The organism is Rahnella bonaserana, assembly GCF_019049675.1.
GTDB classification, from domain to species: Bacteria; Pseudomonadota; Gammaproteobacteria; order Enterobacterales; family Enterobacteriaceae; genus Rahnella; species Rahnella bonaserana.
Genome location: NZ_JAFMOW010000044.1, coordinates 1 through 53,750 on the forward strand (window position 1 = coordinate 1; position 53,750 = coordinate 53,750).

The following is a 53,750-nucleotide window of genomic DNA, read 5'->3' on the forward strand; positions in this document are numbered from 1 at the left end:
TTCGCGGCCTTTTTGATGTTTTCACTTATTCTTTCGGAGTGGCATTCTCTACACGACTCTTCAATTTCTGTCCCGGACGGAAAGTCACCACACGACGCGCCGTGATCGGAATATCTTCGCCGGTTTTCGGGTTACGTCCCGGACGTTGGTTTTTGTCACGCAGATCAAAGTTGCCAAAGCCAGACAGTTTTACTTGCTCGCCATTTTCCAAAGCACGACGGACTTCTTCGAAAAATATCTCAACAAGGTCTTTGGCATCCCGTTTGCTCAGCCCGAGCTTCTCAAACAGGTGTTCTGACATTTCAGCTTTAGTAAGCGCCATAGGTTCAATCCCTCAAGGATGCTTGGAATCGCTGTTTTAGAGCCTCTACACATTTTGCAACGGTAGCGGCGATCTCCTCTTCTTCCAGTGTACGGCCGGTATCCTGCAACACCAGACTGATAGCCAGGCTCTTGTAACCTTCAGCTACGCCCTTGCCACGGTACACATCAAACAAGTTTACGCCAACTACCTGATTTGCGCCAACTTTCTTGCACTCTGCCAAAATATCGTCTGCGGGCACGTTTTCGGCCACTACTACAGCGATGTCACGACGGTTCGCCGGGAAGCGAGAAATCTCTTTCGCATCAGGCAGTACGCGGTCTGCGACCTTGTTCCATAACAATTCGAAGACCACGGTACGACCATTGAGATCGAGTTTACGTTCCAGCTCAGGGTGTACTACACCAATGAAACCAATACGTTCGCCGCGTAAATAAATCGCTGCGCTCTGCCCAGGATGCAGCGCAGGATTTACTTCAACCTTGAACTGTACATCGTTCATTTTGCCGGTAAGCTCAAGAATAGCCTCAAGATCACCTTTCAAATCGTAGTAGTCAACTGCCTGACGCGCCAGATCCCAATGCTCTTCATTTTTAGTACCGGAGATCACACCAGACAGCATGACGTCCTGACGGATACCCAAATCGGCTTTTGTATCAGGGACAAAGCGCAGGCCGCTTTCAAATAAACGCACGCGACTTTGCTGACGATTTTGGTTATTCACCACCGCAGTCAGCAGGCCAGACCACAGGGAAAGACGCATTGCTGACATTTCTACCGAAATCGGGCTTGGCAAAATCAGCGCTTCTTCGCCAGGATGCAGGAGAGCCTGAACTTTGGGATCCACAAAACTATAGGTGATCGCTTCCTGGAAGCCACGGTCAACCAGCAGATTTTTCACACGTTTCAGCGGCAAATTCGCTTCACGGTGTTTAGTCATCACCAGACTGGCTTTCACTGGCACATCAGGAATGTTGTTGTAGCCGTAAACACGGGCCACTTCTTCCACCAGGTCTTCTTCGATTTGCATATCGAAACGCCAGCTTGGCGCGACAGCCACCCAGTGATCGCCGTTGTGCTGAACCTGACAGCCCAGACGGGTCAGAATATCGGTCACCTGCGCGTCTTCTACATGGTGACCAATCAGGCGATCCAGCTTTTCACGACGCAGTGTGATGGTCGCCGCTTTTGGCAAATGCTCCTGGGAAGTGGCATTGATGACCGGACCGGCTTCACCACCACAAATGCTCAGCAGCAGCGCAGTTGCGCGCTCAATAGCTTTGAATTGCAGCTCAGGATCCACACCACGTTCATAGCGATGAGAAGCATCAGTATGCAGCCCCTGACGGCGTGCACGGCCAGTGATGGAAAGCGGAGCAAAGAACGCAGATTCCAGCAGGACATCCTGCGTTTCATCATTCACACCAGAATATTCGCCACCAAAGATACCGGCCATCGCCAGTGCTTTCTCGTGGTCAGCGATCACCAGCGTATCTTCCGCCAGTTTAGCTTCGGTACCATCGAGCAACGTTAATGCTTCGTCTTTTTGCGCCATGCGCACGACGATGCCGCCGGCGATGCGATTCAAATCGAACGCATGCATTGGCTGGCCGAGTTCGAGCAGCACGAAGTTAGTAATATCAACGACAGCATCGATAGAACGGATACCGCAGCGGCGCAGTTTTTCACGCATCCACAGCGGCGTTGCGGCCTTAACGTTGATGCCTTTAACCACACGGCCCACATAGCGCGGACACGCCTGAGGCGCCTGCACGTCAATGGAGATTGTGGCGTCAAGGGTGGCTTTCACCGGATTGATTTCTGGCTCAACCAGCGGCAGTTGATTAATCACCGCCACATCACGCGCTACGCCCAGAATGCCCAGACAGTCTGCACGGTTTGGCGTCACGCTGATTTCGATAATGGAGTCATCAAGCTTCAGGAATTCACGGATATCGGTACCGACCGGTGCATCCAGCGGCAATTCGATGATACCGTCATGATCTTCGGAAATACCCAACTCAGAGAAAGAACACAACATGCCTTCTGAAGGCTCACCACGCAGCTTGGCGGCTTTGATTTTAAAATCACCCGGCAACACGGCGCCCACGGTCGCGACGGCAACTTTAAGGCCCTGACGGCAGTTTGGTGCGCCACAAACGATGTCCAGCAGGCGATCGCCACCGACATTCACTTTAGTCACACGCAGTTTATCTGCGTTAGGGTGCTGACCACATTCGACAACTTCACCGACAACCACGCCATTAAATGCGCCGGAAACCGGGTCCACGCCATCGACTTCAAGGCCAGCCATGGTGATTTGGTCTGATAATGCTTCGCTGCTGATGGCTGGGTTTACCCACTCACGCAACCAGAGTTCACTGAATTTCATGTGATATTCCCGCCTTACTTAAACTGTTTGAGGAAACGCAGATCATTTTCGAAGAATGCACGCAGGTCAGTCACGCCATAACGCAACATAGTCAGACGTTCCATTCCCATGCCGAAAGCAAAACCGGAATACACTTCAGGGTCGATGCCGACGTTACGCAGTACATTCGGGTGCACCATGCCGCAACCCAGCACTTCCAGCCACTTGCCATTTTTGCCCATCACATCCACTTCCGCGGAAGGTTCTGTGAACGGGAAATAAGATGGACGGAAACGAATCTGCAAATCAGCTTCAAAGAAGTTGTTCAGGAAATCGTGCAGTGTGCCTTTCAGGTTGGAGAAGCTGATGTCTTTATCAACGATCAGACCTTCCATCTGATGGAACATCGGGGTGTGAGTCTGGTCGTAATCATTACGATAAACGCGGCCCGGCGCGATGATACGAATCGGCGGCTGCTGATCTTTCATCGTACGGATCTGAACACCGGAAGTCTGTGTGCGCAGCAAACGCTTGGCGTCAAACCAGAATGTATCGTGGTCGGCACGTGCCGGATGGTGGCCTGGAATATTCAGGGCATCGAAGTTGTGATAGTCATCTTCGATTTCCGGGCCGGTTTCCACGGTAAAGCCTAATTCACCGAAGAAGGTTTCAATGCGGTCGATAGTACGGGTCACCGGGTGCAGACCACCGTTTTCGATGCGGCGGCCAGGCAGGGAAACGTCAATCGTTTCTTCAGCCAGACGTGCATTCAGTTCGGCAGACTCAAGCGTATTTTTACGCGCGTTCAGGGCTTCCTGAACCAGCGCTTTCGCTTCATTGATGACCGCGCCCGCTGCCGGACGTTCTTCCGCAGGTAATTCACGGAGTGTTGTCATCTGGAGTGTCAGGTGGCCTTTCTTACCCAGATATTCGACACGCACGTTATCCAGCGCGGCGATATCCTGAGCACTCTCTACGGCTGCCTTGGCATTGGCAACCAGCTCTGCGAGATGTGGCATTGCTTTCCTCTTCTTCTGGCCAATATGGCCCGATGTAAAATAACCGTGATTAATCAGGGGCGCGATTTTGACCCTGAACCTTAGTGTATAAAGCACAGATACAAAAAAGCCTCCACGAGGGAGGCTTAGGCGCTACTTTTCGTTTCTTCTCTTACGCGCGAAAGCCTTCCTGAGTCAGGCGCTAAAGTAAAAAAAGAAACGGAAAATAGCAGCATTCATGCTTGCGTTACCTTATCGGTTGTAAATTTTGTGCCGGGATTGAAACGGGATTCTGCATATCAAACAAAGGGTATTAAACAACGAAACACAATGTTTTTAAACACAAAATATAAAAGAGGGAGCAAGCTCCCTCTTTCACCTGACTTACGCCAGTGCTGCTTTCGCTTTTTCGACCAGTGCAGAGAATGCCACTTTGTCGAATACTGCGATGTCAGCCAAGATCTTACGGTCAATTTCAATAGAAGCTTTTTTCAAGCCGTTAATGAATTTGCTGTAAGACATGTCGTTCTGACGAGCTGCTGCGTTGATACGCGCGATCCACAGCTGACGGAATTGACGTTTCTTTTGACGACGGTCACGGTAAGCGTATTGACCAGCTTTGATAACAGCCTGGAATGCAACACGATATACGCGAGAACGGGCACCGTAGTAGCCTTTCGCCTGTTTTAAGATTTTCTTGTGACGTGCACGTGCAATCACACCACGTTTTACGCGAGCCATATGCTCTCCTGAGTTTTATATTCTAGATTAAAAAAAGTGTATTTATGCGTACGGCAGACATGCAGAGACCAGACCCAAATCGTTCTTGGATACCAGGCCTTTTGGACGCAAGTGACGTTTACGCTTAGTAGCTTTTTTGGTCAGAATATGACGCAGGTTTGCGTGCTTACGCTTAAAACCACCGTTGGCGGTTTTTTTGAAGCGTTTAGCGGCGCCGCGTACTGTTTTGATCTTTGGCATTTTAAATTCCACTTCGCATTGTTATTAACATGAATCAGAAAGGCGAATCCAGCATACGCGGTGCGAACACCGCGCAGCAGGATTACTTGGAAGCCTTACTGTTTCTTCTTAGGTGCGAGCACCATGATCATCTGACGACCTTCGATCTTCGTAGGGAAGGATTCGACAACGGCCAGTTCAGAATCTTCACACAGGTCTTTACGGACGCGGTTAAGCACTTCCATACCGATCTGTTGGTGCGCCATTTCACGCCCGCGGAAACGCAGGGTGATTTTGGCTTTATCGCCATCTTCCAGAAAGCGAATCAGGTTGCGTAGTTTGACCTGATAGTCGCCATCATCGGTACCAGGTCGGAATTTGATTTCCTTAACCTGAATAACTTTTTGTTTCTTCTTCTGCTCTTTGGTCGACTTGCTCTTCTCGTAGAGGAATTTGCCGTAATCCATGATTCGACAAACTGGCGGCTCGGCATTCGGACTGATTTCTACTAAATCGACGCCCGCTTCCTCAGCTTTTTCAAGAGCTTCATTCAGACTGACAATACCAATCTGCTCGCCATCGACGCCTGTGAGGCGAACTTCTTGCGCGCGAATCTCTTTGTTAATGCGATTAGGACGCGCCGGTTGAACTCGTTTTCCGCCTTTAATACTTTATTCCTCCAGTTGATGAAGACTTCTGCTGCGGATTTCCGCCAGCAGTTTGTCAACGACTTCGCTAACATCCATGCTTCCTAAGTCTTTGCCGCGGCGGGTACGAACAGCAACTTTGCCTGCTTCGACCTCTTTATCGCCACAAACTAACATATAAGGAACACGGCGTAGCGTGTGTTCGCGAATTTTAAAGCCAATCTTCTCATTTCTCAAGTCGGCTTTAACGCGAATGCCTGCATCTTGCAGTTTTTTAGTTAATTCTTCGACATAGGTAGCTTGTGTATCAGTGATATTCATGATCACTACCTGAACCGGAGCCATCCATGTTGGGAAGAAGCCAGCGTATTCTTCAGTCAGAATACCGATGAAACGCTCCATTGAACCCAGGATAGCACGGTGAATCATTACCGGGACCTGACGGTCGTTGCTTTCGCCAATATAAGAGGCGTTCAAGCGACCAGGTAATGAAAAGTCGAGCTGCACGGTACCACACTGCCACGCACGATCCAAACAATCATGCAAGGTAAATTCAATTTTCGGACCGTAGAACGCCCCTTCACCTGGCTGATATTCGAACGGAATGTTGTTTTCGGTCAGCGCGGCTGCCAGATCATCCTCAGCACGAGTCCACATTTCGTCAGTACCAATGCGCTTCTCAGGACGGGTGGATAATTTCACCACAATCTTTTCGAAGCCAAAAGTGCTGTACATGTCATAAACCATGCGGATACAGCTGTTCACTTCATCACGTACCTGCTCTTCAGTACAGAAGATGTGGGCATCATCCTGAGTGAAGCCACGAACGCGCATCAGGCCATGCAATGCACCTGACGGCTCATTACGGTGGCAGCTGCCGAACTCGGCCATACGCAGCGGCAGATCACGGTAGGATTTGAGACCCTGGTTGAAGATCTGTACGTGACCCGGGCAGTTCATCGGTTTAATGCAATATTCACGGTTTTCAGAAGAAGTGGTGAACATTGCTTCTTTGTAGTTTTCCCAGTGACCTGTTTTTTCCCAGAGCACACGGTCCATCATGAACGGACCTTTCACTTCCTGATAGTCGTATGACTTCAGTTTCATGCGTACGAAGGCTTCCAGTTCACGGAAAATAGTCCAGCCGTCGTTGTGCCAGAACACCATACCTGGCGCTTCTTCCTGCATGTGATACAGGTCGAGTTGCTTACCAATTTTACGGTGATCGCGTTTACCGGCCTCTTCCAGACGCTGAATATAGGCATTAAGTTGCTTTTTATCTGCCCATGCAGTGCCGTAGATACGTTGCAGCATTTTGTTATCACTGTTGCCACGCCAGTAAGCACCGGAGGTTTTCTGCAGTTTGAAATGATGGCAAAAACGCATGTTCGGTACGTGCGGACCACGGCACATATCGACGTATTCTTCATGGTGGTATAAGCCCGGATGATCATCATGACTGATGTTTTCATCCAGAATGGCCACTTTGTATTCTTCGCCACGGCTTGCAAAGGTATCGCGCGCTTCCTGCCAGCTGACTTTCTTTTTAATAACGTCGTAATTCTTTTCAGCCAGTTCGTGCATACGCTTTTCAAGCAGTTCGATGTCTTCCTGAGTCAACGTACGATCTAAATCGACGTCGTAGTAGAAGCCATTATCGATAACCGGACCGATAGCCATTTTGGTGTCCGGCCACAGTTGCTTGATGGCATGACCCAAAAGGTGCGCACAGGAGTGGCGCAAAATTTCAAGACCGGCTTCGTCTTTAGCGGTGATGATCGCCAGTTGTGCATCGGTTTCAATCAGGTCAGTTGCATCAACCAGTTCGCCGTTAACGCGACCCGCGATACAGGCTTTAGCCAGACCCGGACCGATATCAAGCGCAACATCAAGAGGAGAAACGGGGCGATCAAAAACGCGCTGGCTTCCATCAGGAAGAGTAATGACAGGCATGTTAATTCCTTAATCTACAGTGGTGCCCCACACGACAGAGCACATCTAGAAAAATATTTGAGTGTAATTTCATGTAGTTATTCACGCTATTCAGCTTTACTTTGCCAAATATAGGCACCCTGGAATACATCACGTAATTGTATCGGGATGCGACGTGAAAACAGGCAACGAGTTTAACACCCGTAAAGTGCGAATTTCCAGCAACCTGTGTTGCTTAATGTGGATATTTTTCGTGTAATCCCCACCGGTGAGATAAGGTATTCAGAGAAACATGAGATAAGGGAAGCATATGTCTGAAGTCAGGCTGTTATTTGAAGCAATAGGTTTGGGTTTGGTGGTCCTCCTTCCGCTGGCAAATCCCCTGACTACCGTGGCGCTGTTGCTCGGTCTTTCAGGGAAAATGACTACGCAGGAAAGAAACCAGCAATCGCTGATGGCCTCTGTGTATGTCTTCATCATCATGATGGTGGCGTATTACGCTGGTCAGCTGGTCATGAACACATTTGGGATTTCTATTCCCGGCCTGCGAATTGCAGGGGGTTTAATCGTCACTTTTATCGGATTCAGAATGCTTTTCCCACAACCCCATGTGGAAGAGAGGGTACTGATTGAGAATAAAACCGAGGAAATGAGGAAACAGGAATCGCCAAATATTGCCTTCGTTCCGCTGGCTATGCCAAGCACGGCGGGCCCGGGGACTATAGCGATGATCATCAGCAGCGCGTCTACCGTGCGGGATTCTGATTACCCTCACTGGGTCATCACCGTCGCACCGGTGATTATCTTCTTTTTAGTCGGGCTGATTTTATGGATAACGCTGCGCAGTTCAGGTGCGATTATGCGCCTGGTCGGCAAGAGCGGGATTGAAGCGATTTCGCGACTGATGGGATTTCTGCTGGTGTGTATGGGGGTTCAGTTTGTAATTAACGGGATCCTTGAAATCATCAAGACATTACCGCCAGCAGCCTGAGTTGCTGGCGGTACCTCAACGCTTATCGCATGGCAAGGTAAGCGTTGTTCACCTTCCACAAATAACGCGGTGCCTGAGGCGCAGGATGGTTCTTCTGCACATGCTGGGAAAACTCAGCAGGTGTCATCAGATTAATCTTCGCAATGGCGTAGGTTTTATCTTTCGCAAACGTCCTCAGCAACGCACCTGCCCCGTTCACGTAAGCTAATGTCGTCGCATAACGACGGGTTTCAGGGTTGCTGATGCCTGCCAGTTGCTGTTGCAGGATACTCAGATACGCCGTACCCAGGTCAATATTCACCGCCGGATCTTTTAAATCACGTGGCGTAGGCTGACCGTAACGTCCTTTCATCCGGTAGGCATCGCGTCCTGCCGTTGAGGCCTTTAGCTGCATTAACCCAATCGCATTCGATTTGCTGACAACGGTTGGGTTATATCCAGATTCGACCTGAATGATTGCTTTAACAAGTGTTTCGTCTACGCCGTAAGTATTTGCCGCCTGGTGAATAACATCACCATAAGGCCCCGGATGCATTAATGAAGTATCCCGCTGAGGTGGCGGTGATGGATTCAAAAAACGCGTAGTTTGAACCGGTGTTTCTTTAGCGCAACCCGCCAGTAATAGCGCGGCCATCAAATAAAGAATGTTTGGTTTCACGTTATCTCTCTCGCGACTGGGACGAGATGTAGCATATACATCTTCTTTCCACACCTGAATATATTTTTAGTCTATTATTATTATTGTTTTGTTAAACAAGGGAGTTAGGAACATGTCGATAAGACAATTCCGCATATAAAACCTCTTTCATGTCACATATTCTGAAAATAACCGATTCATTGATTACACTCTCAGTCCGTCCACGTCGTAAATTGCATCAATTAACATCATCATCTGATTAAGCCGTGCGCCGGATCGGGTTTTTAAAGCAGAGAAAACGCTAACTTAATGAATTATCGGGCCAGTCAGAAGGGGTAATACCATGTGGCAAGCCGTCAATCGTTTGTTGAGTGAACACCTAGGCAGTGCAGAAATCCGCGAACGTGTTGAACTGCCGGGAGGTGATATCCATCCGGCATGGCGGTTGAGCTATGGTGACAGGGACGTGTTTGTGAAATGCAATGCGCGCGAGATGCTGCCTATTTTTGCGGCAGAAGCCGATCAACTCGCCCTGCTTGCGCGTAGCCAGACCGTCCGGGTACCGGAAGTTTACGGGGTAGGCAGTGACCGTGATTACAGCTTTCTTATGCTCGAATACATCCCACAAAAACCGCTGGATGCGCACAATGCCTATGTTTTAGGGCAACAACTTGCCGCTTTGCACCAATGGAGTGAACAGCTGCAATTTGGTCTCGATTTCGATAATGAACTGGCGACGCTCCCGCAACCTAATAGCTGGCAACGACGCTGGGCCACGTTTTTCGCTGAACAACGGATTGGCTGGCAGTTACAACTGGCGGCAGAGAAAGGGATGACATTCGGCAATATTGAAGACATTACCGCGCTGGTTCATGCGCGGTTGCAGAATCATCAGCCGCAGCCATCTTTATTACACGGCGATTTATGGCCACATAACTGCGGATTATCTGAAAACGGCCCCGTTATTTTCGACCCGGCGTGTTACTGGGGCGACAGAGAATGTGATCTGGCCATGTTGCCGTTGTATCCCAATGTTCCGTCTCAGTTATATGACGGCTATCAGAGTAAAACGCCGTTGCCGGAGGACTTCATTTCCAGGCAACCTCTCTACCAGTTATATTATCTGCTCAACCGCAGTAACTTATTCGGAGGCCAGCATCTGGTGGTGGCGCAACGTGCGGTGGAGAGACTTTTACACGATGACATCAATTAATGCAGCACTCTTTTAGCGCCAAAAAAAAGGCCTGAATACGTGAATATTCAGGCCTTATTTATATCTTTTACAACGCTCAGCCACATATCAAGTCACAACGAAATGTTATGAATATGTTGTATGAACTATCCGGTGATTAACCCTAATAATTTCAAAATGAAATACCCGATAACTGCAATGATGATCGGCAGAATATACAACGGGAAATACTGCACCAAAATAGTGTGCCGGGGTATCACAATGCGCTCTTCAATCTGAGGACGAGTCCGTCCTTCTGCGCCTTTCGCCTGCTCAAGGATAAGCTGATCCTGGATCCCCTCGCGAATATGTTTCACCTGACGGGACATTCTTGCGCCGGAAGCCTGAAGTGCCAGCCCCACAAAAATCAGCCAGTAGATGATGAAGAACATGATATTCGCACTTGTCACGCCCTGCCCCAGAGACGGAACCGGCGAGTTGTACCAAAAAACGTTCAAAAATGAAGTGTTAAACTTAATCATATCAACCATCACGTGGACAAAGTCCAGCATAACAGCATTGATGCCCTGCTCCGTTTTAGTATGCTGATTGATAAAGGTTAGCAGTGAGATCAGCGTTGAAAGCAGCGCAGGAATAAAAATAATCCATCCTGCAATCCGTTTAATCACTGCCACACGTCCGGCCTGTTGGTACGTCATGAATTCCCCTTATTAGGATACCTTAAGCAACAGCTAAGTTTACCCACAGAAAGGTTTTCCCGCCCAATGTTTTAATCAGTTAGCACCTCTTCAGTGCCAGCGCCGATATCACTTGTCTGTACAACAGATTTCATCCGCGCAGAAGCCAATGATACAGTGAGGGTCTATTCACTGTTAGGGAGTCCGCTTTCATGGCTTATGTCCGCCCTGTTGATGCAGCAATTTTCGATATGGATGGTCTGTTAATTGATTCTGAACGGTTGTGGGTTCAGGCAGAACTGGACGTTTTCAGCAGCCTTGGCGTCGATATTTCTCAGCGACATTTGCTGCCCGACACTCTTGGGTTGCGTATCGATCAGGTCGTCAGAATGTGGTATCAGGTACTGCCGTGGCAGGGACCAGGTCAGGCGGAAGTGGCTTCGATGGTCATTGCCCGTACCATTGAACTGGTAGAACAAACCCGGCCATTGTTGCCTGGCGTTAATCACGCGCTTGAATTGTGCCGTGATCAGGGGCTGAAGATTGGCCTGGCCTCCGCGTCACCTTTATTCATGCTCGATACCGTGCTGGAAATGTTCAATCTGCAATCCTATTTCCAGGTTCGCGTGTCTGCCGAGAAACTGCCTTACAGCAAACCGCATCCTGAAGTTTACCTGCAGGCTGCCGGTGAGTTAGCGGTCGACCCGCTGAACTGCGTCACGCTCGAAGACTCTTTTAATGGCATGATTGCCACGAAAGCCGCGCGTATGCGTTCTGTTGTCGTACCGGACAAAGAATACTTTGCCGATCCGCGTTGGGCGCTGGCTGATATCAAACTCGCTTCTCTCGAAGAATTACGTACAGCCCATATCAGTTGATCTCAATGTCAGTTGAAATAAATGTGCAGCGGCTGCGGTTGCTGCGCACCTTCCCACCGCCCTCATCCCTGGTTCACACACTTCCCCTGCCACAAATTTCGCAGCGAGGTTTTATTTCGCAAACCTTGAACTGACTCATAAAATAAATAAAACGTTATTTCATTTTTATTGAATTCGTATGCCAATGAACCTATTCTTTCTGCAACAAGGACGAGCCGGGAGCTCTCCTGCTTCTGTACGCTGTCACTGCCACGCAACGGTCAGACTCGCCCGGTAAGTCCTCCTTAACCGATATCCAACGAGAGGCACCGACATGCAAGTTCGTCAAAGCATTCACAGCGACCACGCAAAAACGCTTGATACCGCTGAATTACGCCGCGAATTTCTCATCGAGAAAATTTTTGAAAAAAATGCCTACACCATGACCTACAGTCATATCGACCGCATCATTGTCGGTGGCGTTATGCCTGCCGAAAAAACGGTATCTGTGGGCGATGAAGTGGGTAAACAGCTTGGCGTGAGCTATTTCCTTGAACGTCGCGAACTGGGCGTGATCAACATTGGCGGCCCAGGTCTTATTGTGGTTGATGGCACGACCTATGAAATTGGTCATGAAGAAGCGCTGTATGTCGGCAAAGGGGCAAAACTTGTCGAATTCAGTAGCGTTAATGCGGCTACACCTGCCAAGTTTTACTATAACAGCGCCCCTGCCCATACCACTTTCCCGAACAAAAAGATCACGCTGGCGGAAGCTTCACCACAGACTATCGGTGATGCCGCAACCAGTAACCGCCGCACTATCAATAAATTTATCGTGCCTGATGTACTGGAAACCTGCCAGCTGACCATGGGGCTGACCAAGCTCGAAGAAGGCAGCCTGTGGAACACCATGCCTTGCCACACTCACGAACGCCGCATGGAAGTCTATTTCTACTTCAACATGGAAGCGGAAACCGCCGTATTCCACATGATGGGGAAACCGCAGGAAACCCGTCATTTATTAGTGCATAACGAGCAGGCGGTGATTTCGCCAAGCTGGTCGATTCATGCTGGTGTAGGGACAAAAAACTACACCTTCATCTGGGGTATGGTAGGAGAAAATCAGGTATTCGACGATATGGATCACGTCAAGGTCAGCGAACTGCGCTAACTCTCAGGCTCTGTCGCCGCAGGCAGAGCCACTCAATTTTTATGGCGAATGTGCCGTTGCAAAAGAGACTCTGAATATGATCCTCGATTCATTTGAATTAAACGGCAAAGTCGCCATCGTGACCGGCTGTAACACCGGACTTGGCCAGGGCATGGCGCTGGGTCTTGCTCAGGCGGGTTGCGATATTGTAGGTATCAACCAGTCCGCTCCCGAAGAGACAGAACAAAAGATCATCGCTACCGGCCGTCGCTTTCTCGATTTACGCGCCGACCTGAGCAGCATTCATGACATTGCGCAGCTGATCGAAAAAGCTGTCGCTGAATTCGGCCATATCGACATACTGGTGAATAATGCCGGGATTATTCGCCGGGAAGATGCTATCGAGTTCAGCGAAAAAAACTGGGACGACGTAATGAATGTGAACAGCAAGACGCTGTTCTTTATGTCTCAGGCAGCAGCGAAGCAGTTCATTAAACAAGGCAACGGCGGGAAAATTATTAATATTGCGTCGATGTTGTCTTATCAGGGCGGGATCCGCGTTCCTTCATACACCGCCTCGAAAAGCGCAGTCATGGGGATTACCCGGCTGATGGCAAATGAATGGGCGAAGCATAATGTGAATGTGAATGCGATCGCGCCGGGTTACATGGCCACCAACAACACCGAGCAACTTCGCGCAGATGGCGAGCGCAGTAAAGAAATTCTCGACAGGATCCCCGCCGGTCGATGGGGTTTGCCGGAAGATGTCATGGGGCCGGTGGTATTTCTGGCGTCAAAAGCTTCCGATTATGTCAACGGCTACACCATTGCGGTGGATGGCGGCTGGCTGGCCAGGTGACGGCTGCAAACGTGACAATTAAATGGCGTATTTTTATACGCCTTTTTCCTTTTAATCAATCCGTTGACAATTAGTTACAGGGTGTCTCTTCCAAGATTGTGACAGTTTCACTTATACTGGATAAAATAACAGTTATCCAGTTCGGACGCGTCATGACGGCGGAAGGCCATCTCATTTTCTCAATCGCCTGTGCGGTATTTGCCAAAAAGGCGCAGCTCTCTCCGGAGCTGGCGCACGGCGACTGGTGGCATATTATTCCAGGGTCCCTGCTTACCTGTTTATTGCCCGACATCGATCATCCGAAATCAGTGCTAGGCCAGCGTCTGAAGTGGCTTTCCCATCCTATCGCCAGAGCATTTGGTCACCGTGGTTTTACTCACAGTTTACTGGCGGTGGCGGGCGGTATTTTTCTTTTACGCACACATTTCCCGCACGACTGGGTCATTCCGGCAGATGCTTTCCACGCCATGATCATTGGTTATCTGAGCCACATTCTTGCCGATATGCTGACCCCCGCGGGTGTTCCTCTGCTCTGGCCGTGCCGCTGGCGTTTTCGTCTGCCATTAATCAACAGTCAAAAAGGCAATCAGCTTGAACGGACGTTATGTCTGATGCTGGTCGGTTTAACGCTGTTCTGGCCCGACTGGACGCCCATCATTGGTGCAATCAATCCGGATATTTTTAATCACATCCTGAAATTGTTCATCTGACAAGCATAAAATAACGCCAATGTGGCGATATTTAGTACGAATAAAACCGAAAAGTTATAAAGCATTCTTTTTGGATATAAATGTTCAGGTGCTCAAACTGATATTCTGCTCACCATTGCTTTGGGATGGTGCAAACCCTGTCGGGGACACCCGTTTTAAATATCAAAATTATAAGTCTGGAGTTCGGTATGAATCTTCCGCTCGTTCTTAACGTAGTGGTTTTCGTTGTTCTCCTGTTGCTGCTGGCGCAAACCCGCCACAAGCAATGGAGTCTGGCAAAAAAAGTATTACTCGGTCTGGCCATGGGTGTGGTGTTTGGCCTGGTTTTACAGCTGATCTACGGTTCCGATGATCCGGTACTGAAAACCTCTATTACCTGGTTCAATATTGTCGGTAATGGCTATGTTCAGTTGCTGCAAATGATTGTCATGCCGCTGGTCTTCGTTTCGATTCTGAGTGCGGTAGCAAAACTGCATAACGCGTCTTCGCTGGGCAAAATCAGTTTCCTGACCATCGGTACCCTGCTGTTCACCACGTTGATTGCCTCGCTGGTGGGGATCTTTGTTACCGGCCTGTTTGGTCTGACTGCAGAAGGTCTGGTGCAGGGGACGCAGGAAACCGCGCGTCTGACTGCGATTCAGTCAAACTATGTGGGTAAAGTAGCCGACCTGAGCGTGCCTCAGTTGATCCTTTCCTTTATACCTAAGAACCCGTTTGCTGATCTGACAGGCGCAAGCCCGACGTCGATCATCAGCGTCGTTATCTTTGCAGCCTTCGTGGGCGTTGCCGCCCTGCAACTGGTGAAAGATGACGCAGAAAAAGGCCCGCGCGTTCTGGCATTCATCGAAACCCTGCAGGCTTGGGTGATGAAACTGGTACGTCTGGTTATGAAACTGACCCCGTATGGCGTTCTGGCGCTGATGACCAAAGTGGTTGCCGGTTCCAACATTCAGGACATCATTAAACTGGGCAGCTTCGTTGTCGCGTCTTACCTGGGTCTGGGTATTATGTTTGTGGTCCACGCCGTGCTGCTTTCTTTCACTGGCGTGAATCCTGCGAAATTCTTCCGTAAAGTCTGGCCGGTGCTGACTTTCGCGTTCACCAGTCGCTCCAGTGCAGCAACTATTCCGCTGAGCGTTGAAGCACAAACGCGTCGTCTGGGTATTCCGGAATCCATCGCAAGCTTTGCCGCGTCCTTTGGTGCCACAATCGGCCAAAACGGTTGTGCGGGCCTGTACCCGACAATGCTGGCCGTGATGGTTGCGCCAACAGTCGGTATTAACCCGTTTGATCCGGTGTGGATTGCTACGCTGGTCGGCATCGTGACACTAAGCTCTGCCGGTGTGGCGGGTGTTGGTGGTGGTGCGACGTTCGCTGCGCTGATCGTATTGCCAGCGATGGGCCTGCCGGTAACGCTGGTGGCCTTGCTTATCTCCGTCGAGCCATTGATTGACATGGGTCGTACTGCGCTTAACGTCAGCGGTTCAATGACTGCAGGTACAATTACCAGTCAGTTGCTGAAACAGACCGACAAAGAAGTGATGGATTCGGAAGAAACAGCAGAACTGGCACACCGCTAAGTTCAGATTACTGAAAACAAAAACCGAAGCCACTGGCTTCGGTTTTTTTATGCGTTCATTTCCGCAGTGGTTCAGAACGGATAGTCGTGGAATCCGATCTGCTCAGAAATATTACGCGCGGCGGTATGCAGCATTTCCACGTAGTGACTTTTGCTTTCTTCAGAGAAACGAATTGTCGGGAAGGAAATGCTTAATCCGGCAATCACAACGCCGAAGCGGTCGAAGACAGGCACCGCAATACAACGCAGACCTTGTTCCTGTTCTTCGTTATCTTCGCCATAACCTTGCTCACGCACCTGAACCAGCGCAGCCTGCAGATCGGCTGCATTCATGATGGTGTTTTCAGTACTGCGGGTAAATTCAATTTCCTGGAGCAGCATACTGACTTCCGCTTTGTCGCCCCACGCCAGCAGCACTTTACCAATCGCCGTGGTATGCAGGGGATTGCGGCGACCAATGCGTGAATGCATGCGCAGGTTATACATGGAATCAATTTTATGGATGTAGACGATACCGTCTTCATCCAGCGCGCCAAGGTGAATAGTTTCACGGGTCAGCCTGGACAATTCGCGCATCTGAATATCGGCGCTGCGGATAAGATCGACGTTTTGCAGTGCTTTGGCGCCCAGCTCAAACAATTTCAGAGTCAGTGAATATTTCTCTGACTCGCCTTCCTGCGCGACATAACCGAGTGACTTCATAGTCTGAAGGAAACGGTAAACCGTGCTTTTTGACATCATAACGCGTTGAGAAAGTTCAGTAATACCAATCTCACGTTCTTCGCCCAGCGCCTGTAAAATACCAAAAACTTTCAGGACAGAAGAGACGGAATCGGGTTGCTTATCAAGATCTGCGATAGCCATAGGGTGAGTTACCTGCTCGCGTTGGTTTTGTTTCAAAAAAAATAGAACGTGGTTTTTATTATAGTGGTAAGCCTTGTACAGAAGCAATCAACCCATTGATCGAGAATGTAAGAACTGTTAAGCCAGTTTCATTCCCGGCAGAGGGATAAATAATTCATTTCATCATGTGACAATTGTCACTTTAAGTTGATTAGCGTAGTAATATTCCCCTTACTGATGACTACGCACTGACAGAACTCATGACTCCAACACCCACTGATGGCTTACCTGTTCCACAACGATATGGCGCGATTCTGGCGATTGCGCTGGGGATCACCGTATCTGTGCTTGACGGGGCGATCGCAAACGTCGCGCTTCCGACGATTGCCAGTGATTTCCATGCCAGTCCGGCGACGTCAATCTGGGTGGTGAATGCCTACCAGCTGGCGATTACAATTTCGCTGCTTTCTCTGGCATCGCTGGGCGATATTTTCGGCTACCGGCGTATCTATCAGACCGGGCTGTTGGTGTTTAGTATCACCTCACTTTTTTGCGCCCTTTCTGATTCCCTGCTGACACTGACGGTTGCCCGCGTTTTACAAGGTTTTGGCGCCGCCGCGATCATGAGTGTGAACACTGCGCTTATCCGGATTATTTATCCTCAGCGATTCTTAGGGCGAGGCGTAGGCATCAATGCGCTGATTGTGGCTGTTTCTGCCGCTGCCGGTCCGACCATCGCCGCGGGCATCCTTTCTGTCGCGTCCTGGCAATGGCTTTTTGCGATCAACGTGCCGATAGGTATTGTTGCTCTGATTCTGGGGCTTAAATTCCTGCCTGCTAATTCCACACGCAGCCAGGGGCAACGTTTTGATATTACCAGCAGCGTGATGAACGCCCTGACCTTTGGTTTACTGATCAGCGCCATCAGCGGGTTTGCGCAGGGCCTGAATCATATGCTGATCCTCGGCGAAGTCATTGCGCTTCTGGTCATCGGCTGGTTCTTTGTTCGCCGTCAGCTGACGAGACCCTTCCCGCTGCTGCCGGTTGATTTGCTGCGTATTCCGATTTTCAGTATGTCGCTCGGGACTTCCCTGTGTTCTTTCAGCGCACAGATGCTGGCATTTGTTTCCCTGCCCTTCTTCCTGCAAAACACATTGGGTCTGAATTCTGTGGAAACCGGCCTTCTGCTGACGCCATGGCCGCTGGCGACCATGGTCATGGCACCGATTGCAGGCCGCCTGGTGGAGCGTTTCCATCCGGGAATGCTGGGCGGTATCGGTCTGGTAGTCTTTTCATTTGGGCTGTTTTCGCTCTCTTTGCTGCCACCCGAGCCTTCCCATCTGAACATCATCTGGCGCATGTTGCTGTGCGGAGCCGGTTTCGGATTATTCCAGTCACCCAATAACCACACGATTATCAGCTCAGCACCGCGCAATCGCAGCGGAGGAGCCAGTGGCCTGTTGGGTACTGCGCGCCTTCTGGGACAAACTACCGGCGCGGCAATGGTCGCACTGATGTTTAACCTGTTCCCGCAGCACGGTACGCACGCTTCTCTGATCCTCGCCGGCACTCTCGCAGGCACCGGCGCGCTGGTCAGTCTGCTACGAATGACGCAGAAAACCAGCAGCCAGCGTGAAGCAGAAAACGCCAGACAATAAAATTCAGGCATAAAAAAGCCCGGCTATTATTGCCGGGCTTTTTTTTATCAGTCATCGCCAGAGGCTGCTTATTTGCTTCTTATTTAATATAGGCACCGCTGCGCAGCGCTTCAATACGCTTATCCAGCGGCGGGTGAGACATAAACAACTCACTGAATGACTTCGATTTACCGTTGATACAGAACGCCATCATGCTTCCCGCTTCCTGAGGTTCATGACTGGTTTTCAGACGCTGCAATGCAGCAATCATTTTTTCACGGCCTACCAGTTTTGCAGAACCCGCATCGGCATGGAATTCACGGTGACGCGAGAACCACATGGTAATGATGCTGGCCAGAATACCGAATACCAGTTCCAGCACGGTGGCCACGGCAAAATAAATCAACGGGTTGCCGTTACTGCTCTCTTCGCCATCACGGTTACCGGAAAGGAACCCGGAAGCCACCTGCGCGATAATACGTGAAATGAAGATAACGAAGGTGTTCACCACACCCTGGATCAGGGTCATGGTCACCATGTCGCCATTCGCAATGTGGCTGATTTCGTGAGCGATAACCGCTTCGGCTTCATCCTGACTCATGCTTTGCAACAATCCGGTGCTGACAGCCACCAGAGACGCATCGCGGCGCGCGCCTGTCGCGAACGCATTAATATCTGGCGCGTGATAAATCGCGACCTGTGGCATACCGATGCCCGCCTGCTGGGACTGACGACGAACGGTTTCCATCAACCAGCGTTCGGTTTCATTACGAGGTTGCACGATAACTTCACCACCCACCGAGCGCAACGCCATCCATTTAGACATCAGCAACGAGACAATTGCACCACCGAAGCCAAACAGCCCGGCCATGATCATCAATCCCGGCACGCTGCTGTGCTGAATGCCAGTCAGGCTAAGCACCAGCCCGAATACCAGCATAACGGCCAGGTTAGTCAGCAGGAACAACGCTATACGCATCATAAAATTTTACTTCCTCATTGTTACTTCATTGTTATTGGCAGAGTTTAACCACCGGCACATAGCACTCCCGGCTGTACTGATCCTATGGGCTTCTTACTAAGATTCAAGAGTCCATGCGTTCTGAAGGTCTAAAATCACAATACTTTACATTTTGAAGCGTTTAATTTCACAGACAAGCCTGAAATTAAGAGGATTTTCATAATTCACGCATAAAAAAAGCGCACCGAAGTGCGCTTTCTTATGTGACCCACTGCGTGCTTATTTAGCGGCAGTCTGATCGGCCTGAGCCTTTTCCAGATTACCGAGGTCTACGGCAATATGGTCAGCTTCATCGAGATAAGGATCCGGAGCAACGTAGTCTTTCGGCAAATCGTCGAGAGATTTCAGCGGCTTCTTACCTTCACGCTTGAAGCGTTCATTCAGACGGCTAAGACGCAGGGCATCGTCCTCTTTATCTTCTTTATCACGCTGTGCGTAATTCAGAGAGGCGATGTTACGTTTGTCTTTCAGCGCCTTGTAATGGGCAATGTCTTGCTGGATGTACTGGAACTCAGGATCTTTTGCAATACGGGCTTCGTGGTCTTTCAGCAATTCAGGCAGGAACGGTTTCATGTCGCCTAATTTGGTGTAAGTTGCCGCATTTATGCTATCCCACGGGAGTGCGTTATCTTCGAACTTCTCGCCGGTTTCAATCGATTCAATACCGGTTGGCATCAGAATGTCCGGGGTCACCCCTTTACGCTGAGTACTGCCACCGTTGATACGATAAAACTTCTGGATAGTGTATTGCACGGAGCCGAGTGCAGGCCATTCCGGACGCAGCATCTGGTCATAAATACGGTTCAGAGAACGGTATTGCTGAACTGTGCCTTTGCCGAAGGTTGGCTCACCCACAATCAGCGCCCGTCCGTAATCCTGCATAGCAGCTGCGAAGATTTCGGAAGCGGAAGCACTGAAGCGATCAACCAGAACCACCAGCGGACCTTTGTAGTAAACGACACCATCGGTATCGCTGTCCTGACGGATACGACCGTTGTTATCGCGAACCTGAACCACAGGGCCACTTGGAATAAACAGACCAGACAGCGAAACCGCTTCAGTCAGGGCACCACCGCCGTTGGTACGGAGGTCGATAACCAGACTGTTGACGTTCTGCTTCGCCATTTTTTGCAACTGTACTTTGACGTCATCTGTCAGGCCCACGTAAAAACCAGGAATGTCCATCACAGCGACTTTTTGAGCGCCGACATTCTTAATAGTCATTTTAACTGCGCGGTCTTCCAGACGGATTTTCTCGCGAGTCAGCGTGATCACGTGGTTTTTAGCATTCTTGCCAGCAGGCAAGATTTGCAGACGGACTTTGCTGCCTTTCGGCCCTTTGATGAGGGCAACGACGTCATCAAGACGCCAGCCAATCACATCAACAATTGGCGTTTGCTTTCCTGCCTGAACCTGTCCCACACCGACAATACGGTCACCAACGGCGATAGCTTTGCTTTTGGCCGCCGGGCCGCCAGCTACCATCGAATTGATGACGGTGTAATCGTCGTCGCCCTGCAATACTGCGCCAATACCTTCCAGAGACAGGCTCATTTCGGTATTAAACTGCTCAGTGCTGCGGGGAGAGAGATAGTTAGTGTGCGGATCGATTTCATGCGCGAAGGCATTCATCACCAGCTGGAAAACATCTTCGCTGTTGCTTTGTGTCAGGCGTTTCATCGCAAAATGATAACGCTTGGAAAGCACGTCACGGATTTCCTGATCGTTTTTGCCAGTCAGTTTGAGGTTCAGCTCGTCATATTTGACTTTCGCATCCCACAATTTGTCCAGCTCCGCGCGGTCTTTCGGCCACGGTGCTTTACTGCGATCAAGTTCAATTGTGTCATTACCCGTGAAATCCATCGGGCGCTCAAGCACTTTCAACGCATAATCATAGCGTTCAAAACGGCGTTTTTGAGCCAGATTGAAAAGAGCATAGGGCGTGGTTAACTGACCGGTTTTCAGTTCCTCACCCAAGGTTGCACGTTTATCCGTAAACTGTGCGACATCGGAAGCCATTAATACGTTATGGCCATAATCGAGCATGTTGAGATAACGGTCGAAGATTTTCGCTGAGAAATCTGCATTAAGGTCGAACTGACGATAATGTGAACGGGTAAAGCGAGCAGTAACACGCTCGCTCACCGTTGCATCCTGAGGATCCTGAGTTAAATTAGGAAGTTGAGCGAGAGTCACCGGTGCACTCTCGTTCGCGGCAAAGCTGGTATTCACCAGCCCTGCTCCTGCCATTAACAGACCCGCAATAACGCTTAATCTGACAAATTTGTTCATGCCTGAGTTGGCCTCCGTATCAGAACTGCAAGTGTTCTGCGCGCACGATCATCGCCAGACCCGAAGAGAGTTGAACGCGTACACCGTCTTTGGCAATTTCCAAAACGGTTGCATCCATAGCACTCTGTCCTGCTCTGACTTTGATTTCCTGGCCAATTTGCAGTTTTGAAATGTCTGTTACTGGCACCTGACGCGGTTCACGTTTTTCCTCACGCGGTGGGCGAGGTGTACGTGGTTTGCGATTTTCCTGACCAGCCACAGCAGCAGGCGCATTTTCACGACGTGGCGCGGGTTTTTTACCGGCCGGACGTGGACGACGTGGCTCAGTGGTTTCACCGGCTTCACGACGTTTAGCCTGTTGTTCTGCACGTTGTGCCTGAACACGGGCTTTTGCTTCTTCCAACTGTTTACGGGCATGTTCAACGTGCTGCTCTTCGAGAACGCCACATGAATTACCATCAAGGTCAACGCGTTCCGCGCCAACTTTAACGCCGTACAAATAGCGCCAGCTTGAGGTATACAGACGCAGAGCAGAGCGTAACTGAGTTTTGCTCAGATTCTCTTCACCTTGCACGCGCTCGACCAAATCCGCAAAGATACCGATCTTTAATGGGCGTGCTTCGCCTTCGGCGGTAAAACAGAGCGGGAACCGCTCAGCCAAAAAGGCGATGACTTCTTTACTACTGTTCAACTTAGGTTGATTTTCCATGAAATTTCCTGATTACAACGGGTTTGCCAACCGGCGCAGGCATGAACAGGCGTCATTATAATGACGCCGTTATTAAATGCCACGTTATCCGACGATCAACTTACGATCAGATTGACATATTTTTCAGCATCGCAGTTTTCGAGATGCTGGCAAAGCCCGCTGACTAACTCTGTCAGCCCCTGTTCATCGGCTTCGTCAAAGCGTTGATAAACGGTGCTATCAATGTCTAATACGCCGATCACTTTGCCATTAACTGTTACAGGCAGAACGATTTCGGCATTACTTGCTGCGTCACAGGCGATATGGCCCGGGAAGGCATGCACATCACCCACACGTTGCACGGTATTTTCCGCCACTGCGGTACCGCAGACGCCTTTTCCTACCGGAATACGCACGCAGGCAATTTTACCCTGGAAAGGCCCCAGCACCAGTGTTGTGCCATCCATCAGATAAAAACCTACCCAGTTAACGCCTTCAAGACGTTCAAAAAGTAAGGCACTTGCGTTCGACAGAGTCGCAATAAAATTGTTTTCTCCGGCGATCAACGCGCTCAAATCACGTTTTAATTCCGTGTAGAATGCTTCTTTATTCATGTCGTAACCAATAATAACCTAAGGGCATTGAGCCGTTCTGTTGTGCTTAACCTCTATAAAATAAGCATTAAATGCCCATATGAACAAGGTTAATCCTGTGTGACATCAAAAAGACTCGCCTACAATAACTGTTTGCCGACCGCATAATACGTTATTTTGTCAAAAAAACCCGGCTGATCTTGGCCTGATGGCCTCGCCTGACCCCTTCGGGGGATGCGTAATTGTAACAACAGGTATTATTTACTACTCCAGGCACTATGAAAATACACACAATTTCAGCCCAAATACCACAGATTCGTTACCAGCGATGCAGCGAGTGTGACACGCTTTTCACACTCCCGGCGCTGCAACGCACGCAGACGGCACATTGTCCGCGTTGTAACGCGAAAGTTGAAAAAGGCCGGGTTTGTTCCCTGCCGCGACTGATCACGATGGCCATCAGCATATTATTGCTGATGCCTTTCGCGTATACCGAGCCGCTGATCAGCATCCGTCTTCTGGGCACACGCATTGACGCCAGTTTGCTTGAAGGTATCTGGCAGATGTCGCAACAAGGTGATCCCGTGACCGCCAGTATGGTGGCCTTTTGTACCATCGGTGCTCCGCTGACACTCGCAGTATCCATTCTTTATCTGCATTTTGGCAGCAAACTGGGGATGAATCTGAAACCTGTGCTGCTGATGCTCGATCGCCTTAAAGACTGGGTGATGCTGGATATTTATCTGGTCGGAATGGCCGTCGCCAGTATCAAGGTTAAAGAGTATGCCGACATCAACGTCGGTATCGCACTGGCTGCCTATCTGATGATGACGCTGATGGTCACGCTGACCATGATTAATCTCAACATCGAGCAATTATGGGAAGAGTTCTACCCGCAGCGTCAGCCAAAAGGATTGCCCTCTTCCTTGCGGCTGTGTCTGGCCTGCAAATTCACCGGCATACCGGATGAGCGAGGACGCTGCCCGCGCTGCCATGTTCCGATGCGTCTACGCTATAAACACAGTTTGCAGAAAACCTGGGCCGCGCTGATTGCCGCCATTGTATTTTTAATCCCGGCCAATCTAATGCCAATTTCCATCATCTATGCCAACGGGCAGCAGCTGAAGGACACCATATTTTCTGGCGTTGTGTCACTCGCGACGTCGGGGAACGTGCCGATCGCCGCCATTGTATTTATTGCCAGCGTGCTGGTGCCGTTTACCAAAGTTCTGGTGATGCTGACGCTGCTTCTCAGCATTCATTTCAAAGCGATTCAGGGACTGAAAACGCGGATCCGCCTTTTCCGGCTGGTGCACTGGATCGGACGCTGGTCGATGCTGGATTTGTTTGTTATTTCATTAATGATGTCGCTGGTTAACCGTGACCAGCTTTTGTCTTTTACGATGGGACCGGCCGCCTTTTACTTTGGCGCTGCCGTAATTCTGACCGTTCTTGCCGTTGAATGGCTTGATAGCCGCTTGATTTGGGATGCACATGCAACAGGAAACGCCGAATACACCGACTGAAGCACGTATTAAACACAGACGCCGGATTTCGCCGTTCTGGCTTCTGCCGTTTATTGCTTTACTGATCGCCGGATGGTTGATTTACAGCAACTATCAGGAACGTGGAAACACTGTCACTATCGATTTCCAGTCGGCGGCAGGTATTGTCGCTGGCCGTACGCCGGTGCGTTATCAGGGCGTGGAAGTGGGCACAGTGGAATCCATCAGCCTGACGAAAGATCTGCGCACCATTCAGGTGAAGGTCAGTATTAAAAGTGATTTGTCTGACGCCCTGCGTGAAGGCACACAGTTCTGGCTGGTCACTCCGAAAGCGTCACTTGCAGGCGTTTCAGGGCTTGATGCGCTGGTGGGCGGTAACTACATCGGCATGATGCCAGGGCCTGGAAAAGAGAAAGACCACTTTGTGGCGCTCGATACACAGCCTAAATTCCGTCTCAATACCGGCGAACTGATGGTCCATCTGCATGCCAAAGATTTGGGTTCGCTGAACACCGGTTCGCTGGTGTATTACCGTAAAATTCCGGTCGGTAAGGTTTACGATTACGATATTGAAAGTGGCAATGAAGGCGTGACCATCGACGTACTGATCGACAAACGCTTTGCCAATCTGGTCAAAGAAAATACGCGTTTCTGGAACGTTTCAGGCTTTAAGGCAGATTTGAGCCTGAGCGGAGCGAAAGTTCAGATGGAAAGTCTGGCAGCACTGGTGAATGGCGCGATCGCTATGGATTCTCCGAATGACGGGAAACAGGCAAAAGCCGATCAGTCATACGTGCTCTATCCGGATCTGGCGCAAAGCCAGCGTGGTGTGGAAATCAATCTGGATTTACCCGATGGTAACGGGCTATCTGAAGACCAGACACCACTGATGTATCAGGGCTTACAGGTCGGTACGCTGACCAAAATCACGTTACAGCCGGATAATAAAGTCACCGGAAAACTGACGGTTGATCCTTCAGTGCTCGACATGATGCGTACCGGCACGCGCATTGAAATGAACAGTCCGAAAATCAGCCTCAATAATGCCAATCTCAGCCAGTTGCTGACCGGCAATACGCTGGAACTGATCCCCGGCGAGGGTGAGCCGCAAAAGCATTTTGTGGTGCTCGACAGTAACCAGCGACTGCTACAGAACCCTGACATACTCAAAGTTCAACTGATTGCACCTCAGAGTTATGGTATTGATGCGGGTCAGCCTATCAAACTTTACGGCCTCAACGTCGGTACAATTATTGACCGCAAGCTGACGGATGAAGGCATTGTGTTTAATGTTGCTATCAAGCCGGAATATAAAAACTTGCTGCATAAAGACAGCAAGTTTGTGGTCAACAGCCGCGTAGATGTGAAACTGGGTGTCGATGGGATGGAAGTCCTCGGCGCCAGCGCTCAGGAATGGGTCGATGGCGGCGTGCGTATTATTCCGGGCACCAAAGGCGCGCCTGCACAGAAATATCCACTTTACAGTAATGCCGAAAAAGCCGCCGAAGGTATTCAGGGCGAGCAACCAGGCACTACGCTGACGCTGACTGCGAAAAGCCTGCCAGATGTTCAGACCGGTTCAGTGGTGCTTTACCGGAAATTCCAGGTCGGTGAGATTGTTAACGTTCGCCCTAAAGCTAATGAATTTGAAGTGGATGTTTATATTCAGCCGCAATATCGCAACCTGCTGACAGAGAAAACCATTTTCTGGGCGGAAGGTGGCGCAAAAGTGCAACTCAACGGCAGCGGGCTGACCGTTCAGGCCTCACCACTGGATCGCGCGCTGAAAGGTGCTATCAGCTTCGATAACCTTGACGGCGTAGTCGCCAGCAAAGGGGTGAAGCGGGTTCTGTATGATTCAGAAACTTCGGCCCGTGCAGTGGGCAGCCAGATAACGCTGAATACTTATGATGCCAGTAAGCTTTCCGCCGGCATGCCTATTCGCTATCTGGGCATCACCATCGGTCAGGTAGAGTCACTGAAACTTGATTCGCAGCTGAATCAGGTTTCTGCCAAGGCTGTGTTGTATCCTGAATATGTTGAAAACTTTGCCCGTCGCGGAACCCGGTTCTCAATCGTGTCACCGGAAATTTCCGCCGGTGGCGTGAGCAATCTCGATACGCTTCTCCAGCCATACATTAATGTCGAAGCAGGCAAAGGCGCGCCAGCGCGTAACTTTGATTTGCAGGATTCCACTATCACTGACTCGCGCTACACGGATGGCCTGGGTATCGTGGTCGATGCAGCCGAAGTGGGTTCATTGCAAATCGGTACGCCGGTGCTGTTCCGCGGGATTGAAGTCGGTACCGTATCTGGCTTCTATCTGGGTGCTATGGCGGATCGGGTGAATGTGACGCTTCGGATCAGTAAAAAATATCAATATCTGGTACGGGAAAACTCCGTGTTCTGGCTGGCCTCTGGCTACGACCTGCAGTTCGGTCTGACCGGTGGCGTGTTCAAAAGCGGGACATTCCAGCAATTTATACGCGGAGGTATCGCCTTTGCGACGCCGCCAACCACGCCACTGGCACCGAAAGCCGCCAACGGCAATCATTTCCTGCTCAATCCTGAAGCACCTAAGGACTGGCAGAAATGGGGAACCGCAATCCCGAGAAATTAACCGCTATTATGTTGATCAGGGCCACCTTCGGGTGGCCTTTTCTTTATAAGGCAACGCGTGCAGCCCTCTCATCACAGGTAAATATGGTAAACTCCGCGACAGAAAAACTTATTCAGCTCTGGAACCACGCCTTTGTCAACGCTCACCACCGCCAGCACTTTTACTGATAAATTACCCGCCGCTTTTCTGGACGCCACGCGCGCCGTCATGCCTGCAGATCTGAGCATGGACGATTTTATTGCCGCCTGCCAGCGCCCTCTCCGCCCGAGTCTGCGGGTGAATACCCTGAAAATAAGCGTGGCGGATTTCCTTGAACTTGCCGGCAACTATCAGTGGGATTTAGAGCCAGTGCCGTGGTGTGCGGAAGGTTTCTGGATAAACCGCAACGTTCTGGACGCTACACGGTTAGGCAATGCTTTATCGCATCTGGCCGGCCTTTTCTATATTCAGGAAGCCAGTTCCATGTTGCCGGTCACTGCGTTATTTGCCAATGATACCCAGCCGGTTCTGGTGATGGATGTTGCTGCCGCACCCGGCTCGAAAACGACGCAAATCGCGGCACTGATGCAAAATCAGGGCGGCATTATTGCCAATGAATATTCCGCCAGCCGGGTTAAAGTCCTGCACGCCAATATCAGCCGCTGCGGCGTCAGCAACACCGCGCTGACTCACTTCGATGGCCGCGTTTTTGGCGCTGCTCTGCCTGAAACTTTTGACGCTATCCTGCTGGATGCGCCCTGCTCCGGCGAAGGCGTTATCCGTAAAGACCCGGACGCCATGAGCAACTGGTCGGAAAACAGCGTGACTGAAATTGCCTCGACTCAGCGTGAACTGATCGACAGCGCGTTTCATGCGCTCAAACCCGGCGGCGTACTGGTCTATTCAACCTGCACCCTTAACGCGCAGGAAAACCAGCAGGTCTGCCAGTGGTTACTCGATACCTACAGTGATGCTGCAGAAGTGGAGTCGCTGGCAGAATTATTCCCAGGTGCCGGTAAAGCCGTCACACCGGAAGGCTATTTGCACGTATTTCCGCAGGTTTATGACAGCGAAGGTTTCTTTGTCGCGCGCTTTCGTAAAACTGATTCTGTGCCGCGCCTGCCAGTCCCTGGATATAAAGTGGGCCGTTTCCCCTTCTCGCCACTTTCCCGTCAGGACAGCGCTGACATTATCAAGGCAGCGGGTCTTTCAGGGCTTTCCTGGCCTGAGAAACAATACACATTATGGCAGCGGGATAAAGAAATCTGGCTGTTCCCTGCCGTGCTGGAACCTGTTTTTGGCAAAGTCCGCTTTTCCCGTATCGGTGTGCGACTGGCAGAGCGTTTTCCGAAAGGATTCCGCTGGCAGCATGAAGCCGTGGTGGCATTCAGTGTCGCAGATGCCAAAAACCGCTTTGAGATAAATGATGAACTGGCACAAAGCTGGTTCCGTGGCGTCGATATCTACCCGGACGATACCCCCCCCGCTGACGAATGTCTGGTGACATGGCTTGGTCAGCCATTGGGACTGGCAAAACGCATTGGCAGCCGGATAAAAAACAGCCTGCCACGCGAACTGGTGAGAGATGGCGCGATACGTCCGCAGCCCCTGCCGAACGATTAATCAGACTTAACTTTCCCGCAATTTTCTGTGCCAGAGGAGCTTTCCGACGGCGCAGAATATTCTGCTCAACCGCCATTCATACCGACAAAAACACCTGATAACTGCGTTTCTGTGAATACTGTGCAACTGAACTTTTAGGTGAAATCACGGTGACAAAGGGTATATTACAATTAGCTACATAGCATTTTATGCTGCATATATCAGATAGTGACTTATATTACCAAGAAAGGTTTATTGAATTATAAGTAGGAATAATCCTATCGTGGCATGTATTATTGCCATCAAGATAACATTGTCAGTGATATATCATTTTCAGATATAAATCTTAATGCCTGATGTTGAGTAAAGACCTGCCAGTCGGAGAAGTATCATGTCGGATGAAATGAAACTCGAATCAGCAGATGGGTTGCTTTTGCAGCAAATGGCCAGTCTGCGAGACATTATCGATAACAATTCTGACTGGATCTGGGAAGTCGATGCGCAGGGGCGTTATGTTTTCTCCTCCAACAAATGCATCGAGTTCCTGGGCGTTCCGCCTGAAAAAGTATTAGGAAAAACCCCTTTCGACTTCATGCCTCCCGATGAAGCACGGCGTGTGGGCGAGCAATTTGCTGCCATCGTGGAGCGTCGCGCCCCTTTTGGTGGACTACTGAACCGCAATATTCGCCCTGACGGCACTGAAGTCATTCTGGAAACCAGCGGTGTTCCGCTTTTTGATGACGACGGCAATTTCCGGGGCTATCGCGGGATTGACCGTAACCTGACCAGCCTTGATCAGGCGCCGGGCCAGCGTCTTTTCCAGCTCGAAACTATCTATTCCAATGCGCCGGTTGGCCTGTGTTTCATTGATTTGCAGATGCGTTACGTCACGGTCAATGATGCAATGGCCACGATTATCGGCCTGCAACCCTATGAAGCGATCGGGCGCAAAGTCGGTGTTTTCCTGCCGGGGCTTTCCCCTCTGCTGAATAACGCGCTGGAACTGGCCCGGCGCAATGAAACAACACCCGATCGTGAGTTTTCCGTTCCCGGAAAAAATCAGGTGTTCTTCGTACGTATTAAAGCGGCCTACGACGGACAGAATCAGCTGAATGGTCTGTCCGTCGCGATGACTGACATTACCAGCCTCAAACGGATGGAACGCGCCCTGCGCGAAAGCCAGGAACATTACCGCAACATGGTTGAGCTTAACCCGCAAATCCCGTGGACTGCCGATCCACGCGGGATGCTCAATGATGTCAGTTCACGGTTTCAGCGGATAACCGGCATGACCCGGCAGGATATTCTGGCCGACAAGTGGATCCAGAGTATGCATGTGGAAGACCGCCGCGCGGCTGTTCAGACCTGGGAACAGTGCCTGAAAACAGGCGCGCCGCTGGATATTGAAGTGCGTTTTTGTCACGTAGACCGCGGCTGGAACTGGATGCGTATCCGCGCTGCAGCCAGCTACGCCGCCGATGGCTCGATTCAACGCTGGTACGGTACAGCTGAAGATGTACATGAGCGCAAACTGCTGGAGCTAAAACTGGTCAAGGCTAACCGCCGTCTGGAAATTCAGGCGCGCACAGATTCACTGACCAAGTTGCCAAACCGTCGTGAGTTTAAAAAAGTGCTCAGCCACGAATACATGCGCGCCAAGCGGAACCGCACTCCCCTGACCGTGGTGATGATCGACATAGATTACTTCAAACACTTTAATGACCATTACGGCCATCTTTCCGGCGACGCCTGCCTGCGTTTAGTGGCCCGTACTTTGCGAAAATCACTCAAGCGCAGCACCGACGTCGTGACACGTTTTGGCGGTGAAGAGTTCGCTGCCATTCTGCCGGATACTGACCTGAAAGGCGCATGGATTGTCGCACAACACATAATGGAATCGATTGAATCGCTGGGCATCAAGCATAGCTTCAGCGAGTTTAACCGCGTCACCATCAGTCAGGGGATTGCGACTTATATGCCTGAACAGGATCCCGGAATTGAAGATCAGTCGGATATCGTCAGTGCCGCAGATGAGGCTCTGTACCTGTCGAAAAATAATGGCCGCAACCAGATTAATGCGATGCCTGTATCAGTCAGATTTAATCAGCTTTAAATGTGTTTTTTAGAAACCCACTCGTGCTCAGAACAGAATGCAGTGCGGTATAAATCACATTTCCTCTCCAATCCTCCAATCAGGCATTGCTAATGTAATAACAGCAATGCCAGTTTTGTTTTCCCAAAATAAGTATTGTTCCTGCTCGGGCAGGCAAAATCTAAATCGTACGTTAGCTTTATTGATCCGGCAGCGATTTAAATTTTTTTGCATGTTTAAACTCAAAAAACTGTAGATATTTATTATGATTACAAAGGATTATGTATAAAAATCATCTTTGTTCTGGCGCTGGCGTTACTCATTACCGGAATAAAAACCCCGCTTTTGCGCAAACTGTTCGGTGTTACCTGAACCAGACGCCTGGGTGGCGAGATGAAAGTGGTCGCCTATTTCTGATTATTCCCCTCCCTTTTCTGACCTGTCTCAGGAGCAAGTCAGACGCTTATCAGCGCCCGAAAAAAATTCGGGTGGCGCTTTTTGTGCTGTCGACTATTCTCAAATAAGGCAGACCAACTGGTCATACCTGATATTATTGAAATGGCTTACTTCATTCTGGCGAGGAGTATCTGATGGGAAAATCGAGTATCCGGATTGGCAGTTACGAAATTGACGATGCACAACTTTCAAACCCTGAAGCAAAAGGCGGCGATAAAGTGCACATTCCGTGCAAGTCAGACCCTGATTTGTGTATGCAACTTGATGCGTGGGATGACCACACCAGCGTCCCGGCAGTCCTCGATGGCCGTCATTCTGTGTTGTATAAAGAAAAGTACGACGAACAGAAAGATGAGTGGATCATGCGACTGGAGTAACACAGCATGGCGAACGGAGTTGAGTTCGCCATGCCGCCTGCGGTCGGAGGGTATTCGTCACTGTTGAGCGTTTTTAACCAGAGAGATGCCCCGCCCGGCGTAAAAGCGTGCGAAAGTTTCCACAGGTAACGTAACATCCTGTTGGGTAGAAACATCGTGACCGGAAGGATTATGGAAGGTCACAGTCTGAGCATCCGCTCGTGTTATCAGCACCAGATGACCCCCTCTGTGCGGAGGCGTGGACTCCGGGATACGAATGGAAGGATGCACTGAAGCAATAAAAAACCGGTGTTCTTTCAACTGACCGGCAATTTCTTGTGCCGGTAGATCCACTTTAACCTGCGCTTCAAGACCCAGTTCCTGTCGGACATATTCAACAAAAGGCGCGTAAATCAGCCCCTTGATATTGCCACCCTCACGAACATAAGCCCCGTATGTCAGGCTACGATAGGTCAGTTTCAAAACAGGCACAACGTTGCCTGAAACAGCGGCCAGCACCATCTTCAGGCAGCACATTCCGCAAACATGATTTGCCCACTCGATAAATTCCTGCTGATCGGCCGCACCCGACTGGGGCCACAAACCGATCTCACTGAGTTGAATGTCCCCGGCAATAATCCCGGCTGCGCAGTCAGGATCTTCCCACTGGCTAAAATAAGGGACTGCCGAAGATGCAGAAAACGAACGCTGATTAACGGACATGACGAATTCCTGAACAAAAGACTGAAAACATCAGGTTGATCATTTCACTGACGAATGAAAAGGCCTGATTTCTGTATCAGGCCTCAGGAGAGATTTAGAACTTTTCAACCATCCGGAACTTCATCAGCAACAAAGGCATGGTCGGTTCAAACATTTCGTACTCCTCAAAGAAACGCTGATGCTCTTTGCGCCAGTATGCCAGCGTCCGGTCACCTTCTCCTTCTTCCCAGGCATGTTGTTCTGTGACCTGATCAAAAGGCACTTGCTTCACTTCGGTCAGTTGCACGGCACACACCGGATTATTGCGGCCATCGACTACCACAAAGATTTCGCCCGGCTCAGGTTCAGGATCATCATCAAGATTTGAACAGGTGGCTGTTTTTGTGCCAGCAATAACGCGCTTAGCCAGTTCGTCAGCTGACGATTCAGTATCACCAAACGACCAGCGCTCTGCGTCCCTGTATTTGAGTGGGATCTGCGGAATCATAATTTATCCTTTCAATTGAGATAGTTCACTGCCATTGCAATTAAACATTAGCACAAAAAAACCCGCCGCAGCGGGTTTTGCAAGCCGGTAAAGTCTCTTAAGGTTTGCAGTTATCCGGCATTTTCGCCGGCCACTGACGTGCACTTCCGGCACCGTATAAGACGCTGATACCACATTCCTTATCAACACGCGCAAGAGGCTTACCCGTTTTGTCGATCATCATCGACATGGCCGGTGTGGAAACGACCGCCACTCCGCTATCAAACTGTGATGCAGCGCTAAACACCGGAGCCACCGCGAAGTTGCCCAGCGCATCGACATAGCCATAATTCCCATCAGCTTTGGCAAATGCCAGTCCGTCGACAGGCAAACCTAAATCAGCATAAGAGACACCGTCAGTCTGTTTCCCCTGACCGTTAATCCAGGTTTTTGTCCCATCAGCCCGCGTCAGTACTGCGTGATCATCGACCATCTGACTGGCGTGTCCCTGAACCGTGAGAACCATTTTACCGGTATTATCAACATAACGTGTCGCAGGCTCGTTATCCTGCGGATCATAGGACACAGACCAGCCACTCGCTGGCGGCATGGTCCATTGCCCTTCCGGCATGGCTGCCACACGCACCCCCTTGTCATCGATCAGCTCATAGCCTGCTGGCGTTGAGCGCAATGCCCGCCCCCGCACAAAAGCAGAACTCCGGCTTTCACCAACGGGTTGAATTTGCCATTCGCCTTGTGCAGATAAGTATCCTTGCTGTGGCTGGCGCGATAATTTCACCCAGTCGCCCAGCGCACTGATACGTGTCTGCTGCTCATGAAGCTGGATATTACCTTCGGCATCCAGAAGCCAGGACTGACCGGCCGCAGAAGTGGCCAGAATACGTCCGTCACTAAATTGATTTACGGTGAGTCCGGCGATAGGTGCAATTCTTGGCTGAGCGTCATTGCCTGTGATTTCTGCCAGAACAGACGATTCAGGTTGGCCCTCGGTTGCAGGCTGTGTCAGTAACCAGAGGGCAGAGTTAATGCGGCGGGCCTCAGCATATTTCGGCGCCACAACCACTTTACCCTGACTGTCGAGTATCCCCCACAGCCCTTCCGGTGTTTTGAATGCGGCCAGCCCATCTGAGTAATCGCCTACATCCTGATAAGCAGGTTGCAGCACAGTCTTCTGACTGATGGCATCGTAGATGCCCCATAACGCCCCCTCCGCTGCCGTTTCACGATAGCGGAACCAGCCATTGCCGACAGATTCGATCTCAAAAACATTCGGCAAATCATAATGCTTACCGGCATGATCAAGTGCTGTCAGTTTTCCATTCAGATAGTCCAGAGCGTAACCCTGCACAAAAGGAGAAATATTGTCTTCAGTCAGCGGGATAATCACCTTGCCCTGCGCATCCACCACGCCAGTGCCATCGGCGGTTCTCACGATGAACTGACCGATGTTATTACTGCTGTCAGCAGGTTCAATATCCTGCCATTTACTGTCAAGCTGAAGAGAGCCATCCGGGCGCAGGAAACCCGCACCATTTTTGCCGCCAGCATCACCAGGACGCACCAGCGCAAGCGCCTGTGGTGATGAAACTGAAGAAGTATTGATACTGGCAGTCAGAGGTTCGATACGGCTGCCTTCCAGAGTGCTGATACCCTTCTGATTCAGCAAGGCTTTACCTGTGGCATCAACGACATTCACCACATCACCTTGTTCATTACGCAGCCATAAACGGTGATCGATAACTTCTGCGCTGGAAATTTGCGCCAGCCAGCCAACATTCTGAGTCCCGCCAATGACGCCACCAGAAGGAGCAACAATGGCATTCACTTTTTTCTGCTCACCTTTGGTCGTTATCAGGTACTCACCGGTATTCTGCTCCCAGGGCTCACTGCCTGCAGGCAGCGTAATGGCTTGTTTGCGACCCGGCACATATAAAGTCAAAGAATCTTTATTGGCAGGATTTAAAACATAATCCCCTGAAACCCGTAGTGCTGCTGCTTCCGCTTCACTGAAAGTGGCAATCACAGCGGCAGAATTATCCAGTAACCTGACGCCATCGGCCGTTTTTGCCAGCCAGAAGGCGCCTGTTTCCTCGCTGACAGAAAGATATTTCTGCTCGTCCTGACCTCCGTCAGTGCGGATTAAAGTAATTCCATCCGCTTTTTTCGCCAGTGCGACAGAAGGATTATGAGGGTCCAGGGTGATGGATGTGTACTGTGGCTGAACACGCCAGGTCAGATTTCCATCAACAATGCCATAGCCTTTAGTGGCATCGACAGCAATGAACAGATCGTCGGAACCAAACGGCTCAACGACTTCCATTTTGTCCGTCGCCACGTGGCGTACACCGTCTGGTGAAAGAAGTACGCTGTTAAATGTCAGGCTGAGGCGGGCAGGAATGCCATTACTCAGGACAGCATCATCCACTAAATCGTCCAGAGCTTTACCGACCTGAGTCCCTTTACGATCAATAATCTGGGGTTTTCCGCCCACCTTCACCACGGCCAGACCGGCTTCTGTAAAGGGTTGTACGCTGTCAAATGACGGCTGAATCATCCAGTTGCCGGTCAGATCGATATAGCCCCACTTCCCCTGCAACATGGCGGCGGCGGCACCAAAGTGGTAATCCCCGACCTGTTCAAAAACAGGTTTGATGACGAGCTGCCCCTGATTATCCAGAAAACCCCAGCGCTCATCCGTTGCGTCGGCTGCGGGTAAAAGCACCGCTGCACGTCCTTCACGCACATCGCGGATACACAAATTTTGCGCTAAGGGCTGCGCCGCGCGAAGCTGGGTATCGCCCCTGGAAGCGGGCAATGGCGCCGAACATCCCGGTGCAGATTCAGCTATTACAGGTTCAGCCACAGCAGCAGAGGCGGTCAGCGTCAATAAGGCCAACGTGCTACCGGTGTTCAATGCGCAGCGGAGTGCGTGACGTAGCCTTGAAGGTTTGCTGACAATCATTAATTACCCCCGGAACCACAATTGGGTGCTTTAGCAGGCCAAAGATAAGCACCTTTCGCATCCACGATGACGCGCTGATTACAACGCACCTGAATTTTTGCCTGTACATTCCCATCGGCATTCAGCAAATTCACGACACCTTTGCCTCCAGCCCAGGCACGCTTCTCACTAAAATCAGTTGCCCAGTCAAATTTAGGCAAAACAGCAAAACGGCCGGTGGTGTTGATATATCCCAGCAAGTTGCCATACGTTGATTTTTTCACAGCGGTCGCAAAATTATTACTCATCGCTCCCACCTGATCAAAGTAAGCACCAATCAGCTTCTTGCCCTGCTGATCGACAAAACCGTACAAGCCTTTCTGATCACGCACAGGAATAACACCTGAACTGGCTTTGTCAGCCTGCAGACTATCAAGCCCGGCGAAGCGCTGGATTTCATTGCCATTGTTGTCATACAGAACGGTTTCACCTGTCACGTCATCATTCATAACAAGACGCGCCATCGAATTAAGCGGTTGCGCCTGTTCGAAGCCATCTGCCGAAGCGCCATGGTCATTTATCAGCGTAGTACGCCCGTCGCTGACAGCACGGCTCAGATTCAGAGGTGCGATGAAATTAAATTCAGCCGTGTAAAGCGGCTGAATCTGCCAGTTGCCCTGGCTGTCAATCGCACCGTAATGCGGCGAGAAACTTAATTTTATCCAGTCACCTTCAACAGAACTCGATGAAGCATTAATGGCTTTACTGACCGGGAAACGCCCCGCGTTATCCAGTAATGCCACGCCACCTTCTGAAGGTTGAACCAGCCAATGGTTCTGGCCGACAGCTTGCGGTCTGGCGAGTAAATCCGTCGCTAACGCCTGCCCGGTTTGGGCACTGTAAAGGCTGTAATGGCTGGCGAGCGCACCGCGTTCTCCCGGCTGATCGTTGTCAGAAAGCGTAAAAACACCCTGACCAAGATATTGGAATTTACCGCTACGCTCCGCATCCGGCGCTATCGCCCAGGTACCATTAGCACTGAGAACGCCCCATCCTTCATCCGTTTTAGCCAGGGTATACCCTTCGTTGAAGGCATCGATTTCAGTGAACTGTGGTGCCGCCTTAATACTTTTGCTGGCGATATCCCACAAGCCCCAGCGCTGCGCTTCTTTTTCACCCTCGGTGTAATAAATCAATCCTGAGGATAAACGCTGAGCATTTTTCAGAATGTCTGCCGGTACCTCAATTGCATTACCGTTTCGATCAATCAGGTGCTTAACATCCGCATTATTGGTGTTGTCTACAGCCCAGGTGTAATCACCCTCGAACGGAGTGATTTGAGTATAGACAGGCTGAATAACCCACTTGCCTGAAGCATCGACAGCACCCACTTTTTTAGTTTGAGTATGGATGATGAGCGGCGCCTGAGATCCGGAGGTTTCTACGGAAGCCCATTGGGGATCAGACAAAACATTACCCTGAGAGGTCAGAATGGCAGGCGGTTTGCTCGAATCCGCAGGGGTCAGAACCGCCCACGGGAGACTATGCGCCGCATCGTCATTTGATTCTGGCAGTGCAGATACGTCATCTGTCATCGCCACTGTACCCAATGGCCGCAGCTGGTAGTCTTTGAGAGCAGTAAGCGTGGCTTCATTAAGGAGCGCCACACCATTGTTGTCATAAATCTGTGCGACTTGTGGCGCCTTGCCTTCAGTTTGCATAACCCAGAGATGATTTCCCTGCTGCAGCACTTGCGGCTTATTCACTTTCAGCGAAACAAGCTGATTATCTGCACCGATGATCACGATGCCTTTGCTACCCGCGCCCAGCGTTGCCTTTCCCCAGACCAAAATATTTTCAGCCTGATCAGCAGGAATATCCTGCACTTTCTCCAGCTTGCTGCTAAGTAACTGTTTATTGTTATCATTACCCGTCACCAGCCAGCTGCCAGATGCGAGTGGTCTAACAGATTTGTATTGTTCTTTATTTAACGCAATACCCTGACGGTCCACAAATGACCAAAGATTCCTGGTTTTTACCGCAACCACATCACCATTAAGTTGTGGTTCGTCGCGCGTTTTGAGCACCATCGGGTTTATGGCCCAGTCACCGTTCTCATCGAGATAACCCCAGTAACCTTCTTCAGCAGAATCACGTTTTTTGGCGGGGATCAGCCCGGACTGTGGCAAATCGATCGCCATGACATCATCAGGTAAAGAAAGAGAGCGGTCGGTGGAGGCATTCCACAACGCAGGTGATACCTGAGTTTGGACACTTGCCAGCGCCTGACCGCCGGCAAAACCACGACTGTCGAGTGCAACGGCGAATGGCAGCGTTTTAATCACTGCACCTTTTTTATCTATCAGCGCCAGACGATTATCTGTCACCACTAAGGCAGTCCCCTGCGCGTTAAAATCTGTAGCACGCGTAAAGCGCGGCTCGATAATCCAGTGGCCTTTTTTATCAATATAACCAAACTGATTGCCTTTTTTTACAGCGGCCAGGTCGTTCACAAAACCCCGAGCTTCGCTGAAATCAGGTTTGATGACCATGTGCCCGGTCGCATCCACGAAGCCCCACTGAGGTTCACGTGAAAGACCGACCTGAACAGGCGAAAGCCCCTGCTGGAAAGGTAACTGACAGTCTTTGGCAGTTTTGGCATTGCCACATGCCCGTAACTGCGCGTCATCCGCATGTGCCGGCATGTTAAAAAAAGCATTCAGAACCAGGGTTAACGCACTGAAATTTCTGATGTATTTGAATTTTTCGGAGCAATTCATCCGATGCCCTTATAACTGGATAAAATAGGAAAGTGTAGCGCACGATTTTTTTTCATCACCCGCAAAATGGGCGTGTGAGACGGTAATAAATCCGATAATAATCAATTTCAAGCGCGCGCACATGTTATACGCCTATAGGGTGTCAGCTTGTGAAAGAAAAAGCAGCTAATTTATTACTCTGTAACGAATGAATACACTTCATCACTACACCTGAAGGTACCCTACAGATGTTACCATCCGGTCTGATTCAGCACCTTCCGTTAACCCCACAATTACATTTTGACTTCTTTCCTAAAAATAGGATCATTTTTGTTTACAAGCATAAAAATGGCGAATTATTAATCTCTGAAAGATTCTTATAACTATTGATTAAGGTCATTATTTCCCCAGCTTTAGTCTGGTTTTATAGATAAATGAGCGTTGTGTGACCAATATCACTCCCGGTCTGGTTGACGTAGAACCTGGCAGTGTTCGGTTACAGCGTATTTCAGGTGCTTTATCTAATTGGGGAAAAGTCATGCCTATTGTTCGAGCCAGATTGAGTCTGTTTGGTGGCGACACTGTCGTCATTCGTTGTTCAGAAAAATGTCACATACATCTGATGTGTGAAAATGCAGTTGAGCGAAAAGGACGTCACTCAGGTTTCGGCGATATTGTGACGGTTAATGATCAAAATACGGCTTATGTCGGGATCCCTTATAAAGGTGTCTGGAACGTTCTTATCGATTCAAAATGCGACTCTCTGGAGCATTCAATCAGCTACCTGCCAGCCTGATCACCTTCCTCTATAAACAGCCTTCACTCTTTCTTACTTTTTTGCTCAGGCGAATGGGAAACCATTTGCCTGTTCTTCATACCTCGCAATCCGATATTTTGCTGCCCCGGAAGTTATAGACAGCCGGGGATAGCGTCCACTGGCAAAGTTGATTCTTGCGTAACTTCACGTAATAAACTTTAGCGCGTTACATCAGTTACATAGCGTTATTGAATTGAACATTCCATATATCTAAAAACATCTTTTTTCACCTGATTAATTGATTGCCAGCGGTAATTTCACATTGCATTCTGTCTGAAGTAACGACGTGGCACCGGTCAGTTCACCGGATTTCTTTCAGGCAAAAACAGATATCTCATAATGAATAATAAATCACTTTGCACCATCGCTGACGTAGCCGACCTTATTCCAGAGCTGCGTAAAGTTCGCCAACACTTGCACCAACATCCCGAACTCTCCAATGAAGAATCAGCAACGGCTGCGCTGGTTGCTGAAAGATTACAATCACTTGGTTATCAGGTGACGACAGGCGTTGGCGGCTTTGGCGTCGTCGGCACAATGACGATTGGCAACGGTTCACGCAGTATAGGTATTCGTGCCGATATGGATGCCTTGCCGATAACTGAACAAACAGGAGTGAGTTACGCCAGCCAGAATCCCGGGAAAATGCATGCGTGTGGACATGACGGACACACAACGATGCTGCTTGGTGCAGCCGAACAGCTGGCGCGCAGCAAAAACTTCTCTGGAACCGTACATCTGATTTTCCAGCCTGCAGAAGAAATCGGTTTTAACAGCGGCGCTGAACGCATGCTGGCTGAACAACTTTTTGAGCGATTCCCGTGCGATGCCGTCTACGGCTTACATAATCACCCGGGCTATCCGGTTGGAAAAATGATGTTCCGCTCCGGGGCGTTTATGGCTGCCTGCGACACCGTCAATATTACTATCCATGGGAAAGGCGGTCATGCCGCCCGCCCTCACATGACCGTTGACCCCATTCTGGTTGCCGGCAGTCTGGTCGTTGCCTTGCAGTCGGTGATTTCGCGCAACATCGACCCGAATGAAACGGCAGTGGTCACCATCGGTTCATTGCACTCAGGCCATGCGGCGAATGTCATCCCGGAAACAGCGCGTCTGGAAATGAGCGTCCGCTCGTTCGATCCGCAAGTCCGCAAAATTCTCGAACAGCGCATTTGTCAGCTGGTGGAAAATCATGCAGCCGGATACGGCGCACGGGCAGAAATCGAATATGTTCCCGGTTACCCGGTGCTGGTGAATCATGACAAGGAAACAGCGTTTGCAACTGAAGTTGCAAAAGAACTGCTGGGTGAAGATAACGTCATTGATAATCTGCCACCCATTTCAGGCAGTGAAGACTTTGCTTATTTTCTGCAGCGAAAACCGGGTTGTTTCCTACGTTTGGGTAACGGTGACAGCGCAGTTTTGCACAATCCGGCCTACAACTTTAATGATGAAAGTCTGAGCTTCGGCGCAGCCTACTGGACTCGCCTGGTTGAGCGTTATCTGGCAGATTAATTTGGTCACAAGTTAACGGCAAAAACCGAACCAGCGCATGCCTAAGTGAAAATGGTTGGCATGCGCTGCGTTATAATCTGGTCCGATAGAGTTTCCGAAATACGGACAGCTTTCTGCAAACAAAGAATGGATATACTGCGCTTGAGCACCTGTCTGCGGCCATTGCTTGAGTACCGTTAAATGGCGGCCATCCGCCAGTTCAAAACCTGCAATATCAAGGGCTTCTGCCGTGGCATGTTCACTAAGCCGTGCGTCGGGTTTATTGTAAACATTCCGGCAGGCATAGCTGCCCAGATGGTCGATTTTCACCAACCGGGTACCCAGTTCCTGCGATGCCAAAGGCTTCGCCACCTGACCAACAAACATCGCACTGCTCAGGGCAAGACGACAGCTCGCCAGATAACTCGAACTTAGGGCAACATCCCCAAACCCGCGAACTCGCACGGGATTCGTCAGCGGACACTTTCCTCCCATACTCCCGGCATTGCTAAACTGGATAGCGCCTTCTGTTTGAGCACGTTTGAGAGCTGCCAGACATTCGTCAGGATTATTGTCCAGCTTTCTTAATTTGTATCGGGTGATCAGATTAGGCGGGTCAGTAATAGCCAGCGGGGTGAAAGGATTATATTCAGAAGGTACATGGCGGCTTATCCACGGACCACAGAAATACGCTGCCGCCAAAATCACAATCAGGCTAACCCAATATCGCATGATGCTCCTTACCGGTTGTGCCGCAGCAGTCCCTTGATTTATTGAGAGTAATATTATGAGTATAGCGCCTGAGTAAATAATGATCTGACGGAGTTACAAGTAGGGAAATAAACTTACGAAGGTTTGACATAAATCGACATTGGGTTTGTTACTTTAATTCCCGAAGACGAAGTTTCTTCTCCTGTGTCCACTGTGAACTGTCCTTCATAGTGTGTAAGACCCTCGCATTACCCCTTTCAGCCCGCCCCGAGCGGGCTTTTTTTTATCTGAAATCTGTGAGCGCATTGCAGGAATGCAATGCAAGGTTATTCCACCCGTTTAACATCCGGATGCCTTTCACTGGCTGCCTCATGAAAAATATCCCCAAGCCAGCCGGGGATCTCATCCTCAGTCATCTCATCAGGAATGATGATGTCATAAAGTCGGGAAAACTTCCTCTCTGCCAAATCCGCACGGAAGACATGCCAGCCACCAGAAGTCTTCTTAACAGCAAGATGGCGACCGAAAACATTATAAATCAGCATAGAATTCTCCCCGGCAGGTCGTACAAATAGAATGTGCAAACATCATAGCTACAGTAGCGTCAGACAGTCTAAATTGATGGTACTGAAGGTAAGCGGGAATGGGCTAAGTGAATATTTAGAAAGTCATTTATTGATTTGAAAAACAGGCAAAAAAAAGACCGAATACTTATTTACATCATAAGAATCAATAGGTTGAGAGAATAAATGGCGAAAAAATGGCGGCAACCTGATCAAAGTTGATTTACTTACTCAATTTTAGTCCCATTTTATGTTCGGTGAAATGATCTTTGAGCTCAAGTATTTACATATAATTTTTAACGTAACGTTCAAAAAAATATTCAGTATTCGAAATATAGCAGTCGTTAATACAATATTAGTAATGGAAGCAACGTTAAGCGTTCAAGAAATCTTTAAAATGAAATAAATGATGCTACCAACAGGGTCATATACCCCATGTATTCTTGGGCCTGAGCATCCTTAAATTGACATGAATGGGGTGCATGATTAAATCCTTAGCTTACTTAGTTCATTAAATTATCACCCAAAATGTATTATTTTTAAAGTCTACTATATTCAGATGAGCTCATTCGTAAAAATGTGGAGATTACGGAAAACTAGCATGGGGATTGATGTCACTCAATGCATTTAAGAAAAATTAATTATTATGATTAAGCCCCTACTATTTGTGAAGTCAATCAAACTTTGCAACAAAAAATCATGCTTTAATCAATTTGAAGCATGATGCAACTCTGACCATAAAAACACAATTCTGAATACTCATTTCTCATCCTAACAGGATGGTATGTGCTTTTTGATCTTGGCCAGAGAAATTTTAATCACACAGCAAAATGGAGAAGCAGATGTCAGACGTGCAAATAACTTGTATTACACTTTCTAGTACGAATAAAGTTCATGAGCATATTACACATGTGGGTAGCCCAAATTTCACACCACAAGGTAGCAAAATGACTGTAGCACAAGTAGTAAATCACATTGAAAATAAGACACACACTTTCTTTGTTCAAGCTGCTTCTGCTGGCCGTGCAGATGTAGGTGTAGTTGACCCAGGTAACGGAAACCCGAAATTTATAAGGACATATGCAGACGGTAAGTGGAACAACAACTTATTATCGCTACCTCTATGCTGACCGTTATAAGTAAAATAATTTAGAAAAGTCATAATACTCTGTAGAATTCACTACAGGGTATTTTTCCTTAAGCTATTAATAAATAAGTTAGAATTCCCAATAGGTTAGCCCCACCTCATCATTACCTAGGGGCTGATGATTAACTCGTCCCTGATGACTTGCTCGCCATTGAGATATGCCTCAACCTTCTATCCTATTTTCTCTAATAGAAGTTAAATTTCAAATACTATCTTTCCCCCATAGTAATATCAATCTCATGATATAAACTTGAATAAACGCTATTACTAATAATTGTAGTTATAATAATTACTTCCAAAAGGATGTCTTGCTATAAACTATTTTTCTTAATAAATATATTTCGACACTAAAACAACCAAATACCCCCTTCAACCATATGGCATTACTAGTATTTAGTAAAATACCCGTGTGTTATTTTTTGTTTTTAATTACTTCTTCTGCCTGCTCAAAAACAGTAAGAATCTGTTGTTCTGTTAGTTCTATGCCATTTTTGATTGCATTTCTAATTATAGATGCCTCGAGTTGGCTCTCCGAATACAGTTTGTTTACATCATTTTTAAGTTGTTGGATAGAGTTGCTGTCATCAATCGTGAAAAACCTCTCCATTACTGATAATGATTCAACTATTAAATCTTGAATTTTTACCTTCTCTTCTCTATGAACGGCGATTGATTTGTTTAACATTTCTAACTCTTCTGTTAAAGTTTTTTTGGACACCTCGAGTTCTTTAGTTACCAACGCCTCTCGTTTACCACGCTCAATTTCTGCTTGAATGTCAGCATCAATCTTTGCATTTTCAGTCTCTACTGCTCTATCTGATTGAACCCTAAGTTTTGATAACTTTATCGCATCTTTAAAATCTTCAGATTTGCTTAAGAATATATTATCTCTTTGCCTCTCCTCTGCCCACTTATGCGCCTTAGAGAGTGACCATTGTGCATAAGGAGTAACTATTGCTAAAAACCCACCAGCCAAGACAGGGGAGATAATGAAGTGAAGATAAAAATAGTTTTGCGAGAGAATGTAATCAATTCGGAACTTTACTGGGGAATCACTCATAAACAGCATTGCTAAATTCGGCCAATTAAACCAGAACCAAGCCAAAATAATGAACCCCCATAAAGGGCTTTTAATTCTTTCTTCCAACACCTGTTTAACTGACTCAGTCAAGCCACCGCTCATTTTAACGCCCCCGAAACTGGATTTTTTATCATAATCCTTCTGCTCATTCTTTGTTACTATCTGTAGATATTTTAAGTTCCCTTTAAATGAACCATTCCCTCTCAGAACTTGCTTTTCCTTTATATATATTTTTTCTTTTAACTCTTACTCGATACCATGCTGTAAGTGGCCTGCTCAGTGTGAGAAGCAAAGACAACCAACAACTTGTATTAGCAGCATGTAATATCTGTTAAACGCTCTTCTACATAGCATTTTTTAATATTACTACGACTAAACCTTTTGCTGTCACTTCATTATCTGAACATTCAAAGTCACCATCATGACCGCTGATACGCAGTTTGTTGCCAGGTCGACGTGAAACTGCATAGACGTCCAAAGTGCCATCAATATCTAACAGCCAAGATCCATTTGATATTTCGTTAACTCCCATTTCTATCAGCCATGCTGATTTTCCGCTACGTACATAGTTCAGGTTTTTGAAATAGACTCCCTCAGGTACAAATGACTCATCGATATAGCAAAAACCATCATCATCAAGCTTGCCTGCCAGAAGTATTTTTTTAGAGATCGTTTGTATTCCTGAAGTTACATGTTCATTCTGCGATTCGGTATTCATCTCACCTGTGGCTAACCATCCAAGTGAAACCCCAGTATCTAATGCGCAGGCAATAACTACATCACCAGGGAAATATTCTCGGCGAACCCAAGTGCTTATAGTCCCTGTTGATATAGCCAGATACTCACTTAATTCCTTTTGAGTATTAAAACCGTACGCTTCCATGACTCTCTGAAGGACAGCTTTTCCTCCAGTTGAAAGCATCTTTTCAATAAGTGCCTTACCTTTTTCATATCGAGAGGGAACACCTTTAGGCGCCTCACAACCAACATTTGCATTTGCAAATTTACCGGTAACTAGCCAACGAAGATCTGTACCAGTATCTAAGGCACATTTAATGATTGGGTTACCTGGAACGCTGCCACGCTGAAGCCAGCCGCTTATGTTATTGGCCGGAATAGCGAGCGCTTCCGCTAAGCTTTTCTGAGAGCTCACTCCATAAGCCGTCATTAATCTGTTCAGGATTTCCTGACTATCCATCTTTTCGCCAATCATAAATGCACCGAAGTGATAAAAAAACATTTACCAAATCGCTTTTACGATCTAAAGTGACAACACACCACATGTTACACAGTAGAACTCAAACGACAGAAAGGAGATTTTGCTTTATGTCTCATCAGAATGCAATTCAAGTACCTACCGATAAGACGCCGTTATCTAAGGAACTCTTAAATTCCGTAGTATCCCAGTTGCTACCAGCCTTGGAGACAGCCCTGTCTGCAACTATCGTGAACTCGATAAGTTTGCAACTGACCACGCTCGCCAATTCCCCAACAATTTCTAAGAAAGATTTTGCTGCAATTAACGGTATCAGCTCCGCAGTCCTCGAAAAGTGGATCGCGAATGGAGTCGTCCTGCTTGCACCGACTCCTTCAACTACAATCACCCAACAACGCAAAAACCGAAAAACAGGTCAAATGCAAACTGTCGTTATGGAACGTCATGGCAATGCCCTGATCAATCTTGAGGCCTGGCGTGAGAAAAACCGTCAGCAAGCCATCAAGTGTCGCTACATAAATCGTTGAGTCAGATTATTCAAACTAGCAGGGACTAACAATGTTTGATTATCGCGTTTCCAAACACGCTCACTTTGACGATGCATGTAAGGCATTTGTGAATCGTCATAACCTTACCGAACTTGCCGTGCTGATGGGGACTAAACCCCAAATCCTGCGCAATAAGTTCAACCCTGAACAACCCCATAAACTCACTTGTGAGGAAGTTCTTTTAATCACTGACCTGACTGAGGACGCGACCCTTCTCGATGGTATGTTGGCACAGATAAATTGCCTGCCGTCAGTTCCGGTTAATGAGATTGCTACCTCTAATCTTTCTACCTACGCATTACAGGCAACCGCCGCCGTAGGTTCTATTGCAGCTGATGCAGTGAAAGGGGGTGCGGTTAGCTCTCAGCGTCGTATGTCCTTACTCGAAGGTGTTAATGCCGGTATTCGCCATCTATCACTGATCGGCTTAGTTGTTCAAGGCCGAGTACAGGCATCTCCAGCCCTGGCATCTGCAGTTGGTGCCATTGCAAGCGTTACGACAAATGGGTTGATGTGACTATGGCCGTTTCTATTGCTCCATTTTTAAAACAGCAGAGTCCATCTCGCCACTTTAACCACGGTTGCATCGAGTTACCAGGTGGAAAGCGTTGGAACCCTTCAATATCACAAACCACTGCCCCGCAGGCCGTGAGAAATTCAAAACCGCTTATAAAGCGTCTGTTTAGTTGAGGTGATTATGTCTTTAGTGAATGAAGAACATATTCAAATAGGCAAGAAACATCTTTCCAGAATTAAAGAGATGTTTGAATTCAGAAAGAATGTAGCGCAGGAAACATTTGATACTCAGCCGCTGCATATGCGCAGAACAATTTGTTTTCATGCTGGCTTGTCTCGCCGCCATATTGAGATGAAGTTTGCTGAATTATCGCCGACGGAAAGGCATCAAGTAGTTGCGGCGCTAAATTCTTTGCTTGGTTTAACTGAATCACTGCCGAAATTCATCAGTGAGGATGACTGCAAGATAAATATTAAACACTAGCCCAAATTTAAATTAACTGGCGTCAACCCGCCGGGCATTCTTTTGCCTGAAAACAGGAGTTTTATATGAATAATATTATTGAGAACATCCGTCAGAATACTGTTGGTTTGCCAGCTATGGGTATTGATTTGGCTTCACCAGAACGCGATTACACTTCTGTTCCTGATTTATCGTTGATGCTGGACACTGCTCGTAATGAAGAACGCGCCAATCGAGCGGTGGTATTTGCCGGTCGCCTTGAAGCGATTGCCAGTTTCATTCTCAAACGTGAAATGACAGGAATTGAAGCTGCTGAAGCACTCCGCATCGAAGCTAACCGAATTCAAAGTGAAGCGGAGGCGTAACAATGGCTGATGTGATCGACACCGCTCAGGAACGCGCTGACCTCACTCTTTCCACCCAAATCCAAGCCGCCCGCGCAACTGTTGCGGGCATTTCCGCAATGTTCTGCATCGACTGTGACCGCCCAATACCGAAGGAACGCCGAGCAGCTCTGCCAGGGGTTGAGCTTTGTGTCTATTGCAAGGAACTCGCTGAGTTGAACGCCAGACATTACCGGAGAAAACAATGATCTATTTCTCAATAGTTCTTCTTCTCCTTGGCGTCAACGCAGCCCGCTATTTCTTCTCTGATATTAAAGGTGGCATGTGATGGTAATTGATAACCGCTGTTTTAATGCGGAAGCAATGAACGCAATTACTATTTCAGGCGGGAAAGATTCGCTGGCTCAGTGGCTGTTGGCTCGTGAAGCTGGTGTGTTGTATACGGCTGTCTTTGCAGATACTGGTCATGAGCATCCGCAAACTCTGGATTATTTATCTTACCTGGAGGGAAAGCTGGGAACGGTGAAAAGAGTCAAAGCTAATTTTGCCGATCGCATTTCTCAAAAGAGAAAGTTTATTTCTGAAAAATGGCCTGTATCTCTTACTGAAGAATGCGGATTTACTTTTGAACAGGCCAAAAAAATAATCGATACTGCATTAAAAACGCTTCATCCAACGGGCAATCCGTTCTTAGACCTGTGCATGTGGAAGGGGCGTTTTCCTTCATCAAAAGCGCGTTTTTGTTCAATTGAACTTAAACATGACCCTGTGCGAGACCAGTTTGTTAACCCATTACTCACTCAATTTGGCGAAGTCGTTTTATGGCAGGGGGTTCGTGCTCAGGAGTCCCCGGAGCGTGCTTCATTAGCTGAATGGGAATCTGGTTTTGACCTGGGTAAAGGACTGAATATTTATCGCCCGATCCTTAACTGGACGCATGATGATGTCTTTGCCCTGGCAAAGCGACACGGAATAAAACCCAATCCACTTTATCAACAGGGCTGCAATCGGGTTGGTTGTATGCCATGCGTGAATGTTGTTAAAGCTGAGTTGGCTCAGATTTTCCTACGCTGGCCTGAACAAATGAAGCGTCTTTCAGAATGGGAGGAGATTGTCGCAGCCTGTTCACGCAGAGGAAATGCAGTATTTTTTCATGCTGGACACGATCCTAAAAAGGCAACAAAGAACGGCACTGATGTCAGTCTGAAATCGCATGGTATTCATACCTATAAAGATTGGGCTTTGACAACTCGTGGCGGGAATCAATTTGATTTGCTGCTGTGTGCAACTGACCAAACTCTCTGTAACAGCGTTTATGCCGGTGTGTGCGAGTGAGTTTAAGCCGCATCACTCCGCAAATTAAAACGCCCGAAGTTTGGGCGTTTCCATGGAACAGACCACGCCAGGCCGTTTCTGGCCTGGAAAGACCGCTTACCCGTGACGAATACGATCAGGGGCAAGCTGTTTTAATCAGAGTAAAAAACCTCTCCACCGACCTGCGGGAAATTTTCAGAGGTCGCCATGCGTATCTGCTGAAAACAGAGGGCATTCATGCTGCCAATAAATACCTGATTTATACTCTTGGTCGCAGCATTCTTCCCCGCGTCGAAGTGGTCAATGCGGCTCACGCAATGAATGTTAAAGCTTCCATGAAATTCATGTCTGAGGCAGACACTTATCACAGCCTGCCGAGCATGAGCGATAAACCACTGCGGCGGTTCGCGCAGGGCATTGCAGGACAACTCAAAGAAATCTATGAAGACCGTTGTGATCAGCGGCTTGCTCAATACAACGGAGATAATTCGATTCTTTTTGAGGATCATACCCAGTGCGGGCTGTACAGCGAAATCGCAGGTATGGCACAGGCTTTCAATGTCACGCCGATGTACTGGACAAGGTATTGCAAAGGCAAGCTGGATGCCGTTTCCGCTATCGCCTCCATGTCGCGCCTTGTTAATCCGGATTGGTGGTTAAGTCAGTTGAAAGGTCAGCGTACCCGATGGCGTGAGTCATTGCTGATCGCAATCGGAAAGGTAAACCGCGACGCCTCTCCCTATGCCAGTAAGCAGGCGATTCGTGAAGTGCGTGCACGCCGCCTGTCTAATCTCGACTATCTGAAAAGTTGCGATCTTGAAAACGTCGAAACCGGCGAGCGCATTAGCCTGATAGATAAAGTGATGGCGAGTATCTCTAATCCTGAGATCCGACGTATGGAACTGATGAGCACCATCGCCGGTACCGAAAAATATGCTGCGGCAAATGGCGATGTTGGCATGTTTCTGACCATCACTACCCCTTCCAAATATCACCCGACGCGCATTGTAGGCAAAGGCGATAAAAAGCGCGTTCAGCGTAATCATGCGTGGGACAAAGAAGCCTATACACCGAAAGATGCGCAGCGATACCTTTGCGGGATCTGGAGCAAAATGCGAACCGCGTTCAAGGATAGCGGCGTGGCAGTTTACGGGATGCGCGTTGTCGAACCTCATCACGACGCGACCCCGCACTGGCACATGATGTTATTCACCAAACCCGCCATGCGTCAGCCGGTGATCGATATCATGCGCAAATATGCCATGAAAGAAGACGGCGACGAACGTGGTGCAGCAAAGAACCGCTTTGACTGTAAGCACCTGAACCGTGGCGGCGCTGCTGGCTACATCGCTAAATATATTGCGAAGAATATCGATGGCTACGCACTGGAAGGCGAACGTGATCACGAAACCGGCGAGTTGCTGACAGACTCCGCTGCCGCTGTTACTGCCTGGGCTGCTACCTGGCGTATCCCGCAGTTTCACCCTATCGGTCTGCCAACGATGGGTTCCTACCGTGAGTGCCGCCGTATCCGTTCCATCAGCCTGACCGAAACCTTTGACGAAGAAGTCGAAGCAGTACGCGCAGCTGCTGATGCCGGTGATTTTATGGCGTACATTGAGGCTCAAGGCGGCGCGAATGTTCCACGTGAAGATCAGACCGTTCGTGTAGCTCGTCGGGTTGCTGCTGAACTGAACACCTACGACGAAGAAGTGAAAAAGGTTGTCGGCATTTTTGCCCCTCACCTCGGCGACTCTCGTGTTTATGAAACCCGTAAAACTCAATGGCGCATCGTTTCTTCTGCCGCTGACGTTGAGGTTTTGACCTCTAAAAGCGCCCACGGCGCGCCTCGGAGTCCTGTCAATAACTGTGGGTTGGGAGGAAACAAAACGGCCGCAAATAGGCGCGATAACCCTGCTGGGAGCATCACCACTGCGAGCACTTCTGACAACTTGCGAGTTATTGATTGGACAGACACTGCCGCCGTGAAGGCGATTGTGGCGCGTATACGCGAAGAAACACCGAGGATCAGCAAAGCTCAGCGTAGTTTTGACCCGACTAAAAGGCGTGTTGCAGCTCCTTCTGCCAGATTGACCCCGCAGGAACGGGACAGATTGCCTCAGATTCAACAAGAGTTGCTCAAACACGACATCAGACCGGAGAAGTGGGAGCTGGAGGCCTTAGTCAGGGGGGCAAAAATCACTTTTGGAGACGTTGAGATCCAATACTCTCCGCTGCAGGATTGGGCAGAATTTTATGGGAATGATAACTGATTAAGTATTCATCAGAACTATGGCTCGACCATTAACATGCAGTTTTTTATGGAATTTGTTAAAGAATGGACATATTATACTGTACAAATAACCAGTGCATTGGAGTGAGTAATGGAATCCTCTCATGAGCTAAAAATGGCTTTGACTAAAATCCGGCTAATGGCTGACATCGCACAGTCAGCCCAGTGCAGAAATGATGAGTACGCACTGGTTATGGAAATGATCTCTGATATGGCTGATCAGGTATTGGATGAAGAGGAAGCCACGTATCCGCCCTTCACGGTTTACGACGACGAAGAATAGCCTGGAACATCGGGTGATCCCCTTTTAGCAGCTCTGCATGCATTGAGTGCATGATTTCGCATGGTGATCGCCCTGCTCTTTTCTCCCCGCCACACCAGTGCTGGCGTGGATCACACCGGATCGCGCAACTGCATCAAAAGCGACCTATAAAGCGGGCAGGCGTGGCGGGGATAGCATTGCGCGCATAGGCAAATCAATCGGAAGCTTTTTTTTACTACAAGAGCTTAAAATTTATAAAATATTTTTTGCAAAAAATCTTTATGCTCATTAATATCATTTACTAATGGTAACTTTACACATAGTTACATAGAGAATAACAAACTTACAACCTCACCTTATGGAACTGATTGATTTTGGACGATAAATGTTTTGAGATCTTACATGAACATTACAATAGAACTGTAGATCTACTCAAAGCAGAACTAAGAAAACGCGACATTCTTTTTTCTTTTTTACTGCTTAGTCTTGGTTTGTTGACCATTCAACTCTCAAGCGGCGAACTTGTCGACTCAATAATACTAAACTGGGGGAAAATTGATAAAACAGGGCTACCCGATAGAAATTTACTCTCGACTTTTTTATGGATTATTTCGTTTTATATATATATTAAATACGCACAAGCTTGTGGCTTCATTGAGTTAAAATATAAATACATCGATAAAATCGAGGGTAAACTTAACTCAAAATACCCTTTCAGTGAAATATTTACTTTTGAAGGTGCTTTTTATAAAAAGACTAATAACTTGTCTCGAGCTATAGTTGGGATTTTATTCAAGATAGGTATTCCTATAATTGTAATATTATCGCTTATAACTAGAATCTACTTGGAAGCCACTTTAAATATCACCCATGGATTTTATTTTTTCATTAATGCAGTACTTGCTTTTTCATATGTTTCATATGTAATCATTGCATCCTTTAATAATAAATGAGATTTTAAGATGAGAAAAATCAAAATATTCCTCAGTTATTGTCATGTTGACTCTGCACACAAGAATAAAATCCTAAATTTTTTAATCCCCAACAGTGGCGAACAAATTGAAATTTGGCATGACCGTGAACTATTAGCTGGAGATGATTTTAGCGACGAAATAAAATCAAAACTTGAGCAAAGTGACATTTTTATATTCCTTGTATCTCAGGATTTTTTGAACTCTAAATACTGTCTTAATGTAGAATTAGATATTGCCTTAAAAAAGAAAGCTGAAGAAGATGAGATGAGGATTATTCCAGTAATCCTTGATTATTGTACATTTAAAAAATCTAAAATGTCCCCTTATAATGCTTTACCTTCAGATGCTAGACCAATATCTACTTACGAAAATCTCAATCAAGCATATCTTGAAATCGCTAATGAGATCTCTGAGGTTGTAAGTTACATGACACAATCTAGACTTGTTGAACGTCGTGATATTTCAACTCTTTCAAGCGACGCTACCAAAGAAAAACTCAAATTGGATTTTGAGAAAAACCTCAATGATCTTGGTTTTACAGTTCAACACAGTAGAAAAGACACTTTGTACCTGCATGACCTATTCATTTATCCAGATTTAAAGCGAATGAAATATGACTTTGATGACTACGATGTTTTTGTTGGCGCAAAGGAAACACTTGAACCTGAGAAAATATTTAACAAAAACACATTAATTATAGGTGAAGAGCAATCAGGGAAGTCAACTTTGTGTAAAGTGATATTTCAAGATTGCTTTGCAGCAGGGTTAATGCCAATTCTAGTTAAAGGTGATCAATTTAAAAAGACTTCTGAAATAGAGCAAGTTGTTTTGTCACATCATAAAGAACAATATCAAGGTAGTCTTGTTTCCAAATCGAAAATAATCATCATTATTGACGACATTACTGAGTCACCAATTAATGAGAAATTTAAAAGAACATTGTTACAAAATTTAAAATCATTATATAAATCTTTAATTATAATAGCTGATTCGAAAATAAAATTTAGTGAACAACTTCTTAAAGACTTCGATAGTTTTAATAGGTATGAAATTACTAATTTTGGGCATATACAAAGGAGCCAAATAGTTGAAAAATGGAACAACATTGGAACCGATGAGTCTATTAATTTGGAAGACCAACAAAGTTCCAATGACAATCTCAAAAGAAACATTGACTCGATATTAATGAAAAATATAGTACCGAGCAAGCCAATATTTATACTGATGATTTTACAGATATTAGAATCGAAGTCGCAGAACAATTTTGCACTTACATCCTATGGACATTGTTACCATTCTCTTATTGTTCAAGCAATAAACAAAGCCAATGTCAAAATGGATGAACTGAATGATTATTTTAACTACTTATGCGAGCTATCATATTACATATTTAATAAAGGAAATTCTCGAATAACGTTACAAGATCTCGAGGACTTTAAAAAGCAATACAGTTCTAATTACTATATAGTTTCTCACGACGAAGTGCTTAAAAAACTAATTAAATCTAATATATTAAACATTTTCAATG

Annotated in this window: 50 protein-coding genes and 1 other annotated feature; of the genes, 27 read left to right on the plus strand and 23 right to left on the minus strand. The window is 48.2% G+C overall.

The genetic code is table 11. The annotated features are described in order from the left end of the window. Positions 1-25: 25 nt before the first annotated feature. The 8 genes from ihfA to thrS all read right to left on the minus strand — a co-directional run bounded on the left by ihfA (position 26) and on the right by thrS (position 7,251). On the minus strand, positions 26-322 hold the full coding sequence (gene ihfA, locus J1778_RS00985) for an integration host factor subunit alpha (RefSeq protein WP_004089944.1): 297 nt from the start codon (positions 320-322) through the stop codon (positions 26-28). A gap of 4 nt (positions 323-326) precedes the next feature. Beyond that, entirely contained in the window at positions 327-2,714 is a 2,388-nt protein-coding gene (gene pheT, locus J1778_RS00990) for a phenylalanine--tRNA ligase subunit beta (protein ID WP_217171603.1), read from the minus strand. A gap of 14 nt (positions 2,715-2,728) precedes the next feature. Further along, complete coding sequence (gene pheS / locus J1778_RS00995) at positions 2,729-3,712, minus strand: phenylalanine--tRNA ligase subunit alpha (protein ID WP_217171604.1); 984 nt, start codon at positions 3,710-3,712, stop codon at positions 2,729-2,731. Positions 3,713-3,811: 99 nt separating this feature from the next. Continuing rightward, positions 3,812-3,936 (minus strand) — a sequence feature (Phe leader region). Continuing rightward, complete coding sequence (pheM, locus tag J1778_RS01000) at positions 3,887-3,931, minus strand: pheST operon leader peptide PheM (protein WP_106120997.1); 45 nt, start codon at positions 3,929-3,931, stop codon at positions 3,887-3,889. It overlaps the preceding feature by 45 nt. Before the next feature lie 139 nt (positions 3,937-4,075). Next, on the minus strand, positions 4,076-4,432 hold the full coding sequence (gene rplT / locus J1778_RS01005; RefSeq protein WP_013576134.1) for a 50S ribosomal protein L20: 357 nt from the start codon (positions 4,430-4,432) through the stop codon (positions 4,076-4,078). Positions 4,433-4,474: 42 nt separating this feature from the next. Further along, positions 4,475-4,672: a 50S ribosomal protein L35 gene (rpmI, locus tag J1778_RS01010; RefSeq protein ID WP_013576135.1), complete on the minus strand. Its 198-nt coding sequence runs from the start codon at positions 4,670-4,672 to the stop codon at positions 4,475-4,477. Positions 4,673-4,767: 95 nt separating this feature from the next. Continuing rightward, positions 4,768-5,319: a translation initiation factor IF-3 gene (gene infC / locus J1778_RS01015; protein WP_013576136.1), complete on the minus strand. Its 552-nt coding sequence runs from the start codon at positions 5,317-5,319 to the stop codon at positions 4,768-4,770. Between the two features lie 3 nt (positions 5,320-5,322). Beyond that, a complete protein-coding gene (gene thrS / locus J1778_RS01020) occupies positions 5,323-7,251 on the minus strand; it encodes a threonine--tRNA ligase (RefSeq protein WP_217171605.1) in 1,929 nt (642 codons plus the stop codon). A gap of 289 nt (positions 7,252-7,540) precedes the next feature. Here thrS and J1778_RS01025 point away from each other — a divergent pair, with 289 nt between their 5' ends. Next, a complete protein-coding gene (locus tag J1778_RS01025; protein ID WP_217171606.1) occupies positions 7,541-8,221 on the plus strand; it encodes a MarC family NAAT transporter in 681 nt (226 codons plus the stop codon). A gap of 22 nt (positions 8,222-8,243) precedes the next feature. On the opposite strand, the gene J1778_RS01030 is transcribed toward J1778_RS01025, so the two are convergent. Continuing rightward, the gene (locus tag J1778_RS01030; RefSeq protein WP_420804056.1) at positions 8,244-8,879 is read right to left on the minus strand and encodes a transglycosylase SLT domain-containing protein; all 636 of its coding nucleotides are present in this window, start codon (positions 8,877-8,879) and stop codon (positions 8,244-8,246) included. Positions 8,880-9,201: 322 nt separating this feature from the next. On the opposite strand from J1778_RS01030, the gene J1778_RS01035 reads away from it, so the two are divergent. Continuing rightward, positions 9,202-10,071 carry a fructosamine kinase family protein gene (locus J1778_RS01035; RefSeq protein ID WP_217171607.1) on the plus strand — a complete coding sequence of 290 codons (870 nt, stop codon included), beginning with the start codon at positions 9,202-9,204 and terminating at the stop codon, positions 10,069-10,071. A 125-nt stretch (positions 10,072-10,196) separates the two neighbouring features. Here the strand turns inward: J1778_RS01035 and J1778_RS01040 are convergent, their stop codons facing one another. After that, positions 10,197-10,748 carry a YniB family protein gene (locus J1778_RS01040; RefSeq protein WP_217171608.1) on the minus strand — a complete coding sequence of 184 codons (552 nt, stop codon included), beginning with the start codon at positions 10,746-10,748 and terminating at the stop codon, positions 10,197-10,199. 191 nt (positions 10,749-10,939) lie between these two features. Here J1778_RS01040 and hxpB point away from each other — a divergent pair, with 191 nt between their 5' ends. The 5 genes from hxpB to J1778_RS01065 all read left to right on the plus strand — a co-directional run bounded on the left by hxpB (position 10,940) and on the right by J1778_RS01065 (position 15,883). Then, positions 10,940-11,605, plus strand: coding sequence for a hexitol phosphatase HxpB (gene hxpB / locus J1778_RS01045; RefSeq protein ID WP_217171609.1), 666 nt, complete (start codon positions 10,940-10,942; stop codon positions 11,603-11,605). Positions 11,606-11,918: 313 nt separating this feature from the next. After that, positions 11,919-12,755: a 5-dehydro-4-deoxy-D-glucuronate isomerase gene (gene kduI / locus J1778_RS01050; protein WP_217171610.1), complete on the plus strand. Its 837-nt coding sequence runs from the start codon at positions 11,919-11,921 to the stop codon at positions 12,753-12,755. Positions 12,756-12,831: 76 nt separating this feature from the next. Then, on the plus strand, positions 12,832-13,593 hold the full coding sequence (gene kduD / locus J1778_RS01055; protein ID WP_217171611.1) for a 2-dehydro-3-deoxy-D-gluconate 5-dehydrogenase KduD: 762 nt from the start codon (positions 12,832-12,834) through the stop codon (positions 13,591-13,593). A 152-nt stretch (positions 13,594-13,745) separates the two neighbouring features. Beyond that, positions 13,746-14,303 (plus strand): metal-dependent hydrolase, encoded by a 558-nt coding sequence (locus J1778_RS01060; RefSeq protein WP_217171638.1) that lies wholly within the window; start codon positions 13,746-13,748, stop codon positions 14,301-14,303. A gap of 188 nt (positions 14,304-14,491) precedes the next feature. Further along, positions 14,492-15,883, plus strand: a complete 1,392-nt coding sequence (locus J1778_RS01065; protein ID WP_217171612.1) for an L-cystine transporter — start codon at positions 14,492-14,494, stop codon at positions 15,881-15,883. Positions 15,884-15,954: 71 nt separating this feature from the next. Here the strand turns inward: J1778_RS01065 and kdgR are convergent, their stop codons facing one another. Beyond that, a complete protein-coding gene (gene kdgR / locus J1778_RS01070; protein WP_217171613.1) occupies positions 15,955-16,746 on the minus strand; it encodes a DNA-binding transcriptional regulator KdgR in 792 nt (263 codons plus the stop codon). A gap of 239 nt (positions 16,747-16,985) precedes the next feature. On the opposite strand from kdgR, the gene J1778_RS01075 reads away from it, so the two are divergent. Next, positions 16,986-18,383, plus strand: coding sequence for an MFS transporter (locus J1778_RS01075; protein WP_217171614.1), 1,398 nt, complete (start codon positions 16,986-16,988; stop codon positions 18,381-18,383). Positions 18,384-18,462: 79 nt separating this feature from the next. On the opposite strand, the gene htpX is transcribed toward J1778_RS01075, so the two are convergent. The 4 genes from htpX to J1778_RS01095 form a co-directional block, all read right to left on the minus strand. Next, positions 18,463-19,344 (minus strand): protease HtpX, encoded by an 882-nt coding sequence (gene htpX / locus J1778_RS01080; RefSeq protein WP_217171615.1) that lies wholly within the window; start codon positions 19,342-19,344, stop codon positions 18,463-18,465. A 258-nt stretch (positions 19,345-19,602) separates the two neighbouring features. Then, positions 19,603-21,675, minus strand: coding sequence for a carboxy terminal-processing peptidase (gene prc, locus J1778_RS01085; protein WP_217171616.1), 2,073 nt, complete (start codon positions 21,673-21,675; stop codon positions 19,603-19,605). 19 nt (positions 21,676-21,694) lie between these two features. After that, positions 21,695-22,384, minus strand: coding sequence for an RNA chaperone ProQ (gene proQ, locus J1778_RS01090; protein ID WP_112287990.1), 690 nt, complete (start codon positions 22,382-22,384; stop codon positions 21,695-21,697). Between the two features lie 95 nt (positions 22,385-22,479). Next, positions 22,480-22,977 carry a GAF domain-containing protein gene (locus J1778_RS01095; protein WP_112287991.1) on the minus strand — a complete coding sequence of 166 codons (498 nt, stop codon included), beginning with the start codon at positions 22,975-22,977 and terminating at the stop codon, positions 22,480-22,482. Positions 22,978-23,234: 257 nt separating this feature from the next. Between J1778_RS01095 and yebS the strand changes: the two genes are divergently transcribed. The 5 genes from yebS to J1778_RS01120 all read left to right on the plus strand — a co-directional run bounded on the left by yebS (position 23,235) and on the right by J1778_RS01120 (position 31,587). Next, positions 23,235-24,482: a membrane integrity lipid transport subunit YebS gene (yebS, locus tag J1778_RS01100; protein WP_217171617.1), complete on the plus strand. Its 1,248-nt coding sequence runs from the start codon at positions 23,235-23,237 to the stop codon at positions 24,480-24,482. Continuing rightward, positions 24,451-27,081 (plus strand): PqiB family protein, encoded by a 2,631-nt coding sequence (locus J1778_RS01105; RefSeq protein ID WP_217171618.1) that lies wholly within the window; start codon positions 24,451-24,453, stop codon positions 27,079-27,081. The genes yebS and J1778_RS01105 overlap by 32 nt, the downstream gene beginning before the upstream one ends. 207 nt (positions 27,082-27,288) lie before the next feature. Next, on the plus strand, positions 27,289-28,683 hold the full coding sequence (gene rsmF / locus J1778_RS01110) for a 16S rRNA (cytosine(1407)-C(5))-methyltransferase RsmF (protein ID WP_217171639.1): 1,395 nt from the start codon (positions 27,289-27,291) through the stop codon (positions 28,681-28,683). A gap of 370 nt (positions 28,684-29,053) precedes the next feature. Continuing rightward, on the plus strand, positions 29,054-30,775 hold the full coding sequence (locus J1778_RS01115; protein WP_217171619.1) for a sensor domain-containing diguanylate cyclase: 1,722 nt from the start codon (positions 29,054-29,056) through the stop codon (positions 30,773-30,775). A gap of 569 nt (positions 30,776-31,344) precedes the next feature. Continuing rightward, the gene (locus tag J1778_RS01120) at positions 31,345-31,587 is read left to right on the plus strand and encodes a DUF1480 family protein (RefSeq protein WP_217171620.1); all 243 of its coding nucleotides are present in this window, start codon (positions 31,345-31,347) and stop codon (positions 31,585-31,587) included. A 57-nt stretch (positions 31,588-31,644) separates the two neighbouring features. On the opposite strand, the gene J1778_RS01125 is transcribed toward J1778_RS01120, so the two are convergent. The 4 genes from J1778_RS01125 to J1778_RS01140 all read right to left on the minus strand — a co-directional run bounded on the left by J1778_RS01125 (position 31,645) and on the right by J1778_RS01140 (position 38,422). Further along, positions 31,645-32,289, minus strand: coding sequence for a C39 family peptidase (locus J1778_RS01125; protein ID WP_217171621.1), 645 nt, complete (start codon positions 32,287-32,289; stop codon positions 31,645-31,647). A gap of 94 nt (positions 32,290-32,383) precedes the next feature. After that, positions 32,384-32,776 carry an ASCH domain-containing protein gene (locus tag J1778_RS01130; RefSeq protein ID WP_120161753.1) on the minus strand — a complete coding sequence of 131 codons (393 nt, stop codon included), beginning with the start codon at positions 32,774-32,776 and terminating at the stop codon, positions 32,384-32,386. Positions 32,777-32,873: 97 nt separating this feature from the next. Continuing rightward, complete coding sequence (locus tag J1778_RS01135; RefSeq protein ID WP_217171622.1) at positions 32,874-35,738, minus strand: WG repeat-containing protein; 2,865 nt, start codon at positions 35,736-35,738, stop codon at positions 32,874-32,876. Next, positions 35,738-38,422, minus strand: a complete 2,685-nt coding sequence (locus J1778_RS01140; protein WP_238484504.1) for a WG repeat-containing protein — start codon at positions 38,420-38,422, stop codon at positions 35,738-35,740. Before J1778_RS01140 ends, J1778_RS01135 begins: the two co-directional genes overlap by 1 nt. Before the next feature lie 592 nt (positions 38,423-39,014). On the opposite strand from J1778_RS01140, the gene J1778_RS01145 reads away from it, so the two are divergent. After that, positions 39,015-39,272: a DUF1883 domain-containing protein gene (locus J1778_RS01145; protein ID WP_217171640.1), complete on the plus strand. Its 258-nt coding sequence runs from the start codon at positions 39,015-39,017 to the stop codon at positions 39,270-39,272. A 360-nt stretch (positions 39,273-39,632) separates the two neighbouring features. After that, positions 39,633-40,811: a M20 aminoacylase family protein gene (locus J1778_RS01150; RefSeq protein WP_217171624.1), complete on the plus strand. Its 1,179-nt coding sequence runs from the start codon at positions 39,633-39,635 to the stop codon at positions 40,809-40,811. A gap of 12 nt (positions 40,812-40,823) precedes the next feature. Here the strand turns inward: J1778_RS01150 and J1778_RS01155 are convergent, their stop codons facing one another. Next, complete coding sequence (locus J1778_RS01155) at positions 40,824-41,522, minus strand: extensin-like domain-containing protein (protein WP_217171625.1); 699 nt, start codon at positions 41,520-41,522, stop codon at positions 40,824-40,826. 305 nt (positions 41,523-41,827) lie between these two features. Further along, a complete protein-coding gene (locus J1778_RS01160; RefSeq protein ID WP_217171626.1) occupies positions 41,828-42,046 on the minus strand; it encodes a DUF7661 family protein in 219 nt (72 codons plus the stop codon). Between the two features lie 860 nt (positions 42,047-42,906). Here J1778_RS01160 and J1778_RS01165 point away from each other — a divergent pair. Then, a complete protein-coding gene (locus tag J1778_RS01165) occupies positions 42,907-43,194 on the plus strand; it encodes a DUF3892 domain-containing protein (protein ID WP_217171627.1) in 288 nt (95 codons plus the stop codon). 429 nt (positions 43,195-43,623) lie between these two features. Here J1778_RS01165 and J1778_RS01170 read toward each other — a convergent pair whose 3' ends face one another. Next, the gene (locus J1778_RS01170; RefSeq protein WP_238484505.1) at positions 43,624-44,394 is read right to left on the minus strand and encodes a hypothetical protein; all 771 of its coding nucleotides are present in this window, start codon (positions 44,392-44,394) and stop codon (positions 43,624-43,626) included. Between the two features lie 241 nt (positions 44,395-44,635). Further along, a complete protein-coding gene (locus J1778_RS01175; RefSeq protein ID WP_238484506.1) occupies positions 44,636-45,505 on the minus strand; it encodes a phage repressor protein CI in 870 nt (289 codons plus the stop codon). Between the two features lie 113 nt (positions 45,506-45,618). Between J1778_RS01175 and J1778_RS01180 the strand changes: the two genes are divergently transcribed. From J1778_RS01180 to J1778_RS01230, 11 genes are all read left to right on the plus strand, one after another. Then, positions 45,619-46,035 (plus strand): hypothetical protein, encoded by a 417-nt coding sequence (locus J1778_RS01180; protein ID WP_217171628.1) that lies wholly within the window; start codon positions 45,619-45,621, stop codon positions 46,033-46,035. Between the two features lie 31 nt (positions 46,036-46,066). Next, complete coding sequence (locus J1778_RS01185) at positions 46,067-46,573, plus strand: phage regulatory CII family protein (RefSeq protein ID WP_217171629.1); 507 nt, start codon at positions 46,067-46,069, stop codon at positions 46,571-46,573. A 2-nt stretch (positions 46,574-46,575) separates the two neighbouring features. Continuing rightward, positions 46,576-46,746 (plus strand): phage filamentation protein Fil family protein, encoded by a 171-nt coding sequence (locus tag J1778_RS01190; protein WP_217171630.1) that lies wholly within the window; start codon positions 46,576-46,578, stop codon positions 46,744-46,746. 7 nt (positions 46,747-46,753) lie between these two features. Next, entirely contained in the window at positions 46,754-47,056 is a 303-nt protein-coding gene (locus tag J1778_RS01195) for a hypothetical protein (RefSeq protein WP_217171631.1), read from the plus strand. Between the two features lie 65 nt (positions 47,057-47,121). Then, the gene (locus J1778_RS01200) at positions 47,122-47,400 is read left to right on the plus strand and encodes a DUF2732 family protein (RefSeq protein ID WP_238484507.1); all 279 of its coding nucleotides are present in this window, start codon (positions 47,122-47,124) and stop codon (positions 47,398-47,400) included. A 2-nt stretch (positions 47,401-47,402) separates the two neighbouring features. Next, on the plus strand, positions 47,403-47,627 hold the full coding sequence (locus tag J1778_RS01205) for a TraR/DksA family transcriptional regulator (protein WP_217171632.1): 225 nt from the start codon (positions 47,403-47,405) through the stop codon (positions 47,625-47,627). Positions 47,628-47,706: 79 nt separating this feature from the next. Next, positions 47,707-48,714, plus strand: coding sequence for a phosphoadenosine phosphosulfate reductase domain-containing protein (locus J1778_RS01210; RefSeq protein WP_120161737.1), 1,008 nt, complete (start codon positions 47,707-47,709; stop codon positions 48,712-48,714). Further along, the gene (locus J1778_RS01215) at positions 48,711-50,966 is read left to right on the plus strand and encodes a replication endonuclease (protein WP_217171633.1); all 2,256 of its coding nucleotides are present in this window, start codon (positions 48,711-48,713) and stop codon (positions 50,964-50,966) included. The genes J1778_RS01210 and J1778_RS01215 overlap by 4 nt, the downstream gene beginning before the upstream one ends. 135 nt (positions 50,967-51,101) lie before the next feature. Next, positions 51,102-51,269 (plus strand): hypothetical protein, encoded by a 168-nt coding sequence (locus J1778_RS01220; RefSeq protein WP_217171634.1) that lies wholly within the window; start codon positions 51,102-51,104, stop codon positions 51,267-51,269. A 353-nt stretch (positions 51,270-51,622) separates the two neighbouring features. Further along, the gene (locus J1778_RS01225; protein ID WP_217171635.1) at positions 51,623-52,201 is read left to right on the plus strand and encodes a hypothetical protein; all 579 of its coding nucleotides are present in this window, start codon (positions 51,623-51,625) and stop codon (positions 52,199-52,201) included. A gap of 9 nt (positions 52,202-52,210) precedes the next feature. Further along, positions 52,211-53,750: TIR domain-containing protein (locus J1778_RS01230; protein WP_217171636.1), on the plus strand; the 1,540-nt coding region annotated here is incomplete at its 3' end.

Bases quoted from the DNA above. Each gene is read 5' to 3' on its own strand.
- ihfA (WP_004089944.1), bottom strand. From the start codon at position 322: ATGGCGCTTACTAAAGCTGAAATGTCAGAACACCTGTTTGAGAAGCTC.
- pheT (WP_217171603.1), bottom strand. From the start codon at position 2,714: ATGAAATTCAGTGAACTCTGGTTGCGTGAGTGGGTAAACCCAGCCATC.
- pheS (WP_217171604.1), bottom strand. From the start codon at position 3,712: ATGCCACATCTCGCAGAGCTGGTTGCCAATGCCAAGGCAGCCGTAGAG.
- rplT (WP_013576134.1), bottom strand. From the start codon at position 4,432: ATGGCTCGCGTAAAACGTGGTGTGATTGCACGTGCACGTCACAAGAAA.
- rpmI (WP_013576135.1), bottom strand. From the start codon at position 4,672: ATGCCAAAGATCAAAACAGTACGCGGCGCCGCTAAACGCTTCAAAAAA.
- thrS (WP_217171605.1), bottom strand. From the start codon at position 7,251: ATGCCTGTCATTACTCTTCCTGATGGAAGCCAGCGCGTTTTTGATCGC.
- J1778_RS01025 (WP_217171606.1), top strand. From the start codon at position 7,541: ATGTCTGAAGTCAGGCTGTTATTTGAAGCAATAGGTTTGGGTTTGGTG.
- J1778_RS01035 (WP_217171607.1), top strand. From the start codon at position 9,202: ATGTGGCAAGCCGTCAATCGTTTGTTGAGTGAACACCTAGGCAGTGCA.
- J1778_RS01040 (WP_217171608.1), bottom strand. From the start codon at position 10,748: ATGACGTACCAACAGGCCGGACGTGTGGCAGTGATTAAACGGATTGCA.
- hxpB (WP_217171609.1), top strand. From the start codon at position 10,940: ATGGCTTATGTCCGCCCTGTTGATGCAGCAATTTTCGATATGGATGGT.
- kduI (WP_217171610.1), top strand. From the start codon at position 11,919: ATGCAAGTTCGTCAAAGCATTCACAGCGACCACGCAAAAACGCTTGAT.
- kduD (WP_217171611.1), top strand. From the start codon at position 12,832: ATGATCCTCGATTCATTTGAATTAAACGGCAAAGTCGCCATCGTGACC.
- J1778_RS01060 (WP_217171638.1), top strand. From the start codon at position 13,746: ATGACGGCGGAAGGCCATCTCATTTTCTCAATCGCCTGTGCGGTATTT.
- J1778_RS01065 (WP_217171612.1), top strand. From the start codon at position 14,492: ATGAATCTTCCGCTCGTTCTTAACGTAGTGGTTTTCGTTGTTCTCCTG.
- kdgR (WP_217171613.1), bottom strand. From the start codon at position 16,746: ATGGCTATCGCAGATCTTGATAAGCAACCCGATTCCGTCTCTTCTGTC.
- J1778_RS01075 (WP_217171614.1), top strand. From the start codon at position 16,986: ATGACTCCAACACCCACTGATGGCTTACCTGTTCCACAACGATATGGC.
- htpX (WP_217171615.1), bottom strand. From the start codon at position 19,344: ATGATGCGTATAGCGTTGTTCCTGCTGACTAACCTGGCCGTTATGCTG.
- prc (WP_217171616.1), bottom strand. From the start codon at position 21,675: ATGAACAAATTTGTCAGATTAAGCGTTATTGCGGGTCTGTTAATGGCA.
- proQ (WP_112287990.1), bottom strand. From the start codon at position 22,384: ATGGAAAATCAACCTAAGTTGAACAGTAGTAAAGAAGTCATCGCCTTT.
- J1778_RS01095 (WP_112287991.1), bottom strand. From the start codon at position 22,977: ATGAATAAAGAAGCATTCTACACGGAATTAAAACGTGATTTGAGCGCG.
- yebS (WP_217171617.1), top strand. From the start codon at position 23,235: ATGAAAATACACACAATTTCAGCCCAAATACCACAGATTCGTTACCAG.
- J1778_RS01105 (WP_217171618.1), top strand. From the start codon at position 24,451: ATGCAACAGGAAACGCCGAATACACCGACTGAAGCACGTATTAAACAC.
- rsmF (WP_217171639.1), top strand. From the start codon at position 27,289: ATGCCTGCAGATCTGAGCATGGACGATTTTATTGCCGCCTGCCAGCGC.
- J1778_RS01115 (WP_217171619.1), top strand. From the start codon at position 29,054: ATGTCGGATGAAATGAAACTCGAATCAGCAGATGGGTTGCTTTTGCAG.
- J1778_RS01120 (WP_217171620.1), top strand. From the start codon at position 31,345: ATGGGAAAATCGAGTATCCGGATTGGCAGTTACGAAATTGACGATGCA.
- J1778_RS01125 (WP_217171621.1), bottom strand. From the start codon at position 32,289: ATGTCCGTTAATCAGCGTTCGTTTTCTGCATCTTCGGCAGTCCCTTAT.
- J1778_RS01130 (WP_120161753.1), bottom strand. From the start codon at position 32,776: ATGATTCCGCAGATCCCACTCAAATACAGGGACGCAGAGCGCTGGTCG.
- J1778_RS01135 (WP_217171622.1), bottom strand. From the start codon at position 35,738: ATGATTGTCAGCAAACCTTCAAGGCTACGTCACGCACTCCGCTGCGCA.
- J1778_RS01140 (WP_238484504.1), bottom strand. From the start codon at position 38,422: ATGCCGGCACATGCGGATGACGCGCAGTTACGGGCATGTGGCAATGCC.
- J1778_RS01145 (WP_217171640.1), top strand. From the start codon at position 39,015: ATGCCTATTGTTCGAGCCAGATTGAGTCTGTTTGGTGGCGACACTGTC.
- J1778_RS01150 (WP_217171624.1), top strand. From the start codon at position 39,633: ATGAATAATAAATCACTTTGCACCATCGCTGACGTAGCCGACCTTATT.
- J1778_RS01155 (WP_217171625.1), bottom strand. From the start codon at position 41,522: ATGCGATATTGGGTTAGCCTGATTGTGATTTTGGCGGCAGCGTATTTC.
- J1778_RS01160 (WP_217171626.1), bottom strand. From the start codon at position 42,046: ATGCTGATTTATAATGTTTTCGGTCGCCATCTTGCTGTTAAGAAGACT.
- J1778_RS01165 (WP_217171627.1), top strand. From the start codon at position 42,907: ATGTCAGACGTGCAAATAACTTGTATTACACTTTCTAGTACGAATAAA.
- J1778_RS01170 (WP_238484505.1), bottom strand. From the start codon at position 44,394: ATGAGCGGTGGCTTGACTGAGTCAGTTAAACAGGTGTTGGAAGAAAGA.
- J1778_RS01175 (WP_238484506.1), bottom strand. From the start codon at position 45,505: ATGATTGGCGAAAAGATGGATAGTCAGGAAATCCTGAACAGATTAATG.
- J1778_RS01180 (WP_217171628.1), top strand. From the start codon at position 45,619: ATGTCTCATCAGAATGCAATTCAAGTACCTACCGATAAGACGCCGTTA.
- J1778_RS01185 (WP_217171629.1), top strand. From the start codon at position 46,067: ATGTTTGATTATCGCGTTTCCAAACACGCTCACTTTGACGATGCATGT.
- J1778_RS01190 (WP_217171630.1), top strand. From the start codon at position 46,576: ATGGCCGTTTCTATTGCTCCATTTTTAAAACAGCAGAGTCCATCTCGC.
- J1778_RS01195 (WP_217171631.1), top strand. From the start codon at position 46,754: ATGTCTTTAGTGAATGAAGAACATATTCAAATAGGCAAGAAACATCTT.
- J1778_RS01200 (WP_238484507.1), top strand. From the start codon at position 47,122: ATGAATAATATTATTGAGAACATCCGTCAGAATACTGTTGGTTTGCCA.
- J1778_RS01205 (WP_217171632.1), top strand. From the start codon at position 47,403: ATGGCTGATGTGATCGACACCGCTCAGGAACGCGCTGACCTCACTCTT.
- J1778_RS01210 (WP_120161737.1), top strand. From the start codon at position 47,707: ATGGTAATTGATAACCGCTGTTTTAATGCGGAAGCAATGAACGCAATT.
- J1778_RS01220 (WP_217171634.1), top strand. From the start codon at position 51,102: ATGGCTTTGACTAAAATCCGGCTAATGGCTGACATCGCACAGTCAGCC.